At 41.6% G+C, this 53,775-nt stretch carries 45 protein-coding genes, 1 tRNA gene, 1 other RNA gene and 2 pseudogenes; 27 read left to right on the top strand and 22 right to left on the bottom strand.

Annotated elements, in window-relative coordinates; all coding sequences use genetic code 11:
* Positions 1-181: 181 nt before the first annotated feature.
* Positions 182-304, top strand: a complete 123-nt coding sequence (locus V7K73_RS13870) for a hypothetical protein (protein WP_334880826.1) — start codon at positions 182-184, stop codon at positions 302-304.
* 22 nt (positions 305-326) lie between these two features.
* Here V7K73_RS13870 and V7K73_RS13875 read toward each other — a convergent pair whose 3' ends face one another.
* The 5 genes from V7K73_RS13875 to V7K73_RS13895 form a co-directional block, all read right to left on the bottom strand.
* Positions 327-710, bottom strand: a complete 384-nt coding sequence (locus V7K73_RS13875; RefSeq protein WP_334880828.1) for a barstar family protein — start codon at positions 708-710, stop codon at positions 327-329.
* Positions 711-736: 26 nt separating this feature from the next.
* Positions 737-1,018 (bottom strand): ribonuclease domain-containing protein, encoded by a 282-nt coding sequence (locus tag V7K73_RS13880; RefSeq protein WP_334880830.1) that lies wholly within the window; start codon positions 1,016-1,018, stop codon positions 737-739.
* Between the two features lie 142 nt (positions 1,019-1,160).
* On the bottom strand, positions 1,161-2,738 hold the full coding sequence (locus V7K73_RS13885) for a PDZ domain-containing protein (protein WP_334880832.1): 1,578 nt from the start codon (positions 2,736-2,738) through the stop codon (positions 1,161-1,163).
* A 6-nt stretch (positions 2,739-2,744) separates the two neighbouring features.
* On the bottom strand, positions 2,745-3,533 hold the full coding sequence (locus tag V7K73_RS13890; protein WP_334880834.1) for a PP2C family serine/threonine-protein phosphatase: 789 nt from the start codon (positions 3,531-3,533) through the stop codon (positions 2,745-2,747).
* A gap of 14 nt (positions 3,534-3,547) precedes the next feature.
* Positions 3,548-4,207, bottom strand: coding sequence for a vWA domain-containing protein (locus V7K73_RS13895; protein ID WP_334880836.1), 660 nt, complete (start codon positions 4,205-4,207; stop codon positions 3,548-3,550).
* Between the two features lie 280 nt (positions 4,208-4,487).
* Here V7K73_RS13895 and V7K73_RS13900 point away from each other — a divergent pair.
* From V7K73_RS13900 to V7K73_RS13960, 13 genes and pseudogenes are all read left to right on the top strand, one after another.
* Positions 4,488-4,904, top strand: a pseudogene (locus V7K73_RS13900) (XisH family protein).
* Positions 4,892-5,221, top strand: coding sequence for a XisI protein (locus V7K73_RS13905; protein ID WP_334880838.1), 330 nt, complete (start codon positions 4,892-4,894; stop codon positions 5,219-5,221). The pseudogene V7K73_RS13900 and the gene V7K73_RS13905 overlap by 13 nt, the downstream one beginning before the upstream one ends.
* Before the next feature lie 190 nt (positions 5,222-5,411).
* A complete protein-coding gene (locus V7K73_RS13910; RefSeq protein ID WP_334880839.1) occupies positions 5,412-6,593 on the top strand; it encodes a class I SAM-dependent methyltransferase in 1,182 nt (393 codons plus the stop codon).
* Between the two features lie 526 nt (positions 6,594-7,119).
* Complete coding sequence (locus V7K73_RS13915; RefSeq protein ID WP_334880841.1) at positions 7,120-7,560, top strand: ATP synthase subunit I; 441 nt, start codon at positions 7,120-7,122, stop codon at positions 7,558-7,560.
* A 60-nt stretch (positions 7,561-7,620) separates the two neighbouring features.
* The gene (atpB, locus tag V7K73_RS13920; RefSeq protein WP_334880842.1) at positions 7,621-8,382 is read left to right on the top strand and encodes a F0F1 ATP synthase subunit A; all 762 of its coding nucleotides are present in this window, start codon (positions 7,621-7,623) and stop codon (positions 8,380-8,382) included.
* Positions 8,383-8,534: 152 nt separating this feature from the next.
* On the top strand, positions 8,535-8,780 hold the full coding sequence (gene atpE / locus V7K73_RS13925) for an ATP synthase F0 subunit C (RefSeq protein ID WP_251959337.1): 246 nt from the start codon (positions 8,535-8,537) through the stop codon (positions 8,778-8,780).
* 432 nt (positions 8,781-9,212) lie between these two features.
* A complete protein-coding gene (locus V7K73_RS13930; RefSeq protein WP_185585924.1) occupies positions 9,213-9,644 on the top strand; it encodes a F0F1 ATP synthase subunit B' in 432 nt (143 codons plus the stop codon).
* Positions 9,645-9,833: 189 nt separating this feature from the next.
* Complete coding sequence (locus V7K73_RS13935) at positions 9,834-10,406, top strand: F0F1 ATP synthase subunit B (RefSeq protein ID WP_334880844.1); 573 nt, start codon at positions 9,834-9,836, stop codon at positions 10,404-10,406.
* A complete protein-coding gene (atpH, locus tag V7K73_RS13940; RefSeq protein ID WP_334805292.1) occupies positions 10,403-10,957 on the top strand; it encodes an ATP synthase F1 subunit delta in 555 nt (184 codons plus the stop codon). The genes V7K73_RS13935 and atpH overlap by 4 nt, the downstream gene beginning before the upstream one ends.
* Positions 10,958-11,168: 211 nt before the next feature.
* Complete coding sequence (gene atpA / locus V7K73_RS13945) at positions 11,169-12,689, top strand: F0F1 ATP synthase subunit alpha (protein WP_334880846.1); 1,521 nt, start codon at positions 11,169-11,171, stop codon at positions 12,687-12,689.
* A gap of 96 nt (positions 12,690-12,785) precedes the next feature.
* Positions 12,786-13,733, top strand: a complete 948-nt coding sequence (locus V7K73_RS13950) for a F0F1 ATP synthase subunit gamma (protein WP_334880848.1) — start codon at positions 12,786-12,788, stop codon at positions 13,731-13,733.
* Positions 13,734-13,764: 31 nt separating this feature from the next.
* Positions 13,765-14,031 carry a hypothetical protein gene (locus V7K73_RS13955; RefSeq protein WP_334880850.1) on the top strand — a complete coding sequence of 89 codons (267 nt, stop codon included), beginning with the start codon at positions 13,765-13,767 and terminating at the stop codon, positions 14,029-14,031.
* A 23-nt stretch (positions 14,032-14,054) separates the two neighbouring features.
* Positions 14,055-14,624 carry a hypothetical protein gene (locus tag V7K73_RS13960; RefSeq protein ID WP_334880852.1) on the top strand — a complete coding sequence of 190 codons (570 nt, stop codon included), beginning with the start codon at positions 14,055-14,057 and terminating at the stop codon, positions 14,622-14,624.
* Positions 14,625-14,986: 362 nt separating this feature from the next.
* On the opposite strand, the gene V7K73_RS13965 is transcribed toward V7K73_RS13960, so the two are convergent.
* From V7K73_RS13965 to V7K73_RS29875, 3 genes and pseudogenes are all read right to left on the bottom strand, one after another.
* Complete coding sequence (locus V7K73_RS13965) at positions 14,987-15,253, bottom strand: Txe/YoeB family addiction module toxin (RefSeq protein WP_334880854.1); 267 nt, start codon at positions 15,251-15,253, stop codon at positions 14,987-14,989.
* A complete protein-coding gene (locus V7K73_RS13970; protein ID WP_292753779.1) occupies positions 15,246-15,500 on the bottom strand; it encodes a type II toxin-antitoxin system Phd/YefM family antitoxin in 255 nt (84 codons plus the stop codon). The genes V7K73_RS13965 and V7K73_RS13970 overlap by 8 nt, the downstream gene beginning before the upstream one ends.
* Before the next feature lie 130 nt (positions 15,501-15,630).
* Positions 15,631-15,744, bottom strand: a pseudogene (locus V7K73_RS29875) (Uma2 family endonuclease); the annotation flags it as partial.
* A 91-nt stretch (positions 15,745-15,835) separates the two neighbouring features.
* Here V7K73_RS29875 and ssrA point away from each other — a divergent pair.
* Positions 15,836-16,228, top strand: a transfer-messenger RNA (tmRNA) gene (gene ssrA / locus V7K73_RS13980).
* 276 nt (positions 16,229-16,504) lie between these two features.
* Here the strand turns inward: ssrA and V7K73_RS13985 are convergent.
* Positions 16,505-16,960, bottom strand: coding sequence for a helix-turn-helix domain-containing protein (locus tag V7K73_RS13985; protein WP_334880859.1), 456 nt, complete (start codon positions 16,958-16,960; stop codon positions 16,505-16,507).
* A gap of 1,296 nt (positions 16,961-18,256) precedes the next feature.
* Here V7K73_RS13985 and V7K73_RS13990 point away from each other — a divergent pair.
* The 5 genes from V7K73_RS13990 to V7K73_RS14010 all read left to right on the top strand — a co-directional run bounded on the left by V7K73_RS13990 (position 18,257) and on the right by V7K73_RS14010 (position 24,521).
* The gene (locus V7K73_RS13990; protein ID WP_334880861.1) at positions 18,257-19,975 is read left to right on the top strand and encodes a diflavin flavoprotein; all 1,719 of its coding nucleotides are present in this window, start codon (positions 18,257-18,259) and stop codon (positions 19,973-19,975) included.
* A gap of 270 nt (positions 19,976-20,245) precedes the next feature.
* Complete coding sequence (locus V7K73_RS13995; protein WP_334880862.1) at positions 20,246-21,958, top strand: diflavin flavoprotein; 1,713 nt, start codon at positions 20,246-20,248, stop codon at positions 21,956-21,958.
* 422 nt (positions 21,959-22,380) lie between these two features.
* A complete protein-coding gene (locus V7K73_RS14000) occupies positions 22,381-22,554 on the top strand; it encodes a hypothetical protein (protein WP_334880864.1) in 174 nt (57 codons plus the stop codon).
* Positions 22,555-22,560: 6 nt separating this feature from the next.
* A complete protein-coding gene (locus tag V7K73_RS14005; RefSeq protein WP_334880866.1) occupies positions 22,561-23,634 on the top strand; it encodes a TIGR03032 family protein in 1,074 nt (357 codons plus the stop codon).
* Between the two features lie 707 nt (positions 23,635-24,341).
* Positions 24,342-24,521, top strand: a complete 180-nt coding sequence (locus V7K73_RS14010) for a hypothetical protein (protein ID WP_334880868.1) — start codon at positions 24,342-24,344, stop codon at positions 24,519-24,521.
* 20 nt (positions 24,522-24,541) lie between these two features.
* Here the strand turns inward: V7K73_RS14010 and V7K73_RS14015 are convergent, their stop codons facing one another.
* The gene (locus tag V7K73_RS14015) at positions 24,542-25,834 is read right to left on the bottom strand and encodes a dicarboxylate/amino acid:cation symporter (RefSeq protein WP_334880870.1); all 1,293 of its coding nucleotides are present in this window, start codon (positions 25,832-25,834) and stop codon (positions 24,542-24,544) included.
* Between the two features lie 193 nt (positions 25,835-26,027).
* On the opposite strand from V7K73_RS14015, the gene V7K73_RS14020 reads away from it, so the two are divergent.
* On the top strand, positions 26,028-28,658 hold the full coding sequence (locus tag V7K73_RS14020; RefSeq protein ID WP_334880872.1) for a DNA polymerase III subunit alpha: 2,631 nt from the start codon (positions 26,028-26,030) through the stop codon (positions 28,656-28,658).
* Between the two features lie 495 nt (positions 28,659-29,153).
* Here the strand turns inward: V7K73_RS14020 and V7K73_RS14025 are convergent, their stop codons facing one another.
* On the bottom strand, positions 29,154-29,321 hold the full coding sequence (locus V7K73_RS14025) for a hypothetical protein (RefSeq protein ID WP_334880874.1): 168 nt from the start codon (positions 29,319-29,321) through the stop codon (positions 29,154-29,156).
* A 32-nt stretch (positions 29,322-29,353) separates the two neighbouring features.
* Between V7K73_RS14025 and V7K73_RS14030 the strand changes: the two genes are divergently transcribed.
* From V7K73_RS14030 to ftsH3, 5 genes are all read left to right on the top strand, one after another.
* A complete protein-coding gene (locus tag V7K73_RS14030) occupies positions 29,354-30,574 on the top strand; it encodes an acetate kinase (protein WP_334880876.1) in 1,221 nt (406 codons plus the stop codon).
* Between the two features lie 79 nt (positions 30,575-30,653).
* A complete protein-coding gene (locus V7K73_RS14035) occupies positions 30,654-31,439 on the top strand; it encodes a hypothetical protein (protein WP_334880878.1) in 786 nt (261 codons plus the stop codon).
* Positions 31,440-31,887: 448 nt separating this feature from the next.
* Positions 31,888-32,307 (top strand): GNAT family N-acetyltransferase, encoded by a 420-nt coding sequence (locus V7K73_RS14040; protein ID WP_334880880.1) that lies wholly within the window; start codon positions 31,888-31,890, stop codon positions 32,305-32,307.
* A 26-nt stretch (positions 32,308-32,333) separates the two neighbouring features.
* Entirely contained in the window at positions 32,334-33,116 is a 783-nt protein-coding gene (locus V7K73_RS14045; RefSeq protein WP_442936764.1) for an aminotransferase class IV, read from the top strand.
* Between the two features lie 116 nt (positions 33,117-33,232).
* The gene (gene ftsH3 / locus V7K73_RS14050; RefSeq protein ID WP_334880884.1) at positions 33,233-35,074 is read left to right on the top strand and encodes an ATP-dependent zinc metalloprotease FtsH3; all 1,842 of its coding nucleotides are present in this window, start codon (positions 33,233-33,235) and stop codon (positions 35,072-35,074) included.
* A 650-nt stretch (positions 35,075-35,724) separates the two neighbouring features.
* On the opposite strand, the gene V7K73_RS14055 is transcribed toward ftsH3, so the two are convergent.
* Entirely contained in the window at positions 35,725-35,943 is a 219-nt protein-coding gene (locus V7K73_RS14055) for a hypothetical protein (protein WP_334880886.1), read from the bottom strand.
* 583 nt (positions 35,944-36,526) lie between these two features.
* Complete coding sequence (locus V7K73_RS14060) at positions 36,527-41,938, bottom strand: DEAD/DEAH box helicase (RefSeq protein ID WP_334880888.1); 5,412 nt, start codon at positions 41,936-41,938, stop codon at positions 36,527-36,529.
* Positions 41,939-42,007: 69 nt separating this feature from the next.
* On the opposite strand from V7K73_RS14060, the gene V7K73_RS14065 reads away from it, so the two are divergent.
* Entirely contained in the window at positions 42,008-42,601 is a 594-nt protein-coding gene (locus V7K73_RS14065) for an REP-associated tyrosine transposase (protein WP_334880889.1), read from the top strand.
* Between the two features lie 60 nt (positions 42,602-42,661).
* Here the strand turns inward: V7K73_RS14065 and V7K73_RS14070 are convergent, their stop codons facing one another.
* The 9 genes from V7K73_RS14070 to rsmA all read right to left on the bottom strand — a co-directional run bounded on the left by V7K73_RS14070 (position 42,662) and on the right by rsmA (position 53,481).
* Positions 42,662-46,591 carry an Eco57I restriction-modification methylase domain-containing protein gene (locus V7K73_RS14070; protein ID WP_334880891.1) on the bottom strand — a complete coding sequence of 1,310 codons (3,930 nt, stop codon included), beginning with the start codon at positions 46,589-46,591 and terminating at the stop codon, positions 42,662-42,664.
* Positions 46,592-46,634: 43 nt separating this feature from the next.
* Positions 46,635-49,331, bottom strand: a complete 2,697-nt coding sequence (locus V7K73_RS14075) for a helicase-related protein (RefSeq protein WP_334880893.1) — start codon at positions 49,329-49,331, stop codon at positions 46,635-46,637.
* Between the two features lie 12 nt (positions 49,332-49,343).
* Positions 49,344-49,487, bottom strand: a complete 144-nt coding sequence (locus tag V7K73_RS14080) for a hypothetical protein (protein ID WP_334880895.1) — start codon at positions 49,485-49,487, stop codon at positions 49,344-49,346.
* 324 nt (positions 49,488-49,811) lie between these two features.
* On the bottom strand, positions 49,812-49,973 hold the full coding sequence (locus V7K73_RS14085; protein WP_190894696.1) for a hypothetical protein: 162 nt from the start codon (positions 49,971-49,973) through the stop codon (positions 49,812-49,814).
* Between the two features lie 63 nt (positions 49,974-50,036).
* Positions 50,037-50,108, bottom strand: a tRNA-Gly gene (locus V7K73_RS14090).
* 168 nt (positions 50,109-50,276) lie between these two features.
* On the bottom strand, positions 50,277-50,882 hold the full coding sequence (locus V7K73_RS14095; RefSeq protein WP_334880897.1) for a sporulation/spore germination protein: 606 nt from the start codon (positions 50,880-50,882) through the stop codon (positions 50,277-50,279).
* Between the two features lie 311 nt (positions 50,883-51,193).
* Positions 51,194-51,523: a DUF3082 domain-containing protein gene (locus V7K73_RS14100; RefSeq protein ID WP_334880899.1), complete on the bottom strand. Its 330-nt coding sequence runs from the start codon at positions 51,521-51,523 to the stop codon at positions 51,194-51,196.
* An 84-nt stretch (positions 51,524-51,607) separates the two neighbouring features.
* Positions 51,608-52,561, bottom strand: coding sequence for a 4-(cytidine 5'-diphospho)-2-C-methyl-D-erythritol kinase (gene ispE / locus V7K73_RS14105; protein WP_334880901.1), 954 nt, complete (start codon positions 52,559-52,561; stop codon positions 51,608-51,610).
* Positions 52,562-52,638: 77 nt separating this feature from the next.
* Complete coding sequence (gene rsmA / locus V7K73_RS14110; RefSeq protein ID WP_334880902.1) at positions 52,639-53,481, bottom strand: 16S rRNA (adenine(1518)-N(6)/adenine(1519)-N(6))-dimethyltransferase RsmA; 843 nt, start codon at positions 53,479-53,481, stop codon at positions 52,639-52,641.
* Between the last annotated feature and the right edge of the window lie 294 nt (positions 53,482-53,775).

The following is a 53,775-nucleotide window of genomic DNA, read 5'->3' on the forward strand; positions in this document are numbered from 1 at the left end:
TAATTAGCGATCGCCCTGTGCCAATTGGATCATTTTGACAATACAGATGTACTAAAATTTAGCGATCGCTTGTGCCAGTTGCGTAAGTCCTGATTAATAATGTTTTACTCCAAATTCGCTAGGATTTAACGAGTATGCTATTAATTGTTACGAAGACTTGATTGGTCAAAGAATCCGCATAGTGACTCAAGGTTTACGCATTGCGGCAATTACGCTGTCAGGGAATGCTATTTTGGTTACTCGCAACCGCAAGGATTTTGAGAAAATTCCTAATTTGCGTTTAGAAGATTGGACTATATCTTAATTTGTCTCTAGGCTAAATTGACCTATTTGTTTATAGTTAAAAAATTTAGAGTTATATTATTATCTTCCCAGTATTCTTTGGCTGAATTGAAAATATCCAATGCTATTTGGTACTCTGTCGGTTCAGCTTGAGCAAAGATTTCAGCATGGTCATACAATATGACGTATCTCTGGGCCGGACACCATGTTAAATCGGTGATACATTCATCAAAAGCATCCCAGTTAGCACCAAAGTATGTAGGAAATTGCATTGCTTCAGCAGCTTTACTTAAAAATGTTTCTTTGCTATTAATTTTTTTACCATCAAGATAAAAAACTTTAGTTCCTGCTTCTGCGGCTATTTGTTCCACTGCTTCACGTATGCCTTGTTTTACATCTATTGACGAAATATTTAGAAATTCACTCATGTATTCCTCCTTACTTATCACGACTACTAAATGACTTCTTGAAAGCTATTGTAGTGATCAGCAGTATAATAAAGTTCGGCATTTTGCCCAGTAATCAGACGGCGAGTACCTCTATCTGTTGCTCCGGGCGTTGGTACTGTGTACTCTCTGTAATATCCTCGCGGTTGTGGTGGCAGTAATCCTTCAAGGTTTTTGAATACAATGCCATCTTTGCTATGAGGGTAAGAACCGCCTACGGAAATAATATTGATAGTAGCTTGAACTTCTGGAGGTAATTTCCTAATGTCAACTTGTGGTATTACACTCATTATAAATACTTTCTTTGATTTTCTCAACCACTAGCTGAAGGATATATAGAAGCTGATCGCTGTGAACTTGATTTAGAGAATGAGACAAAGTGAGTATTGTGTGGATATGTACATACAGATCACTGATACTTTCAGTTAGCACTTAGTTATTAAATATAGTCTCAATGTTCTGGCATTTAATCAGGATGATACCATAATCTCCCGGTTTAAGACGGGATGAACAACGTTTTAGGAGCAAAAAAACTACAGTATTTACATCTGCTTGTATCAAATTAGCTACATCTGTCGCATTCATTGTTGATGTCGATCTGCCATTTACTTCCAATATTTGATCACCAACTTCAATATTTCGCAATGCTGCTGGAGATTTTTCCAAGACATTCGTAACTTTTGGTATTTTAGTTTCTTCATTAACTTGGAATGAAATACCAATACTGACGGTATACTCTTTAATCTCACTGGTGGTTATTTCTGTCAATTGCGATTGAGTTAATTTCTGTGTTGCATCTTTTACAGAATTAGAATTATTATTGTCAGAGCAAGTAAATAGACAAATACAAAAATTGATGCACATAAATAAAAGCCATGCTAAACCTAATAAGTAAGCAATAATCTTAATAACTTGATCATAGTTTGGAATCGGTTTTGTAGCAGGCAACTGTTGAGGTATATTGTTTGCAGTTGTATTACTTGTCGTAGCAAAGCTAGGAAATATATCAATACCAAGTTGTGTAGAACGATCGCACCAATAACACTTACCATAAGTTTGGCTGTAGTAGTGGCTGTCTACCTTTCCACAGATAGTTAACTCATTAACAGCAAGTCTGAGCGCCTTTACCCAATCCCCAGCAGTTGGGCGCAAGTTAGAATTTTTATAACCATCGTTAAAGCATTTGAGAAAACATCGCTGAACCTCTGGGTGAATAATCTCAAGAGGAATTGTCCTTTCTACAGGTTGAATCAAGCGGTTTGGTGCATACAGCCATAAACCCTGACGGATAAGTTCATTAGTTTCTGGAGTGTCCCCCGTACCTGTCCACTTTCCCGCAAAAGGAGTTTGACCACCAAACAACAATTGATAGATAATGACTGCTAACCGGAAGCGATCGTGTACTTCGGTTTGATCAATGCTAGAAAAATCTTGATCAATCAGTTCCGGTGGTGTAAAGCCCTCTGAACCAACTAGACAACGATAAACCTTATTATTTTTCGGATTCCGAACCTGAAAAGAATCAGTATCAATAATTGAAGGTAAGGCGCGATCGTTTACAAGAATATTTTGCGGCTTGATATCACCCAAAACATAGCCAGAAATGTGAATTGCTTCAATAATTGAGGCGATATTGAGCGCCGTTGTGTGGAGAAAACGCCAATCAACATCAAGTTTCAAAGTCTTACGGCGCTTGAGGTTGTAAACATCAATAAGTTCTTTTGCTTCCTTAATTTCCGGCATCAAAAAGCCCACACAAGTAGCCTGAGCATCTTTTAATACCGACTTTGGCCAAGCAAAAGAAATATGATTCAGGTGAGAGTTTGGCTCTTTGGGACGGTGCGCTATCATCACCGCCAACTTTTGCACATGCTCAGGAGTTGGCGAGTGGTAAATTTTTGCTAAGTAACCATTGCGATTAGTTTGCCAAACCTTCGCTTCGCCACTAATTTTAGGTTCACCCAGCAGAGTAATCGATTGCCCCGTACTGGTACAGGTGAAAACTGTCATCGAATTTTACTCTCTATCAAAGAAGCACAAAAGTAAGGTTTTATCATCATCAGTGCGAGAATTTAGCCGTTCAGAGTTGAGAAATTCCATCAGATATTTATCTTCATCCTCTGGATTAACAGGTTCGTGTAAGTATTCCTCCAAAGGTTTAAAGAAAGGTGAGAAAGGTTCCCAGTCACTTAAGCGAATTGCTACTTTTTCTAATCCATCAGTGGAAGCACAAATAAACTCTTGTTTTTCATGAATAACCTTTACCTGCATTTCTTTTACTGCATTTGTTGAGGTAATAAAAGTTGTTTCATTAGCAAACTCACCTTTATCTGGCTGAAATAACAGTTGATATTCTGAATCTTGAGAACGCACCACAATAAATCCATCCCCGATTTGCATAGCTGCAACCCAGTCAGGAGTCGCCACGAAAACCAACAAGGTACAAGCTAAATCATTGACAGAATAATCTCCTTCAGTTGCTTGCTTATGTAACTTTGCAATAACTGTTTTCACAGTTCCAGTAAACAGTTTTTTAGCTTCTGCTTCGGATAGTGGTTGAGAAAGATTTTGCAAACAATGTTTCCGCTTCTGAAGATATTCACTAATTCTTCCCAGGTATTTGAGTACCGTTTTTACCGCCAATTTAGAACCAATATCACAATATTTAGCACTACCAGCGCCATCAGCAACAGCACCTACAATCACATCATCCAAGATGCGATAATTCCCATAATCTTGACAACCTATCCCCTGGTTTTGATGACTTGTTCCGATCGCAGAACGTGCAACAGCTTTCCAATTCACAAAATTTCCTCTAACTAACTGGTAATTTGACCCCATCCCATATTCGGTAAAGCTACAGCTTGCCCTACTTTGCCACTAGAAACCCGTTTCACCGAAGCAGATAGCCAGACAAACAACTCACGAAAATCTAAGCCTTTTAGCGTAACTGGTGGACGTTCAGGAGGAGAAATTTGTTTGAGGATATTCATATCAGCATCCTTTACACCAACCGCAAAAAATGACAGTCGGCTTTGTGCTTCTGCTTCTCTCAATCTTTGCGCGGCTGATTGCCAGGAGTCAGTTGGCGCTCCGTCTGTAATCAAAAACACCCAAGGGCGATAATAGAGAATACCGTTGTCTTTATAAGTCTGTTTGCGGTTTTCTAGAAAATCCAAAGCATACTCAATTGCCCCACCCATTGGGGTAACACCACCTACTTCCAATGTAGGCGGTGTAAATTGGTCAATCGTCACAAAGTCTTGCGTGAGTTTAACTATAGGGCCAAATGTAATCATGGCTACTTCGACACTCACCGATGCTTGGGAATCTTTTTGTACATCTTGTTTGAAAGCAGCAAGTCCTCGATTTAACTCTTGGATAGGCTGACCTGACATAGAGCCAGAAGTATCGAGCAACAGAATTACAGGGCAACGATTTTCTGGATTTTCAACAAATTCAGGCATTCCTACAGCCATTTAATGCTCCTGATTAAGTAAATTATTATACAAAATTATAATTAGTTTATTAGCTAATAGATACTTAAACAGTAGTGTTTTTACTGAAAAACTTACATAGCTAAAATATATGGGCTGATAGCGATGTCTACGACGGGCTGCGCCTACGCAATTATTTGTCTACCTGAAGTGTCCAGCATTCGCTAAACTCAGAATTGCTGCAATATTGCTTCTGAAATGTCAGACTCCCAAACCGTTAGCGCTGCTGTTGCCAAACTCTACGATACCTATCCATTTCTCTATGCCTTCTAAAGATATATTTCATCAATCTGTCCGCAGTGCTTTACAAAAAGATGGTTGGTTGATTACCCATGATCCACTGCATCTGAAAGTTGATGACATTGAATTTTTTGTAGATTTAGGAGCAGAAAGACTATTAGCAGCACAAAAACAAGGTCAAAAAATAGCCGTATAAATTAAATCCTTTGTAGGTGCATCGGAAGTAACAGAATTTCATCTCGCTTTAGGTCAAACCCTGAATTATCGGCTAGCATTAAAAAAAGAAGAACCAGAACGCATCTTATATCTAGCTATTAGCCAAGATACATACCAAGACTTTTTCTCACGTCAATTTATTCAAGATTCTTTAAAAGAATATCAAATTAAACTTTTAATATTTAATTCCTTAAGTCAGGACATTGTTTTATGGAAGGAATAAATTACTCTCAAATCATTCAAGATATTTTAAGTAACCATTCCGCTAATGACGTGGCTAATGGATCAGAGGTTCAATTGTTGTTTGACGCAGAACGCCATCATTATCAAGTCTTAAATATTGGCTGGAAAGAACAACGAAGAATCTATGGAGTGATTATTCATGTTGATATCAAAGACCAAAAAATTTGGATACAAAGAGATGGTACAGAAATCGGTATCGCTAACGAATTAATTGCTGCTGGTGTATCGAAAGAAGATATTGTATTAGGATTTCACGCTCCTTATAAACGCGAATTTACTGACTTTGCTGTTGGATAAGTAAGTAGGTAGGCGTAATTAAACATAAGATAAAACCTCACCCTCAATCCCTCTCCAATATATTGGAGAGGGAAGCCGGAGGTAGGGGTGAGGTTTTATATTTAATTTGACCCACTTACTAGCAGGAAATAAGCAATACTAATCTTTGCCACTATCCGCTAAACTCAGAAATGCTGCGTTATTCCTGATCATGTCCGATTCCCAAACTGTTAGTGCTGCTGTTGCCAAACTCTACAATACCTACCCCTTTCCGCCAGAAGCCCTGTTGGATGAACCACCTCCGGGCTACAACTGGCGCTGGAATTGGCTAGCCGCTCATAACTTCTGCACAGGTCAAAAACCCCAAAGGCAAGATATTCGGATTTTAGATGCAGGTTGCGGTACTGGTGTGGGTACAGAGTACTTGGTTCACCTAAATCCTCAAGCTTCTGTTATCGGAATTGACCTCAGTACTGGTGCTTTAGCTGTAGCAAAAGAGCGTTGTCAGCGTTCCGGGGCTACCCGCGTTGAATTTCATCACCTCAGCTTGTTTGATGTGGAACAGTTACCGGGTGAATTTGATTTAATTAACTGTGTTGGCGTTTTGCATCATACCTCCGATCCAATTCGTGGTATTCAAGCTTTGGCGAAAAAATTAGCCCCAGGCGGCTTAATGCACATTTTTGTGTATGGGGAGTTGGGACGTTGGGAAATTCAACTCATGCAAAAAGCGATCGCACTGATTCAAGGTGACAAAAAAGGCGACTACCGCGATGGTGTCCAAGTCGGACGAAAAATATTCGCTTCTCTACCAGAAAATAATCGAATTGTCAAATCCGATAAACAGCGTTGGTCATTAGAAAATCACAAGGATGAAAACTTTGCGGATATGTACGTTCATCCCCAAGAAATTGACTACAACATTGAGACGCTGTTTGAATTAATTGATGCTTCGGGATTAGAATTTATTGGTTTCTCGAATCCGAGTTTTTGGAATTTAGAGAGACTTTTAGGCAAAGCACCAGAGTTAGTAGAACGGGCAAAAGAATTGAGCGATCGCCAGCTTTACCGTTTGATAGAATTACTAGATCCAGAAGTAACTCATTACGAGTTTTTTCTCGGTCGTCCTCCCTTAATAAAGCCCGACTGGTCAGACGATAACGCCCTACTAGCAGCAATTCCTGAACTTAATCCTTGTATTGAAGGATTTCCTAGTCAATGTTTCTTTAATTACGATTACCAAATTGTTAATTTATCTGTACTAGAGTTTGAATTTATGCAAAAGTGTGATGGTAATTCAACAGTTGCGGAGATTTTGGGAGGTGTAGAACTGGGATTAGATGGAGTAAGAACGCTTGTTCAGCAGCAGCTGATTTTATTGACACCTGCTTGATTACACTAGATTTTGATCTTGGGTTAAGATTTGTAAATTTATACTTATGGGGATGTGCGATCGCCCATCACCACTTTTGGCAAATTAATGTAAATTAGGAAAGTGCTTAAGAAACAGGGTATTGTACATCCCAAAAGTTGGAGCTTTCTGGAATTCAGCAGTGGTGCTATCTTTAATGACTTGCCGCTACTCTACGATTTCTGATTTGCGGTACGTTCATACCAGAATTGCACCAGTTGATTTTATTGACACCAGCTTACTTCAAACTTGGGAGGAGAATTATTCACTCAAAAAAACTGAAATTGGAAGAAATTTTGAATTTTCCGGCAACATTTATTGATTATTCACCGACACCCTCCCTCACACGATCAGCCGCTCTCTCGCTTCTGTGAGCGCGATTTTACTGACTGCCTGATGTTGACAAGAAGTTAATTGTTTTTTCCTAAAGTATTGTTACCGGATCGTGATATGATTCAGCTGACTGAATGTGCAGTCATCATATTTAACTGTACTGGTTTCAAGTCCCGTGAGCTTGTCAGACGAATCAATTGCGCCCACTCCGACAACGCAACAACATGCTAAAACTGGTTCTGAGGACACAGAATCAGGAAACTCCATGCAAGAGTTCCATCAACTCTTCCAGCGATTATTGGTAATCACGCTTGTCTTGACGGGGGTTATTTTTATCTCTGTGTGGATTTTTTATTCCTTAAACATTGCCCTAAATTATTTAATTGGGGCGTGTACAGGTGTGGTTTACTTAAAAATGTTGGCTAGAGACGTTGAGCAGCTTGGTAGTGAGAAAACCAGTCTGAGCAAAACTCGTTTTGCTCTGTTTATTGGAGTGATGATCGTGGCAACTCAATGGCGTGAGCTACAGATTCTGCCCATTTTTTTGGGATTTCTAACTTACAAAGCCACGCTCCTCGTCTATATGGTGCAAATTGCGTTCATTCCTGATTCTTAAAAAGTCAGGCTCACAAAGATAGTAATCCCATCCTCGCTCGTTGGGGAAAATGCTTGAAGAATGCAAATGCTTAGTCTCTTAAACGCCTTTAATTCTTTTCCCCTCGCCGCATTAGAAGTAGGTCATCATTTCTACTGGCAGTTGGGCAATCTTAAAATTCATGGGCAAGTTTTTCTCACCTCATGGTTTGTGATTAGTATTCTAGTAGTGGCTTCAATAGCTGCTACTCGCAACGCACAAAGAATTCCCAAGGGCATCCAGAATTTGATGGAATATGCCTTAGAATTTATTCGTGATTTGGCAAAAAACCAACTTGGTGAGAAAGAGTACCGCCCTTGGGTGCCATTTATTGGCACACTGTTCTTGTTTATTTTCGTATCGAACTGGTCAGGCGCACTAATTCCCTGGAAGCTCATCAGGCTACCTTCGGGCGAATTGGCAGCCCCCACCAATGACATCAATACGACTGTTGCATTGGCATTGCTGACCTCATTAGCGTACTTTTACGCAGGTTTTAGCAAACGGGGTTTAGGCTACTTTAAGAAATATATAGAGCCAACACCCGTTTTGTTGCCGATCGCAATTCTCGAAGATTTCACCAAGCCCCTCTCCCTAAGCTTCCGGCTATTTGGTAATATTTTGGCGGATGAATTGGTAGTAGCGGTGCTGGTGCTGCTAGTTCCTCTATTTGTACCTCTCCCTGTAATGGCCTTGGGTTTATTTACCAGTGCCATTCAAGCCCTGGTTTTTGCCACCCTAGCCGGAGCATATATTCATGAGGCAATGGAGGGACATGGTGGAGAAGAACATGAGGAGCATTAAACTTCTCAGTTGATAGCACAGTCAAGAAGAGCATATTTGCTCAAAACATCGCAAAGCGCGATTTCAAAGAAGCGAGTGCAGCGTGAAAACCACGTTTCTAATCGTTAACGTAATGTCTGTTTAGTTTTGTAATCAAAGCAAGGAAAATCAACATGGATCCATTAGTTCAGGCTGCTTCAGTTCTCGCTGCTGCTTTAGCGATTGGTTTAGCTGCAATTGGCCCTGGTATCGGTCAAGGAAACGCTGCTGGACAAGCAGTAGAAGGTATTGCTCGTCAACCTGAAGCAGAAGGAAAAATTCGCGGTACTCTGCTATTAACCTTGGCATTCATGGAATCCTTGACTATCTATGGTCTAGTAATTGCCCTGGTATTGCTGTTTGCTAACCCCTTCAGCTAATACCTAAAAATTTTTGTGAGTGTGGAGACGTGAACCATCACGCCTCTACAATCTAAGAGGTTTTAGGCATTTAGTCATTCTAATGTGATTTTAGATTTTGGATTTTGGATTTTGGATTTTGGATTATCAATTTTCGGTACATGTGCCGAAGCTGGTTGGTGAAACAAATCTCAAATCATCAATCTAAAATGCCCAGAAGAGCATCCCCTTGGGTTAGTGTTAATCCCTTCGGGTGACGCTCGAAGACTCGCTAACGCTGCGCTAACAGCAGTCGCTCATGGGGGAAACCCCCAAGACCGCGCTGCTTCACCAAAATTGCAAATCTAAAATCCAAAATTACTTGACCCTTGTTGGCTATGGGTCTCTAAAATATGAAAGGTTGGATGACGTTGCTAGCCATGAAAACTGCTACTCCAGCCAAAGAGGAGACAAATGTTTGATTTCGATGCTACCTTGCCCTTCATGGCATTGCAATTCCTGCTATTAGCAGCTTTGTTGAATGCAATTTTCTATAAGCCACTAACCAAGGTACTAGACGATCGCGATAATTATATCCGAACGAATACCCTTGAGGCGCGAGAGAGCTTGGCAAAAGCCGAGCGCTTGGCTACCGAATATGAGCAGCAACTCGCAGACGCTCGCAGACAATCGCAAGCTACTGTAGAAGCTGCTCAACTTGAAGCTAAGAAAATTACTGCCGAGAAAATCGCCGAAGCCCAAAAAGAAGCTCAGTCTCAACGAGAACAAGCTTCTGTTGAAATAGAACAACAAAAGCAAGAAGCTTTTCGCACCTTAGAGCAACAAGTTGATGCTTTAAGCAGGCAGATTCTAGAAAAACTATTGGGGCCAACTCCAGTTAGATAAACTAACTAGACTGGTTCTGTGAAAGCATACGCGCAACTGGTTCCTAGTCCAGAGCGCAAAATTTAAGTGTCAAAAAAGGCACTTTTTCCCATCTGGGGAAAGATACTTAAATTTCCCTTCGGGGAAAAGATACTTAATTTCCCTTGGGGAAAATACTAACGTATTAGCAAGCGAGCAGCGCACTTGTAAATGGGTATCATGGGGACATTCTTATTAGTTGCCGCAGAAGCGAACGCTGTTCACTCTGAATTGGCAGAAGGCGCAGCAGAAGGTGGTTTCGGTCTAAACCTAGACATTTTTGAAACCAATCTGATCAATCTAGCGATTCTGATTGGCATATTATTCTACTTCGGACGTAAAGTTTTAACCAATATCCTGAGCGAGCGACAATCCAATATTGCCACCGCAATTCAGGAAGCAGAAGGGCGCTTAAAAGAGGCGAAGATTGCCCTTTCCCAAGCGCAAGAGCAGTTGAAGCAATCTCAGGCAGAGGCACAACGCATCCGCCAATCTGCCGTAGAAAATGCCCAAAAGGCGAAAGAAGGCTTGTTGGCGAAGGCAGTGCAAGACGTAGAACGCTTGAAACAAACAGCAGCAGCCGATTTGAACACCGAAACAGAGCGAGCGATCGCTCAACTACGGCAACGAGTTGCTACACTAGCATTGCAAAAAGTCGAATCGCAACTCAAAGGCGGGATTGCCGACGATGCTCAACAAAGTTTAATTGACCGCAGCATCGCACAACTGGGAGGCAATGTATGACAAGTCAGGTAGCGGCAGCCGAAGTAGCCCAACCCTACGCACAGGCACTTTTGTCAATAGCGCAATCGAAAAATTTGACAGAAGAGTTCGGGGAAGATGCGCGGACTTTCCTGGGACTGTTAAGAGCAGACAAACAGCTACACAACTTCTTCAGCAACCCGTTTATTCAGGCTGAGAACAAAAAAGCTCTGATCAAACAAATACTCGGTGAAGGCTCTAACCCCTACTTACGCAACTTTTTGTTGGTGCTAGTAGACAAACGCCGCATTGCCTTCTTGGAATCGATTTTTCAACAATATCTGGCGCTGTTGCGGCAGCTGAATCAAACCGTATTAGCGGAAGTAATTTCAGCCGTTCCCCTCACAGAAGCTCAACAGCAGGCAATCATTCAAAAGGTGATTGCCATCAGTAATGCTCGCCAGGTAGAACTAGAAACCAAGGTAGACAGTGAGTTAATTGGTGGTGTGATCATTAAAGTAGGTTCACAAGTAATTGACGCCAGTATCCGGGGTCAGTTGCGCCGCCTTTCATTGCGCTTAACTAATAGCTAGGAAGTTAGGATTAGGAGTTAGGAGTTAGAAGTTAGGAGTTAGGAGTTAGGAGTTAGGAGTTAGGAGTTAGGAGTTAGGAGTTAGGAGTTAAGTAAATAGTAATTTATTTTGACTTTTAACTTTTAAGCTTTGCTTTTTTAACTCATCCCTATTAACTCATCACTCTTAACTACTAACTGAATTTAGTCTCGAAAGCAAAAAAGATAGACACATGAGCATATCAATTAGACCTGACGAAATTAGCAGCATTATCCAACAACAAATCGAGCAATACGATCAAGAGGTCAAAGTTGCTAACGTTGGTACCGTCCTACAAGTAGGTGACGGTATTGCCCGGATCTATGGTCTGGAAAAGGCTATGGCTGGGGAACTCTTAGAATTTGAAGATGGCACAATTGGCATCGCCCAAAACTTAGAAGAAGACAACGTGGGCGCGGTGTTGATGGGTGAAGGGCTAGAAATTCAAGAAGGTAGCTCTGTAACTGCTACCGGTAGAATTGCTCAGATTCCAGTCGGAGAAGCCTTAATTGGAAGAGTTGTAAACGCTTTGGGTCTTCCCATCGATGGTAAGGGAGACATCAAATCCTCAGAAAGCCGTTTGATTGAATCTCCAGCACCAGGTATCATTGCTCGTCGGTCTGTACACGAACCCATGCAAACGGGTATCACAGCTATTGACTCAATGATTCCTATCGGTCGTGGTCAACGGGAATTGATTATCGGCGATCGCCAAACCGGTAAAACTGCGATCGCAATCGACACGATCATCAACCAAAAAGGAGAAGATGTAATTTGTGTCTACGTTGCGATCGGTCAAAAAGCTTCCACTGTAGCTAACGTGGTGCAGACATTGCAAGAAAAAGGCGCGATGGATTACACCGTCGTTGTCTTTGCTAGCGCCAGTGAACCAGCAACACTACAATACCTAGCTCCTTACACAGGCGCAACTATTGCTGAGTACTTTATGTACAAAGGCAAAGCTACCCTGGTAATTTATGATGATCTCTCCAAGCAAGCCCAAGCTTATCGCCAAATGTCACTACTGCTGCGTCGTCCACCCGGACGCGAAGCTTACCCTGGAGATGTATTCTACATTCACTCCCGCTTGCTAGAAAGAGCCGCCAAGCTAAGTGACGAATTAGGTAAAGGCAGTATGACCGCCCTACCAATTATCGAAACCCAAGCTGGTGACGTTTCAGCATACATCCCCACCAACGTAATTTCCATTACCGATGGTCAGATATTCCTATCTTCTGACTTGTTCAACGCTGGTATCCGTCCGGCTGTGAACCCCGGTATTTCTGTATCCCGCGTGGGTTCTGCGGCGCAAACTAAGGCAATGAAAAAAGTTGCCGGTAAGATTAAATTGGAACTAGCCCAATTTGACGACTTGCAAGCCTTCGCTCAATTTGCTTCTGACTTAGATAAAGCCACTCAAGACCAGTTAGCACGGGGTCAAAGGTTACGCGAACTCCTAAAGCAGCCACAAAATTCGCCACTCTCCGTATACGAGCAAGTAGCAATTCTATATGCTGGTATCAATGGTTACCTAGATGACGTTCCTGTAGATAAAGTCACAACCTTTACCCAAGGTCTGCGCGAGTACTTAAAGACTGGTACAACCCAGTATGCCGAAGGAGTAAAAGCCTCCAAAGCACTAGGTGACGCAGAAGAAGCTGCCTTGAAGGAAGCACTTACCGAATACAAGAAGACCTTCAAAGCAGCAGCGTAATTAAAGTCAGGAGTGAAGAGTTAAGAGTTAAAAGTTAATGAAATACTCCTAACTCCTAACTCCTAACTCCTAACTCCTAACTCTTAACTCAAGAATATGGCCAATCTAAAAGCAATACGCGATCGCATTCAGTCGGTCAAAAACACCAAAAAAATTACAGAAGCCATGCGTCTCGTAGCTGCGGCTAGAGTGCGTCGGGCGCAAGAACAAGTGCTAGCGACTCGCCCCTTTGCCGATCGCTTGGCACAAGTATTGTATGGTTTACAAAGCCGTCTCCGCTTTGAAGAAGCAAACCTGCCACTGCTGAGAAAACGGGAAGTTAAGTCAGTCGGGCTATTGGTAATTTCAGGCGATCGCGGTCTATGCGGCGGCTACAATAATAACGTTATCCGTCGTGCAGAAAACCGCGCCAAGGAAATCAAAGCAGAAGGTTTAAACTATCAATTTGTGTTAGTCGGACGCAAATCTACCCAGTACTTTCAACGCCGCGATCAGCCCATTGATGCTACCTATAGCGGCTTAGAGCAAATTCCTACCGCAGCAGAAGCCAATCAAATTGCCGATCAATTACTTTCTTTGTTCCTTTCCGAAGAAGTTGACCGCATCGAATTAATCTATACCAGATTCCTTTCCTTGGTTAGCTCCCGTCCTGTGGTGCAAACCTTACTGCCCCTCGATCCGCAAGGTCTAGAAGCAGCCGATGATGAAATTTTCCGCTTGACAACCCGTGGCGGTAAATTTGAAGTCGAACGGGAGAAAGTGGCTAGCCAAGTCCGCGCGTTGGCTCCTGACATGATTTTCGAGCAAGATCCAGTACAGATTCTCGATTCTTTGTTGCCCCTGTATCTGAGTAACCAGCTATTGCGAGCGCTGCAAGAATCGGCGGCTAGTGAACTAGCAGCCCGGATGACAGCCATGAGTAATGCCAGTGAAAATGCCGGTGAACTGATTAACACCCTCACCCTGTCTTACAACAAAGCTCGACAAGCGGCAATTACTCAAGAACTGCTTGAGGTTGTCGGCGGTGCAGAAGCACTGACTTAGAACTCAATTGCTAACTATTACTAATAGCTAATTGCTGGTGGCTGTAAAACTAGCGATTAGCTATTTTGGTTTTCAGGATGTTTTAACAAAAGGATATGATACAGCCCTTTGTCACTTTTGTGTCGCCAAAGAGGATATGCTACTTGGTAGGTGTGATTTTACATTAGTCGAAGGTCTGAGATTTGGTGACTTTAATGGTGATGGTAAAACTTGTGATTTTACATTAGTCGAAGGTCTGAGATTTGGTGACTTTAATGGTGATGGTAAAACTGACGTATTTGCTGTCTCCTGTACCTAAAGAAGGATAAAAGCAAGAAGTACATGAGCGATCCAGAAAAAGAATCAGAGAAACAGAAAGGTCTTAGTAAAGAAGCATGGACTGCAATTCCTACTATTGCAGTGGCGGTAATTGGTGGCATCTTTACTATAACTAATACGATAATAGGCGGCAAACTATTACCTAGTCCATCATCTTCTCCGTCAGCCACTCCAACAGAAGGTTCATCCTCTACATTTACACCCGTTCCAACATCTTCTTCGTCTACACCGTTACGAGTATCAAATGCAATCCGGGGGAAATGGTCAGGTGTAGCCAAAGAACCATCAGGAAAGTCTTTTCGCATTAATCTTGAAATTCAGCGAGATTGTAGTTTAAAGGAGAAATGTGGTTATATCAGTGTTCCTGATGTTCCCTGTTATGGCGAAATTTCTCTGCATCAAGTCAGCAGTAATGATTACGAATTTGACGTTAGTAATTTTGATAGTAGAAGCAACTTAAAAATTTGCACACCTGGAGCCGGAGAGCGTTTTAATTTGCTCTCAAATGGCAAACTTGCCTACAAAGCTACTTACTCTAATGCACAGGGGATTTTAGAAAAAGTAGAAAAGTGAAATTGGCAAAACCAAGCTCAAATTCCTCAAGACTTTTGCTAAAGCGATCGCAACTCACCATTACAGCGATCGCACTCTAATTGTGGCTTTGCAAATCAGAGTCATTTTGCCAAGTCTTTTCGCCAATACACAAGAATGAACCCGAAACAGTTTCGCAAGTCATAGCAAGATTTTGCTCTAAATCGCAAGAATATGTGCGAATTAATTTCAGAAATTCCTTAAAGTAATGCTAATGCTTATACGCGTTAGAATGATAAAAAGCTCCAAACAAAAACTTTATCTATAATCATACTTTAGTTTACAAATTTGATGGCGAATCTGATAGCGATCGCCTTCTTGCCCGCAAAGCCAGAACGAAGATGTCAATCAGAATAGTGGTATCGACAAGCAATAATCGTTAAATACTCATCCTCCACCGCATAAACTAACCGATTTGTATCATCAATTCGCCGCGACCAAAAGCCGGCTAGGTTCTCCCTCAGCGCTTCTGGCTTTCCGATTCCCTCAAACGGTAGTCGGATTGTTGCCTCAATCAGCTTGTTAATTCGTTTTAAAGTTTTCTTGTCTTGCCCTTGCCAATATAAATAATCATTCCAAGCCTCATCCGTCCATGCTAGCTTTCTAGTCATCCAACAAATTTCGCTCCACCACTTTACCCTGCTTGAACTGAGCAATAGAACGCTCCAAATGGGTGGCATTAGCGGGAGACTTGAGTAAATGAACAGTCTCCAGCAAACTATCAAATAACTCTAGAGACATCACTACAGCATCCTCCGCATCCCGTCTGGTGATGATGGTATAGTCGGCATCTTCCACCACTCGGTCTAAAACAGCCTTCAGGTTATTTCTTGCTTCGCTAAAAGACACAACTTTCATTTACTTCATTCTTGTACCGTTTATTGTACAAGTGTAGCGATTCAAAATATATTCAGCAATCCCAAGCAACTGCCAAATCAATATCTAAAGGCTCTTCGTGGTTATGAAAAAACTTGCGCCTACCTAATGACGATCGCACCGCAAACAATTCTCCATCGATAATCTCATAACGAATCCATTCGTTATCGGGTAATGCTGCAACATCTTGAATTGTCCAGCGAACTCTGCTTGTAGTCTGACTCATGAAAGTTTTGCCTGGGTAATGAGAGTTTAATATTTCTTTGTCATCTTGTGACACATATCCCTAACAGCAAACTATAATATATATAGCGCATGGGTCCGTCACGGTTTCGACAGGTTGGCGAACGCTGCTCTGTGATTCAGGTCGAGAGTGAGTCTCCTCTCGCAAATCAAAGGCTCAAACAAAAAGTAAATGCGAATAACATCGTTAGCTTTGCTCGTAAGCCTGCTCTAGTAGCAGCTGCCTAAAAACCTCTTACAGGTTCGAGCGTCTTTAGTTTGACTCCGTTAAGGACTGAAGACCAACCCCCAACGGATGCTCTAGCAAGCGTTCTCTGGTTGGCTTGCTAGCTAAGATTAAATCAGAGCATCCTACGTTCGGGATAATGAACGATCCCCGCCTTAAGGGTCAGAAAGGCTAAACCTGTGAATGAGCGGGGGGTCAATACCCAATTTGGACAGCAGTTCGACTCTGCTCGGATCCACTAAGAATAAATAACAAGTCCACCAAACAGTTTAATGTTTAGGTGGATTTTGTTTATAAGAAGAATTCGACTGTTATTTACTTCTGTCATCCCCTCAGAGCCTAACTTACAGAAATGTTAAGAAAGATCCGGGTAATTGATAGTTTATAAGGGGAGCGTTAGGGTGAGGTAAAACCTTGGTTAATCAGCTATTTCAGACTTGTGTGTACACCGTAGCCGATGGGCGAGAGGGACAGACTTGAATGAAAGTTAGACAGGGAGAGGTTTGTCGAACTCAGGTTAATTATTCTGTTCTTGGGGTTCTTTGCGTGCGCTTCCAAACCTCCTTCCCCTTTTTTTAAGTACCCGTCGTAATCTATCTGCGCTCAAGTTGACTTGACGCTCAGATGCTAGTTTATTTGCTAATTGTTTAGAATTATAAGTCTGTGACTCTTGAGCTAAACAATTTTCTAGATAAGCTAAGTCTGATTCCGAATATCGGGGTTTTCCTCCTCGACCTGGAGCATCCCACAAACCTGCTAAACCCATCTTTTCCCAGCGATGAAGGGTTTGACGTACTGTTGAAATCGCCCAGTTCAAGCCTTTAGCAATTTGCTCATTTTTTAAACCGCGAGTATTCAGCAGTAAAACTTGAGCGCGATCCTTGGTACGTTGAGGAACATCTTTGGCTTTTCTTAACTCTTCTAAAGTCAGCTTTTGTTCGTCAGTTAGAAAGACTTTTAATCGGCATCCCATAAACAATAACCTTTTATGTCAATTTTTGGCATTTTTTTATGTCTATTCACACCTATATACTTAATTAATTACGTATTTAATAGCACGCTGGCAAAGCTGAACTACAAGCATTAAGCATATCGGCGTTTAAAAGGCTGCTACGCGAGAAGTATTGGCTTGAGAACGCGTAATCATTGTTTGCAATTTATCATCAACAATGGATTTTTATAAAAAGTTAGGTACATCATAAATGACACCATTAAGCTGGATAAACAAACTTTTTAGAATAGCCAAAAGCTGTAGCTTTCAGCTATGACAATAAGAATTTATTCGTGTTGGCTTGATTAATGTTTCAAGCCCATAATAAAGGACTGTATCATTAAATTTATTAGATCGTTCGTATAGTTACGGAGATTTATCGAAACTTTAAAAATGATTTTTACGCTAGTTTACATTTGAATGAACCGGAAAAGGTATAGAAAAGCTATACAAGCCTAGTTCCTTTTTGTCCTACTCGGATTTGTAAATTTGCCTTGGTTATCTCCATACAAATATTTGTTTTCTCAACTTTACATAAAGTTTATATTTGCCATCAGGATATTTTGATTGAGACAAAAATTTATTAGATAACCATTAAAAAAAACACTGCTAACAGATTATTTGATGCGGGATGGAAACGGAAGTTTATCTTACTTTTCCCACCTTTCCTACTTTTCCTACTTTTCCTACTTTTCCTACTTAATAATAGAGGATATTAAAAAAAAGTAACTTTTGATGAGCGACATCTCAATCTATTCTCTTAATATCTCTATTTTGCGATCTATCAATATTTTATACCAAAATTAAAAAATATATTTGTGATTTCGTCCTCATCCCCTAACCCCTCTCCCATATGATGGAATTCGGGGAACTAGAATTATGTCTCCCCTCTCCCATATGATGGGATAGGGGCTGGGGGTGAGGGAAAAGATTTAAGCCAAAATTGAGATGCTCCCATTTGTTTAGTATTTATACGTCATCCAAAAAGAAATAAAATAAAAGTTCTGGGTATGTTCTTATAAATTTTTAATAGAATAAACACAAATCTTTTTGAATTAGGATAAAATCAAAGAAATAGCAAAATCAAATACTCAGTAAAATCTGAAGAATAAATTAATAATTAGTATATTTTTTGAGTCATAATTTTTGCTAAAAAACAGCAATAATTGATACAAGTTAAATTTTTGAAAAACTGATATTCATTACAACTTAAACAAAAAATAATAGGGACAATGGAGGCAGAAGAAAAACCTGTTAATTTGCGCTCGGAGACGAATAATGGTAGCGGTCGCAGAAAACGTTCAACATCGGCTAACTATACAAACTGTAGAAATTGCCCCTAACACAACGGCGATTCGCTCTCTTGATTGGGATCGCGATCGCTTCGATATCGAATTCGGACTGCAAAACGGCACAACCTACAATTCATATCTAATTAGGGGTGAACAAACAATTTTGATCGATACTTCTCACCAGAAGTTTCGCGATCTGTATTTAGAGACTCTAAAAGGTCTTGTTAACCCCAAAACAATTGATTACATAATTGTCAGCCACACAGAGCCAGACCATAGCGGCTTAGTAGAAGATGTTCTTCAGTTAGCTCCTAGAGCTACCGTCTTAGCTTCAAAAGTTGCGCTTCAGTTTTTGGAAGGCTTAGTCCACGATCCATTTTCTAAGCGAGTTGTCAAAACCGGCGATCGCATAGATATAGGTAAAGGACACGAAATGGAATTCGTGAGTGCGCCTAACCTGCACTGGCCGGATACAATCTTTAGCTTTGACCACAAAACCCAAATCCTCTATACCTGTGATGCTTTTGGGATGCACTTCTGTGACGATCGCACCTTCGACGAAGATTTAGAAGCGATCGAAGCTGACTTTAGATTTTACTACGACTGCTTAATGGGCCCTAACGCTCGTTCGCTGCTGAATGCAATGAAGCGGATGGGCGATCTTGGGAAGATTAATATTATCGCCAACGGCCACGGTCCATTATTATACCACCATTTAGATGTTCTAACCGGGTGCTACGAAAATTGGAGTCAAAAACAAGCTAAAGCAGAAACCACCGTCGGCTTGTTTTTTGTCTCAGATTACGGGTATGGCGAACGTCTTGGTCACGCAATTGCCGAAGGTATACTGAAAACTGGCATTGGGGTAGAAGTACTCGATTTAAGTACTGCTGAGAGCCAAGAAATTCAAGAATTAGCCGGCAGAGCAGCTGGCATCATTATTGGTATGCCCCCGACTACTTCCGCCGCCGCCCAAGCTAGTATCAGTTCGGTGCTAGCCGTCGCCAAAAACAAGCAATTAATTGGGCTGTTTGAATGTTACGGTGGGGATGATGAACCCATTGATACACTCCGCAGACAATTTCTCAACTCTGGCATCAAAGAAGCCTTCCCACCGATTCGGATAAAAGAAGCTCCCAGCGCATCAACATTCCAGTTGTGTGAAGAAGCGGGTAAAGACATCGGACAATTGCTGGTGCGCGATCGCAACATCAAGCAAATCAAGTCCCTTGATGTCAACATGGAAAAGGCATTAGGTCGGATTAGCAGTGGACTGTATATAGTCACAACTAAAAAAGATAATGTCTCAAGTGCAATGCTGGCATCTTGGGTAACACAAGCGAGTTTGCAACCATTAGGATTAACAATTGCCGTTGCGAAAGACCGCGCCATTGATTCCTTAATGCAAGTAGGCGATCGCTTCGTCCTCAACGTTTTGGAAGAAGGCAATTATCAAGAACTCAAAAAACACTTCCTCAAGCGCTTGCATCCTGGTGCTGACCGCTTTGCTGGGGTGAAAACTCAAACCGCGAAAAACGGGTCCCCAATTCTAACTGATGCTCTAGCATACATGGAATGTGAAATCCAAAGCAGCATGGAATGCAGCGACCACTGGATTTTATATTGCACCGTCCAAGAAGGTCGTGTCTCCAAAAACGATGGATTGACAGCCGTTCGCCATCGCAAAGTAGGTAATTACTACTAAGAAACAGGGAAGAGGTAACAGGTGACAGGGGACAGCAAAGAAAACTATCCCCTGTTTCCTATGATCCATACTCTATAACCCAATACGCTTGGGTTAAGCATTTTTCTTCTCTCTGTTCCGCGCCAGTTGCTTCAAGTCGGGGAACCCGCCCAACGCACTGGCAACTCTTTGCCTCTGCGGTTCGTTAAAAAATTTGACTTTGATAAAGAGTTTTAGCCTTAACTGAACCGTATTGCTCTATAACCTATTCCCTAACTTTACCCAACAGCTATGACCAATTCCAAGCCACGCGACGTACAAGTTTTACCAATTGCTACAAATACTAAGGCGATCAGAGCACGTAGTTGGTCACGTCTGCGGTTTGAAATTGAATATGCACTTGAAAGAGGTACTACCTCCAATTGCTATTTAATTGAAGCTGATAAAACCGCACTTATCGATCCACCGCCAGAAAGCTTTACCGAAATTTATTTAGAGGCATTGCGGCAGACTTTAGATTTGCAAAGTTTGGATTATATAATCTTGGGTCATTTTAGTCCGAATCGAGTTGCAACCCTCAAAGCAATTTTAGAACTGGCACCACAGGTAACTTTTGTCTGTTCTCTTCCCGGTGCGAACAATTTGCGTGCAGCTTTCTTAGATCAGGATTTGAAAGTCTTGGTGATGCGGGGGAAAGAAACTCTGGATTTAGGCAAGGGTCATGTTTTAAAATTCTTACCCACTCCCAGTCCGCGTTGGCCGGAAGGACTTTGTACCTACGATCAGCAAACCCAAATTCTTTACACAGATAAGTTATTTGCAACTCATCTCTGTGGTGATGAAGCATTTGATGATAACTGGGAAGCGCTTAAAGAAGACCAGCGTTACTACTTTAACTGCCTGATGGCTCCCCAAATTCCTCATGTGCAAGCAGCTTTAGAGAAAATATCAGATTTGCAGGTGAGAATGTATGCTGTGGGTCACGGGCCTTTGGTACGCACCGGCTTAATTGAACTTACCAAAGCTTATGCAGAGTGGAGCCGTTCTCACAACGATCGCGAGATTTCTGTTGCCTTACTTTATGCTTCAGCATACGGGAATACGGCGACTTTAGCACAAGCGATCGCTCTGGGACTAACTAAAGGTGGAGTTGCAGTCAAATCGATTAACTGCGAATTTGCTACCCCTGATGAAATTCGCATCAACCTAGCACAGTCAGAAGGTTTTATCATTGGTTCTCCTACCATCGGTGGTCATGCGCCAACTCCCATTCATACTGCTTTAGGTATCGTTTTATCAAGCGGTGACAATAGCAAACTCGCTGGGGTATTTGGTTCTTACGGCTGGAGTGGCGAAGCCTTTGACTTAATTGAAGGTAAACTTAGAGATGCTGGATATCGCTTTGGTTTTGACACCCTGAAGGTGAAGTTTAAACCTGATGATGTCACTCTCAAGTTTTGTGAAGAACTAGGTACAGACTTTGCCCAAGCACTGAAAAAGGCTAAAAAGGTACGCGTACCACAACAAGCTGCTACTCCAGTAGAACAGGCTGTTGGTCGGATCGTTGGTTCCGTCTGCGTGGTGACAGCAAAACTTGGAGAAGTGTCTACGGCAATGTTAGGCGCTTGGGTTTCTCAAGCTACCTTCAACCCACCTGGACTTACAGTTGCGATCGCCAAAGACCGAGCGATCGAATCTTTGATGTATCCCGGCGGTAAGTTTGCCTTAAATATTCTACCTGAAGGTAATCATCAAGACTACATGAAGCATTTCCGTAAATCTTTCGCGCCTGGGGAAGACCGATTTGCCAACTTTAGTACAGCAGTTGCAGATAACGGTTGTACTGTCCTCACTGACGCATTAGCATATTTGGAATGTTCAGTCAACCAGCGCCTGGAATGTGGCGACCATTGGGTTGTCTATGCAACTGTCGATGAAGGTAAATTACTCAAGCCTGATGCGGTTACTGCCATTAACCATCGCAAAACCGGCACTCATTATTAGATAGTAAGAAATTTAACTTAACGGAATGCTTTAGCTTAAATATAGCTAAGGCATTTTATGACAAAAATTCTCTTTTTTCTTGTGGGATGGACATCTTGTCCATGCCAATTTTTTTGTCAAAATGCAGAGTACACCCAAGGGAATTTTAGTTATCTACTAATACCAATTCTGTATGAAGATGCGCTAAACCATATTTAAGTACAAGAAAGAAAAACGAACCGCAAAGTCCGCAAAGAACACAAAGAAAGAAAGAAGAAGTTAAGAGGGTTTGGCGCAGCCTCACAAATAAATGGTATAAGCTACCTATCTTTAGACAGATGTTTGAGCTTTTTAAGTTTTAGATTACACCAAATATACCCTTGTGTTACAAAAACATCTATTGTTTTAAAGAGACTCCGACAATACTCTGGTAAATTTCTGAAATGAGGAACCACAGAAAGAGGAAATTTGTGGAGTGCGATCGCAATAAAGCAGATGACGGAAACGCTGTTGTTAGTGTATTCCCTAGCTTACGTCCAAGAGTAGGAGCATCGTACCCTGCGGCGAAATTATCACCGACCGAACACCAGAGTTATCAAGGAGTCAAAACCAAGTGAATTCCAATGACAAACATTAAACCATCTCTAGAAATCAACGCTTCTCGCCAGTTTACTGCTTGGCTGTATGAGCAAAACCTGAGTTTGTCCTTCACTACCTATCAAGCGGGGAAGTTATTCTTCATCGGCTTGCAACCAAACGGCAAATTATCTGTATTTGAACGTAGCTTTGAGCGGTGCATGGGGTTGTATGCCAATGACAGCAGCCTCTACATGAGTTCTCTGTACCAACTGTGGCGATTTGAAAACATTATCCAACCCGGACAAAACCACCAAGACTACGATGCTCTTTATTTGCCTCAGATGAGTTATGTGACGGGAGATTTGGATATTCACGACATCGCTTTGAGTAGAGCAGAAGAAAAAGATTTAAAATCACAAAAATTAGTATTTGTCAATACCTTATTTAGTTGTTTAGCAACAGTCAGCGAAACCCACAGTTTCGTTCCCTTATGGCAACCAACCTTTATCAGCAAGCTAGCGGCGGAAGATAGATGTCACCTGAATGGGTTGGCAATACAGCAAGGAAAACCTAAATACGTCACCGTTGTCAGCCAGTCAGACGTAGCAGAAGGCTGGCGGGAGCATCGGGTAAATGGCGGCTGTGTCATTGACGTAGAAAGCAATGAAATCGTGTTGCAGGGGCTGTCTATGCCCCACTCCCCACGCTGGCATCAGGAAAAACTCTGGCTGCTCAACTCAGGCGCGGGCGAGTTTGGCTTTGCCGATTTAAAGCGGGGAGTCTTTGAGCCAGTCGCCTTCTGTCCGGGATATCTGCGCGGTTGTGCATTTTATGGCGACTTTGCAGTAGTGGGAATTTCTCAACCCAGGCATAACAAGACCTTTAGCGGTTTGCCCTTAGACGATAAATTGCACCAGAAAAACGTTGAGCCTCGCTGTGGGTTACTAGTGATTGACCTGAGAAGCGGCGATATTGTCCATTCCCTGCGAATAGAGGGGGTCGTACTGGAATTATACGATGTGGTAGCACTTTTGGGGGTACGTCGTCCAATGGCGATCGGATTTCGCAGCGACGAAATTCGGCGGGTGGTAACGGTGGGAGCAGATCAAAATTTATAATTTAGAGGAATGATCAAATCTTGGTAACCCTGACTGGCATTAGTACCCCAACACTCACTGGCGCTAATTTTACTATTATCTAAATATTAAGGGAAGCAAGACTTTGCTCCCCTTAAAAACCAATAATTACTATAGAAACAGCCTTCTCTTCAAATTAGCTAAGTAAGTGGGTCAAATTAAATATAAAACCTCACCCTACCTCCGGCTTCCCCCGACAATAATAAGGAGAGGGATTGAGGGTGAGGTTTATTATATGTTTAATTACGTCTACCTACTTATAAATTCTTAGTTAGTAACAGAAATAACAAGTCTTTTGTAACCTATAATTCGACACCTCAACCCCACACTACCCAATTTCTTAACAAGCTACCGAGTTAAGATTCTGAATAATAATGCGATCGCTTCCAAAAATCTTTGTAACACATGAATTGACTGTAAGTCCCTAGAAATCTACGCCCTTACCAACGCTGTACCAGGAATGTTGTGAAATGGTATGACTTGTCACCGGCTGGGGAATCAGAAAAATGGTGTGTGCAATTTCAGTATTAAAGCGGAAACAACATAAACTCACTTGCTGGAATTCCGCAATTGCAACCAGGACAACTGCAATTCGGCAGTGTAGCCTTTAACTAGAAAAACAGCATCAGGCATTAGTTAGACAAAATGCCAACTATCAACCCTAAACTTTTATAATATTTGTTGTTCTTATGACTCCAAAACACACCAAAATTCAATTTCCCCTTTGGCACTATCTGAACCAGCCTTTATTTAGTCACGATACTAATTTAGTATTGAATCCCCAACGCTTTGCATTTATCTGGCGTCTTCGACTTCTAGAACGTTGCTGGGCTAAAGAATGTGATGCTAAAGGCCCTCAACAGCATTAGATACTTCAAAAGCTGTAAAATTAAGCCTCGTCTACAGAACGAGGCTTTTTGCCATCAAGTAAAGCGCTGACAGTCATATCTCCCATAACATTAATCGCGGTGCGGCAGCGATCCAGAAACCAATCTACAGTAACTAGCAAAGCAATGTATTGAGTAGGTAAGCCTACAGAAGTAAACACCAGTGTCATCGTTACCAGTCCAGCATTAGGAATATTTGCCGCACCTACAGATGCAAAAATCGAGGTAATAATCACAATTAACTGCTGTCCCAGACTCAGATGTTGCCCAATCAGTTGGGAAATATACAACGCAGACATTGCTTCATAGAGGGCAGTACCATCATTATTGAAATTTGCTCCTACTAATGACCCCAAGGCAGCAGAAGATTCTCTTAAACCGACTTTTGTTTGCAAAACCTCAAAGGTTATGGGCATTGCCGCCGCAGAGGAAGAAGTTGAGAAAGCTGTCAAAAAGGCATCAGAACCGCCAGCTAAGAATTTTAGCGGGTGTACCCAAGAACCAAATTTTACTCTGGTGAGGTAGTAGCAGGCTTGCAATAACAGTGCTAACAGCACCGCCACAATAAATGCACCCAAAGATTTAAACGGTGCAAAACCTTGCATAGCGATAGTTTTAGCAACAATCCCAAACACTGCGAACGGCACTAAGGCAATTACCCAGTTCAGGATGCGGACTACCGCTTCAAACAAAATCCCGATGACATCCTCAATCGGCTGGTATCCGTTCTTGCTTTGAGCGATTTGTTCAGATTTTAATGCCCGCAGAACAATGCCAAAACTCAGGGCAATTACAATTAGTTGAATGACATTATTATCAACTAACGGCTTCAGGATAGCTTCCGGTACAGCATCTTTGAGTATTCCCCAAGGATCAAGACTCTGAGTAGTTATTTTTGTAGTTGTTGAGGTGGCTACATTGCCCCAAGTACCGGGACGCAGCACATTTGCGACGAAAAGCCCGATTAAAATAGCTACAGTAGTGTTAGTTAAAAGTAGCACTGCTAACCGCCGTCCGGCTGTACCAGGGATATTCGTAGTCATTAAGGTGTGCAGCACCGCTACCAAAATCAGGGGCGTAGCTAGGGCGCGGAGAGCTTTTAGCACTAATTCAGCCGGAATTGCTAAATTGTTGATTAAGGTGGCATTGCTGGGATTAGGATTCCCCGCACCAAGGGCAATTCCAACGCTGACTGCGGCTACTAGGGCGATGAGAATTTGCAATGTGAGAGGGATACGCCCCCACCAAGGGCTAGCTTTGGTTTCAGGCGAAGTAGTACTCTCTTTTTGAATCATTAGTTAGATGCTGATTAACTGCTGTAACTATTAAAACAACACTTATGACAGTGATAATTTCGGAAAAATAACAGCTTTAATTTTAGGTAAAAACTGTTAATCTAAGATTCCGTTGCTTTGCAAAATCTAGCTCGAAAGGGTAGACCACAAGGTAGGCCCCTAGAGATATCTTGGCTTATGGTTGGAGATGCTTATGTCCTTTGTTCCTTTACATATTCACAGTGACTACAGTTTACTCGATGGGGCAAGTCAGCTACCAGAGTTGGTGGATCAAGCGATCGCACTGGGGATGAAAGCGATCGCCCTTACCGATCATGGTGTTATGTATGGAGCCGTTGAACTGATCAAAATCTGCCGTAATCACAATATTAAGCCGATTATCGGCAATGAAATGTATATCATTAACGGTGATATCGAAAAACAAGAACGCCGTCCGAAATATCATCAAGTCGTTTTAGCTAAAAATCTCAAAGGTTACAAAAATTTAGTCAAATTAACCACTATTTCTCACCTCAAAGGCGTTCAAGGTAAAGGAATTTTTTCTCGTCCTTGTATTAATAAAGATTTACTAAAACAATATCATGAAGGCTTGATTGTCACTAGCGCTTGTTTGGGTGGAGAAATTCCCCAAGCAATTCTCAGTAATAGACCAGATGCAGCCCGGAAAATTGCTCAGTGGTATAAAGATGTATTTGGGGATGATTATTATCTAGAAATTCAAGACCACGGTTCCCAAGAAGACCGGATTGTGAATGTTGAAATTGTCAAAATTGCCCGGGAACTAGGGATTAAATTTGTTGCTACCAATGATTCGCATTTTATTTCTTGTTTTGACGTTGAAGCCCACGATGCGTTGCTATGTATTCAAACTGGCAAGCTAATTATTGAAGAGAAGCGGATGCGTTATAGCGGTACAGAGTATCTCAAATCTGGCGAGGAGATGCAGCAGCTATTTCGTGACCATTTACCCGATGATGTAATTGCCGAAGCGATCGCTACGACTGAAGAAGTCGCTGATAAAGTCGAGTTTTACAATATTATGGGTGAGCCTCAAATTCCTACACCCCCAATTCCCTCTGGTCATACTGCTGACACTTACGCCGAAGATGTTGCATGGAGTGGACTTTTAGAACGGTTAAATCGCAAATCTCGAACTGAGGTCGATTCCGTCTATAAAGAAAGATTGGAATACGAACTAAAAATGATTCAGCAGATGGGTTTTTCCAAATACTTTTTAGTTGTATGGGACTACATCAAATTTGCTAGAGATAATAATATTCCTGTAGGTCCAGGTCGGGGTTCTGCGGCTGGTTCATTAGTTGCTTATGCAATGAAAATTACCAACATTGACCCTGTGCATCATGGGCTACTATTTGAACGTTTTCTGAACCCAGAACGTAAATCCATGCCTGATATTGATACAGATTTCTGTATTGAACAAAGAGATAAAGTTATTGAATATGTAACTGAGAAATATGGTGCAGATAGAGTTGCCCAAATTATTACTTTTAACCGCCTAACTTCTAAAGCCGTTTTGAAAGATGTCGCCAGAGTATTAAATATTCCCTACGGGGAAGCTGACAAAATGGCAAAATTAATTCCTGTAGTGCGCGGGAAACCAACGAAACTCAAGGTGATGATTTCCGATCAAACCCCAGAACCAGAGTTTAAAGAGAAATATGATAAAGAACCCCATGTTCGCCATTGGCTTGATATGGCGATGCGAATTGAAGGAACTAACAAAACTTTTGGTGTTCATGCAGCAGGTGTGGTAATTTCTGCCGATCCACTTGATGAAATTGTGCCGCTACAGAAGAATAATGATGGTTCCGTAATTACCCAATATTTCATGGAAGACTTGGAATCACTGGGTTTATTGAAAATGGATTTTCTGGGTTTGCGGAACCTGACGCTAATTCAAAAGACCGTTGATTTGATTCAAGAAACGAGAGGATATCGGGTTGATCCTGATGAAATTCCCCGCGATGAAAGAAAAGCCCAAAGAATATTAGCTAAAGGTGAACATAGTACTTTGCCAAAAGATGTACAAAAAACTTATGAACTATTAGAAGCAGGTGAGTTAGAAGGGATATTTCAATTAGAATCTTCTGGAATGCGTCAGATAGTGCGAGATTTGAAGCCTTCTAATATAGAAGATATTTCTTCGATTTTGGCACTTTATCGACCGGGGCCATTAGATGCGGGACTAATCCCTAAATTTATTAACCGCAAACATGGTCGAGAAAACATTGATTATCAACACACCATTTTAGAACCAATATTAGACGAAACCTATGGAATTATGGTCTATCAAGAGCAAATCATGAAAATTGCTCAAGATATGGCGGGATATTCTTTAGGACAAGCTGACTTGCTGCGTCGGGCGATGGGTAAAAAGAAAGTTTCTGAGATGCAAAAGCAGCGAGAAAAATTCGTGGATGGCGCAGCAAAAAACGGTGTACAGAAAAAAGTTGCGGATGAATTATTTGAGCAAATGTTAAATTTTGCTGAATATTGTTTAAGCTATGACACGGAAATATTGACAGCAGAATATGGATTGTTGCCGATTGGAGAGATTGTAGAAAAACGTATTGAGTGTAGTGTGTACAGCGTTGATAATAATGGAAATATTTACACCCAACCTATAGCACAGTGGCACGATCGCGGACAACAAGAGGTGTTTGAGTATTGTTTAGAAGATGGTTCAATAATTCGGGCAACAAAAGACCATAAATTTATGACTGTTGATGGTCAAATGTTGCCAATTGATGAAATATTTGAACGAGAATTGGATTTGATGCGGGTAAAGGGTTTGCCGGAATGAGAAATTACAGGGGCGATCAGGTTCTAAACCCAAGGCGAGGAAATAATGCCTGAACACTGATAACACAGCAGCAGAACACCGTTTTTATTCCTCTGAGTTAGGTGCTAATAACGAATAACAAGTGTCGTAAGCAAATGCTATTCAGGTTTAGTAGACTCACATCTTGCACCTAGCCCTGGCGATTAGAAATCGCGGCTATACAAACGAAGTCCACCTCCGTGGACAAGCGAGAAAATCAAAGGTTTTTAACCCACGGAGGTGGGTTTCGCCTGTGTAGCCGCGACTTCCAGTCGCCTGGTGCTACATAGGCGGCTCCCCTTGGACTTGCCAGCAAGCTAAAGATGCGGTGCAAGAGGCGCAAAAAGATTTAGACGATGCTTTCAATAGAGCAGAACTTGGAAAATTAGATGATGAACGCCTTCATAGCTACAATTACATTCTTCTCAATAAACAAGGTGTAAGAGATAGAAAATGTAGTAATTGAGTTGCTTGGCTTTAGCTGTGAAGCGATCGCTTTTCTGTGATCGCAGCAGTCACTTGTCTGCTGCGATGGACGCGATCGCTGGAAGCACACCTTTGCTGTGACCCAAAATGAGCCTGTATATTATACCCATAGGCTAGAAGCATGGGGCTAGATTTAGTGAGATGATGAAAGCGGCTCATGTTTTTAATTACGAATTATTTTATGTTGTTATATGAAGATATTGGTGCTGAATGCCGGATCGAGCAGCCAAAAGAGTTGTCTATATGAAATTGCAGATGAGTCTTTCTCCACCGAAGCATCTCAACCCATTTGGGAAGGGAAAATTAACTGGACTCAAGATCAGGGTGTAGCAGAAATTGAAGTAAAAACTGGTACGGGTGCAACTCTGCAAAAATCAATCTCTGGTGATTCCCCACAGGCACACCTCAGTTATATGCTCAATACACTTACTGAAGGTGCTACCAAGGTAATTGATCGGTTGTCAGACATCAATGTGGTGGGGCATCGGATAGTACATGGTGGAGAAGATTATCGAGATAGTGTGGTAATTACGGAGGATGTTAAAAAGGCGATCGCTCGTCTATCTAACCTAGCTCCAGCACATAATCCAGCCGCTTTATCAGGCATAGAAGCAATTGAAAAAATCTTAAAAGATATCACCCAAATAGCAGTATTTGATACTGGTTTTCATGCCACCCTACCCGATGCAGCAGCAATCTATCCCGGACTTTATGAGTGGGTAGAGCAAGGTATCCGTCGCTACGGGTTTCATGGTATCAGTCATCAATACTGTTCTCAACGTGCTGCCCAAATTCTTGGTCAAGATGTTCCCCCTGAGCGGTTAATTACCTGTCATCTGGGCAATGGCTGCTCTTTGGCGGCGATTAAAAACGGTCGCAGCATTGATACCACAATGGGATTCACGCCCTTAGAAGGATTGATGATGGGTAGTCGTTCTGGTTCAGTTGATCCAGGGATTCTCATGTATCTCTTGCGTTACTGCAATTACTCCGTCGAAAAATTGGATGATATCTTAAATAAAGCTTCTGGATTAAAGGGAATTTCGGGTATATCTAGCGATATGCGCGAAGTCAGAGAAGCGATCGCTCAAGGTAATTCCCGCGCTCAACTGGCCTGGGATATCTACGTACATCGCTTACGTTCTGGTATCGGTGCAATGCTTACCAGTTTGGGCGGATTAGATGCTTTAGTGTTCACAGCAGGTGTGGGTGAACATTCCCCGGAAATTCGCCAAGCCGCCTGTGAAGCCTTTGGTTTTATAGGATTAAAAATAGACCTTGAAAAAAATCAGCAGCAGCCTGTGGATGAGGATATTGCCACATCCGATTCAGCAGTCCGTGTATTAGTTATTCATACTCAAGAAGATTGGGCGATCGCCGGACAATGTTGGCAGTTATTAAATAATTCGTAATACTTATACTTACCTCAGTACAAGTTCGTATAGGATTGCTATACAATGAGTTCCTTATGCCTGGGAAGACAAGGAAAATATGTTGTTGTCGCGTAAAACCATTGCTACACCTTTGATAATTTGTGTGTGTATTTTAGGAGTTGGCTTGATTCAATTTCCCCAATTAAAAAAACTGATAAATAGCAAAAAATCTGCTTCTTTAGAAACTTTAAATAAAGAAATAGAATCAGAAAGTATTCGTCTTAATTTTCTCAAAAAAACGCCTACTTTTGGTTATAATAATTTAATTGCAGATTTGGTATATCTCAATTTTTTACAATATTTCGGAGATGATGAAGTTCGGGATAAAACAGGTTACAGTTTAAGTCCAGAATATTTTGAAGTCATTCTAGAACGTGACCCGCGATTTTTAGCAGCGTATCGCAGTCTTTCTATCAGTACTTCATTGTATGCTGCAATGCCAGAACGTGCGATCGCATTATCAGAGAAAGGCTTAAAATCACTGTCTCCCTCAGTTCCCGAAAAATCTTATTACGTCTGGCGTTATAAAGGAGTTGATGAGTTATTATTTTTAGGCAACGCCAAAGCTGCCGAACAATCTTTTGCAACGGCGGCAAACTGGGCTAGTAATTTTTCAGATTCAGAGAGTCAGACAATCGCTCATACTTCCCAAAAAACTGCTGAATTTCTGAGTCGAAACCCTAACAGCAAATATGCTCAAATTGCTACCTGGGTAATAGTTTTAAATAATCACGTTGATCAAAGAACTCAAAAACGCGCAATTAGGGAAATTGAAGCTTTGGGAGGGAAAGTAATTACAACTCCTGAAGGTAATCATAAAATTGTATTTCCCCCTAAAGATTAATTATTATTCATAACGGGTTCCTGCAAGTGTAGTAGCGAATTATATTCGTCCAATTGTTTTCAAGTTTTTCATACATGATTATATCTCTTGTACACATGCAAAATTTGCCCTCATCCCCCAACCCCTTCTCCCAATATTGGGAGAAGGGGAGCCAATTTCAAAGTCCCTCTCCCACGCTTGGGAGAGGGATTTAGGGTGAGGGCTTTTGATGCATGTAAGATAGTCTATTGAGTAAGGTAATAGGTAATACTAATGTCAATAAAAAAAGTCCCTCTCCCACGCTTGGGAGAGGGATTTAGGGTGAGGGCTTTTGATTCACGTAAGATAGTCTATTGAGTAAGGTAATACTAATGTCAATAAAAAAAGTCCCTCTCCCACGCTTGGGAGAGGGATTTAGAGTGAGGGCTTTTGACGCATGTAAGATAGTCTATTGAGTAAGGTAATAGCGATGTCAATAAAATTGGCAGAATCAGACTTTCAAATATTAGGGTGTTTTCCTGTTATCTCCCAGTTGCGCCCTCACCTTGAGCAGGCTAAGTTTCTAGAACAAGTTCGCTATCAAATAAAAGAAGGATATCAACTTGCATTCTTGGAAATAGAAAAGCAAGCTGTAGCAGTCGCTGGATTTCGCATTTCCACTTGTTTAGCATCAGGAAAGTTTTTATACGTCGATGATTTAGTTGTTGATGAGTTAAAACGGTCAAATAGCTATGGACAACAGTTATTTCAGTGGTTAATTGAATATGCAATAAATCATGAGTGTAAACACCTGAGTCTTGATTCTGGTGTTCAGCGATTTGCTGCTCACAGATTTTATCTCATGCAGCGTATGAGCATTACAAGTCATCACTTTTCAATGGAGTTGTAGCGACAAATCATGTTGTGAAAAATAATATTTATTGGTATGACGGTAAATTAATTCACTCTCAAACTCTAGAATTAGATATTAACGATCCGGGGTTACTTTATGGGGCAACTGTTTTTACAACATTGCGGGTTTATCAGAACTCGCTAGATAGTAATTTAACTAATTGGCAAGCACATTGCGATCGCCTACTTTTCTCAATACAATCTTTTGGTTGGCAGCAACCAGATTGGAACCGTCTACGTCAAGGCGCTCAAATTATCCTCGCCCACTTTCCCGTTCTCAGAATTACCCTCTTTCCCGATGGGCGGGAGTGGATAACTGGCAGATTATTACCACAAGATTTGACAAAAAAACAAAATAATGGTATAGTATGCGCTGTTGCAAGCTGGGAATTTTATCGCTCTCTCCCCTCTCATAAAACTGGAAACTATTTGAGTGCTTGGTTAGCCAAAACTAGTTTAGATGCTCAAGAAGCAATATTAGTTGATGCTCAAGGAAATTGGCTAGAAACCAGCACAGGCAACCTTTGGGGATGGTGCGATCGCAGTTGGTACACCCCACCAAAAAAGGCAGGAATTTTACCCGGAATTGTGCGATCGCAACTTCTAAACTGGTTGCAAAATCACCAGATGCCAGTGCGGGAAGAACCTTGGAGCGTCGAGTTAGTTCAGAGGTTTGAAGCGATCGCCTACACTAATAGTGTGGTAGAAATTATTCCCATTCATACCGTTCATCAGCCTTCAGGGTCGCTACAATATAATCCCTACCATCATAGTTTTCAGCTAATAAGGGAGCTTTTTTTAGCATGACAGCCACGCCAAATTTGTTATATCTTAAGATAAGTTAACATAATTCTTAATAATGACCTCTCCGAACAGAGATGCTACTACGCGATGGCGCAAAAAATACAGGAGGATAGACCTTAGTGAATAAAAGATGGAGAAATGCAGGGCTGTACGCGCTGCTGTTTATTGTCGTCATTGCGCTGGGAACAGCATTTTTTGACAAACAACCCCAAAGCAGAGAGACATGGCGATATAGTCGCTTTATTCAAGAAGTTCAACAAGGTAGAGTAGAAAAAGTCAGTTTGAGTGCAGATCGCTCCACAGCACTGGTTACACCCAAATATGACCCGGCTAAACGGATTGTGACCTTAGTCAACGATCCAGACTTGATCAATACTTTGACTTCTAAAGGCGTTGATATTTCTGTTTTGCCCCAAACCGATGAAGGATTTTGGTTTAAGGCACTGAGCAGCTTATTTTTTCCTGTATTGCTTTTGGTTGGCTTATTCTTCTTGCTACGTCGCGCTCAAAGTGGACCAGGTAGCCAAGCGATGAACTTTGGCAAATCCAAAGCTAGAGTGCAAATGGAACCACAAACTCAGGTGACATTTGGTGATGTTGCTGGTATTGACCAAGCCAAGTTGGAATTAAACGAAGTTGTAGACTTTTTGAAAAACGCCGATCGCTTTACCGCCGTTGGTGCAAAAATTCCTAAAGGTGTACTGTTAGTTGGCCCTCCTGGTACTGGTAAAACCCTCCTAGCTCGTGCTGTAGCTGGTGAAGCAGGTGTACCCTTCTTCTCAATCTCCGGTTCAGAATTTGTCGAAATGTTCGTAGGTGTGGGTGCATCCCGCGTCCGCGATTTATTTGAACAAGCTAAGACCAATGCTCCTTGTATCGTCTTCATCGATGAAATTGACGCCGTAGGTCGTCAACGGGGTGCCGGTTTAGGTGGTGGTAACGATGAGCGGGAACAAACCCTCAACCAGTTGCTCACAGAAATGGACGGCTTTGAAGGTAATACTGGCATCATTATTATTGCCGCTACCAACCGTCCTGATGTCCTAGATGCAGCCCTATTGCGTCCTGGTCGCTTTGACCGTCAAGTTGTTGTAGACCGTCCCGACTATGCCGGACGCAGCGAAATTCTCAAGGTTCACGCCCGTGGCAAGACCTTGGCGAAAGATGTGGACTTGGATAAAATCGCCCGTCGTACCCCTGGATTTACTGGCGCAGATTTATCGAACCTGTTGAATGAAGCCGCAATTCTAGCCGCCCGCCGGAATTTGACTGAGATTTCGATGGATGAAATCAACGACGCGATCGACCGCGTATTAGCTGGGCCAGAGAAGAAAGACCGAGTAATGAGCGAAAAGCGCAAAACCTTGGTAGCATATCACGAAGCTGGTCACGCCTTAGTTGGTGCTTTAATGCCAGACTACGACCCTGTGCAGAAGATTAGCATCATCCCTCGCGGTCGTGCAGGTGGTTTAACTTGGTTTACCCCCAGCGAAGACCGGATGGACACAGGTTTATACAGCCGCGCTTATCTAGAAAATCAGATGGCTGTGGCTTTGGGTGGTCGAATTGCTGAAGAATTAATCTTTGGTGAAGAAGAAGTTACCACTGGTGCTTCTAATGACTTGCAACAAGTAGCACGGGTTGCGCGTCAGATGATCACTCGATTTGGGATGAGCGATCGCTTAGGCCCAGTTGCCCTTGGTCGTCAACAAGGTAACATGTTCCTCGGACGAGATATCATGTCAGAGCGTGATTTCTCTGAAGAAACCGCCGCCGCCATCGATGAAGAAGTCCGTAAACTTGTGGATGTAGCCTATACCCGCGCTAAAGAAGTGTTGCTACGTAACCGCCACATTTTAGATCAGATAGCGCAAATGTTGGTTGATAAAGAAACGGTAGACGCTGAAGAGTTGCAAGAAATTCTCTCGAATAACGATGTGACAACTGCTGCGTTTGCCTAATTTAATGAATAGTTAGGAGTTAAGAATAATTCCTAACTCGTAATTGTCAAAAAAAGCCCGGTCATGAAGACCGGGCTTTTAATTTGGGGTTATATACCCCGAAGGTTTCGTTATAGAGTTTCAGTATAAATCGCTAATCTGATAGAGACTACCACCTGAGCATAATCAATTCCAGAAAATTAGAAAATTTATTTTTTTAGATGGGCTGTGCAATCCGGCTGCGTCATGTCAATAAGACTATTTCAATTAGTCTGTCTTAGTGCAAGAGGGTTTGTAGTAAGCACAAAGCGTGCTTAGAAAACAAGGACTAAAGTCCTTACTACGAACTTGTTTACCCTCATGCTTTATTTCAAAAGGGAGATGGACTTGATTTAGCTTGCCTGATATTTGTCTTGAATGGGTAGCACGGGTAATTCGGAGATTTTACGAATTACCCTCATGTAATCAATGCAAAAGAATCTATGCATTCTGTGCCTTACCCCCTATGGCGATCAATATACAGCAGATTTTAAGGAAAGTGAGGTACACAAGCTCGCGTCTCAAAGCTAGGTATAAAGGGTGTTTTACTCCTGTATTCTGAATTCTGCTGTAGATAACTTTCCATTCCTACTAGCGTCAAGAGTGACTGAATACTCAATCAGTTGCCGATCTTAAACTTTGGATGTCGGTTTCAAAAATAGCCACGCCACAAAGAAGGTAGCTGCTGTGAATATTTGCGTTAAATCCAAAGCAGATAAATAGCCGTCCGCAAATGAAGCAATACTGCGATCGGTAATGCCGAATACCCAGGATGACAACCCAAACAGCCAGATTCCATTTTTGAGATTTCCAACGAATTCCTTAGAGTCTGATGGTTCTTTGTCTTTCATGATCTTCTGTTCTATTGGTGAAAAATTTGATGATTGATGCGAAATATCTGCCATTAAGAATTTTTTCTGACTCCTGACGCTGAATTTACACTTCCTATTCATAATATTAATAAATATTTCACCTACTTGACTTCATTACCCAAAGGTACATCTGCTAATGATGACATTCCTCGTTTGGTTGTGTCACCTGCGATAGACGGCAATGTGTTGAGTTATCAGCTTTACAACGTCAGGTTTGAATACTGAAATTACATAATCTTTAAATAACTATATGAATATTTATTGATATTTTATTTAAAATCCTCCATAGGATAGATGCTTTATGCAGAGCGCAACATGTTCTTACGTCCCCCACTTCTATTAGGGACTTCCAAATAAAAAAATACGCAAAAAACTGGCGAAAAAACTCTCTCCTCTGTGTTCTCTGTGTCTCTGTGGTTCGTTTATTTAAGTAATTTATTTGTTGGAAGTCCCTTAAGTGGCTCAAGTGAGGGTGGCTACCTCAAGAGCTTATCCGAACGGTATTGTATTGATTTTGATTGCATAGTAACTCGTTATGATTTATACATTAGGAATTCTTAACTTACAAACTTGCCAAAGTACTCAACTTTGCTGCCCAATCCTCATCATGCCGTAGCATTAGAACAATGTAATTCGTATTGTGCTTGAGATTATCCCGTTCAATTTGGTCTTGCTTGCGTTTTTGTGGGCTGTCATGAACTGAACCGTCGCAGAAAACAGCAATGCCATCTTCTTTATAAAGAAAATCTGGTTTACAGTTTGACTCTGGAATCAATTCCTGTGCAGTATCGGGTAATTTATATCCACCGTGATATATTTCATCTAAAACTAGGCGTTCAAATTCGGAATTTGGGTCTGTTTGTTGCAGCAGTTGTTGGTACTGTTCATCACGACATATTCCTTCTATCTGCACTGTACTTTTTTGCAGTTCGTCAAGTAAGGGTTTGATGAGATGGCGATTGATTAAAGCATGGTCAAACTGGTTGCGGTAAGAAAGTAAGCATTCATAGCAAGCTTGGACACAGCTATCTTTAGGTTCTTTGAAATGACAAATATCTAAAGCTGCATCGACTATTTTCTGAAAAATATTAATGTTTTCTAATAATTGAGAAAGGACACCTGCACCGCCTTCGGTAGCCTCCCAGAACAGCAAATATTTACCGTCTCCCAGGCGTTCGGAGTCGAGTTCATCGGCTTCTAATTTGTACACTGCTTGGATGGCAGTTTCCAAGACATATTGCAGGGTGGCAATAAAAGCTTCTCTTTCGTCTGTGGGTACACTTAATGGTTCAACAACCAGAATATTGCAGGTGTTTTTCACCATTAAATTAACGTCAGTGTCAATGCTATCTTTTGCTGAGTCGTTTTTGGCATCGCCCCAAATACCAGTTTTGATATCGAGTTTAAATCCTCGTTCATCGCTTTTTTTCTTGTTCAGTCCGCGATTAATATGCCAGATGTCTGCTGTAGCGCCATAGGTTAAACGTAATAATTCTGTACCATCGGCTGTTTGTACCGTTGCTGATTGGCGTTTTTGCTGGTCGTAACGGAAATGGGTGGTGATGTTGTAACCGTATTTAAGGCGTTCTTCTTCGTCGCAGGTAATGCGTTCTCGTCTCCAGGCGATCGCAGTTTCCATTGATAATAAGCGTGTAAGTAAAGCTTTATTATTGTTACTATCGGCAAGTTTTGCCCCACAGTTCTCACAAGTATCGCGGTCACTAGCCGTCCCTTCATGGAAATAACCGCATTTAAAGCAGACATTTACGCGTTGATAATCAGCACCACTAACAGGGATTTTGGTTTTAGCCACCATAAATTTACTACCCTCGTAGTAAATAACATTACCAGGGGCAAATTCTCTCAAAGCTACGCTGCGGAGGCGGGAAATAAATTCGCCACTTTCTTCTGTGGGAATAAATGCCCGAACTGGTAAGCGGGGGAAGTTAAACCCAGGTAAAAATCCCTCGGCAGCAAAGTAACGATAGGGGTAAAATTCAAACTGATTATTGCTTTTGCCTTGGACTTGTCCCACTAGCAGGTCAATTTGTCGCAGTGCTTCTTTTTCTTGGGCTTTAGCAATATCCCGTTCTTCTTGGGTTGCATAGCCTCTGGTATAACGACTTGTGCTGTCGCGGGCTTTGTCTAATTGTTCAATAGCATCAATGTATAGTCTACGCCAGCGATCGCACGCTTGATCAAAAGCATTATGGGCATTTTCTAGGGTAAACTGTAACCAATTTTCAGAATACCAAGAAGTTTTGTTCAGATCGTTTTGGCAGAAAGTATCAGATAAAATCAGTTTTGTGGCTGCTAGACATTTGGCTAATTTTTCCTGACTCATCTTGATTTTCTGAGTAACATCTTCTTTTAGCGGACAGTCTGGCGAATCTAACTCCAGAATTTGGTTCATGGAATTTTCCAAGTATAAGCCAGTGTGTGCCAGCCAAATTGAATACACATGAGATTTAATTAAATCCTGGTTAGCTAGTTCTAATTTGGGCGGGGCGACGACACCAGCAACCATTTGACTTTGACGTTTAAAGAAATATTGGTCGTGACCGCTACCAATGGAGGCATAAGTAATTACTAAAGCCTCCTGTCCACTTCTGCCGGCGCGACCACTGCGTTGGGCGTAATTGGCTGGACTGGGGGGAACATTCCGCAGATGGACAACGCTGAGGTCGGAAATGTCTATCCCCAATTCCATTGTTGGAGAACAAAATAAAGTTGCTAATTTGCCATGACGGAATGCGTCTTCTCGTTTCTGGCGGTTTTCGTTTTTTACCTGTCCGGTATGTTCTCGCCCTTCTAATGATTTAATTTGATGAGCGTCAGTTTGGTAGAAGTCTTGAAAAAATTGGTTAACAGAAGTATTTCTGTCGCTACCCTGCAAGCGGCGAGAGGTTAAAGGGTCGGGGGGAATTTCACTTAATTTTGAGGCTACCCAGACCATTGAATTAATTTTTAGTTGGACTTCTTCTTCTTTCTTGTATAAGTAACCTGCATCTGCCAAAGCATTTACCAGAGCATTAATTAATTGGTTATAATCTGACTCTGGTAAAGGTTTTTGTAACCAATTCCACGCCCGATTAGAACGCAGAAAGCGCCCGATTTGACCACGAAATGTCAGTCTAATTGTATTTCGCCGTGATTTACCTTTTTTATCCGTGGGGCTGAGGCTTGCCCAAAAAGCTTCGTGTAAATATTCAAAAGTATCAATTGTCCAAGGGTCTTTTAGTGCTTGAGATACTTCCTTTTTCAATTGTTCTGTACCCTCTTGTTGTAAAATTTCCGCATCAATTACCAATTTTTTTCTGAGGTGGTCGAGGAAGGTTTTGACAACAAAATATCTTTGTGAGGGTGAGGCTTGCAGTAAAATTGGATGGCGGTATTTTTGCCAGAGTTGAGTATTTTGACAAGATGCTAATAGTTCGGCATATTCTATAGTTAATAGACCGCATTGTTCTAGATTTGGCTGGACAATTCGCCAACCGCGACGCAAATCTTCGTATAGCCGATATTCAATTAAATTGCTAAAAGCTTCTTCATTCTTGCGTTTACCAAAGCCAAAGTCTGCGGGTTGAATTGCATAATCTGCTTGAGATAAACCCATCTGTTTAACAACTTCCGCCGCCAGTGATTTGTGAGTTAACTTTTGATTTTCTTGAATAGCACTATTCAAAGCTGCCCGTAAGAAACTGGTTTGGACAAAATCATTGAAATGTCCTGCCTGTAATGAAGCATCCTGACGGTTATCAGTAAAGCTGAGGATTTTTGCGGCTTTGGCTTTCTCGCCAGTGAAAACTTGCTTGAGGCGACTGACGGTAGAAAGACAAAGTAGAGTAGTTGCGGTACTGCGTCCTTCACTACTTAGACGGGAGAGTTTAGTAAATTCGTTTTTCTTTTGGTCGTACAATACACCGCAGTGGAGACAAGTAAGAAAGGGTTTAGGAACAAACCAACAGGTAGTTCCCTGTAATACAGAGTTTATGACTTTACCGTTGGGTAGAACTTGCAGTTTGTGGGGAATAAAAGGTGCATATTTTTTTTCGGGAATGCGCCCTTGCCTTTTAGTTTCTTTAAACCATGAGTCAGGAAGTCTCTCTTCGTCTTCTTTATCCCAAAGTTCGGGTTCATCAAGGGTTAGGTAGCCTTCCTTGATATCTTCATTGTCAAGACTATCTAAGGCTGTGGGTAATTGGGGTAGTACAATATCTTTTTCCGAATCGTAGCGTACCACGTAATAGTCTTGTCCGCATTCTCGACAAAAGACGAGGGGATAAAGTAGGCGGTTTTCGGTGGTTGTGTACTGGCCTTCTAGGGTGAGAAGTCGTTTGTCTCGATTTTCAATGGTGGCGTAAACGCTACCGCCTTGGGAAATAAATTGATGTAGGCGGAATGCCAACCCCTTTGTTTTGCTTCCCCAAAGAAATATCTGTTTGAGGATATTTAAACATTGTTCGTAGTAGCGCTTCAGCGCATCCGAATCAAGAGGCGCTAAAGCGCTACTACGAACTAATTTTTCTGCACCTTCTTGAAGGGTGATAGGTGTGCGACGCACGAGATGTCCTTCTTTTTCTTCTAAACCAAAGTTCATCTCTACCCAGTGGCTAAGGGGATGCTGTTTAAAAGCGTCTAAAGTTTGTTCCGACTTTGGGGGTAAACCTTGGATAATGCTTTCCCGCAATTTTTCGGTGGTGGGTGCAGCACTTTTGATAGAACGTTCTAAAGTTTCATCAATTACGTTACTGGGTTGAATTTCTACACCGAATAATTTACTAGCAACATCTGCGACTACCTGACGGCGTTGCTGGCGGGAACCTTCCGAAGACATGGTGGCGCTAGTGCCAATACAGAGTAATTCGTAATTCGTAGTTCGTAATTCGTAATTATTTAATGTTTGGTTGGCTTTGCCGCAGCGTTGCCTAAGTTTGCGAATTAAGATGGCGACATCTGCACCTTGCCGTCCTCTGTAAGTATGCAGTTCATCTAGTACCAGAAATTTTAAATCGGGGGATGCTACTAATTTATCTTCGTGAGTGCGAGACAGCATTAACTCTAGCATCACGTAATTTGTGAGTAAAATTTGGGGCGGGTTGTTTTGAATTTCGGTTTTCTTCTCTAGTTTTTCTTGCCCAGTGTACTTTTCAACGCGAATATGGGTGTTAGGGACTTGTTTGAGAAATTTTCTTAATTCTTCTTCCTGAGAATTAATTAGGGCATTCATGGGATAAACCAAAATAGCCCTAACTCCTTTGATTTCAGGATGGTGTAACAAATCATCAATGATGGGGACAACATAAGTTAGGCTTTTACCCGAACCCGTTCCTGTGGTGACAACGTAGGGTTCTTGACGTTGTGCTGTTTCAAAGGCTTCTTTTTGGTGGTAGTGGAAGGTAAAAGCTTCACCATTTTGTGAAAAGTAGCGTGTACAGTCGGGATGGAGAACACCTTGCTGTACTAATGTAATGACAGATGCGCCAGGACGATATTTAGGGTTAAGTTGCACTAAAGGGTCAGTCCAGAGTTGACCTTTTTCTAACTCGTTATCAACAAATGCTTTAACTTTTTCGTCGCGGATTTTGAGGAAGCTTTCAATATAGCGGCGGTAGTCGCCAATTACTTCGTTGCGGAAATTAAATATATCAAGAAACTGAGAATTGCTGAGAGAGGACGAACTACTGTTTACTGGTACTTGAGGATTTGTTCGACCTAAGCGTTGGTCAATCCATTCTCGAAGTTGGTGATTAAAGGTTTGAGTAATAGTAGGAAAGTCGAAGATTTCTGCAATTTCTTGTATATCCCAATCTGTCGGAATATTAGTGAACAAAATGGTTAATTGTTCTGGCGTAACAGCTACCACTCCCGTACAATCTAACAATGCTAACTTTTGACTTAATAAATTGCTAACAGGTAAAATCGCATTTTCCGGCTGCTGTAATAATTCCTGTAGTTTTATAGTAATTTTCATAAAATTTAATTTGTTCGTAGTTGCGCTTCAGCGCTAAAATACCCAATCATAAAAAAGCAAAAAACATTGATGTACAAATATCGACAACTTACCCAAGAAGAAAAAATAATCGTCGTCCAAGAAAGATTAGCTAAGGGTTATCCCCCTCATTCGCCGCCCCATCCAGTAGAAAACAGTGAATTTTATTTGATTACTGTAACTTGTTATGAACATAAATGTCGAATAAATAGTGAAGAACGCCGTCAGCAATTATTAAATCAATTATTTGAACATTTTACATATCAAGATATAGAAATCCTTGCCTGGGTTGTGTTGCCAAATCATTATCATTTATTAGTCAAAAATTTAGACTTCAAAAGATTAAGTAAGGTTTTACGTTCAATTCATGGTTCTATTGCTAGACAATGGAATCTTGAAGATAACCTAACTGGTAAACTTTGGTGTTCTTTTAGTGACAGAGCAATTCGTTCGGAACGACATTACTATACAACCTTGAATTATATTCATTACAATCCGGTGAAACATGGTTGGGCAAAATCTCCTTATGCTTGGATTGAATCTAGTGTTCATTGGTATTTAGAAAATTATGGGAGGGATTGGTTACGCAGTTGTTGGATTGAATATCCGGTAATAGATTACGGTAAAGGATGGGATGATTTATAGTAATTCATTCGTTCGTAGTAGCGCTTTAGCGCCTCTTAATCGGAATGCGCCCAAGCGCTACTACGAACCAAACATTTTGTCCCACGCTTCTAATACCAGTCTTTGTGTGCGATATTCACCAAATTGTCTAATTTCGTTATTCTTTAAAACGCGGAATGTTTCGCTGGGGAAGTCTGCGCCATAGACATCAGCAGGGTCTATAATATATCGCAGTTCATCACGGGTGAGTCCGTAGAGTTTGGCGTAATATGCGTCTAATTCTGCTCTTAATAATGCGCGTCTGTTGGGGTTCCAAATGAAGGGTTCGCCGTCGTATCCCATATCTTTAGCGAAGGGTTGCATATCCCACGCAGTGTAGACTAATTCGAGTACGCGATCGCTAATAAATTTGATATCTTCTGCGGTGTATAATTCTGGGGGAAGAATCGGGAGTTGTTTGAGGATAAAAAAGCTAAAATCAATACCACCAAGTTTCTGTCTGGTTACAAAGTCAAATATTAGTGAATTAAAATTAGCTAATAAGCAGGCTGTTAAAATAGGTGATTTAGAACTAAAAATAATAGGGCTTTTATCATTAATTCCTACGCGAGGTAAAATGCTAAAAATAGAAGTTCTTTCATCTGTAGCTCTACAAGTTTTTCTCAAACCCAAAAGCCAATCTTTATTCCACTTCCCAGCTAATTTATTTTCCACCTCAAGCCGACTCACCCAATAACGCGGCTGAACAGAAAAAGACGCATCCCCTTTTTCCTCATGAGTCAAATCACGAGTATCGCCATCATCAGTATAAGTCGCCCAATGGTGAGTAAACTGATGAAACATTTTCGCTTCATAAAGTGGAACTAAATCATTACCCACCTCATTTTTAAATAAACCGCTATCATTTGACATATGAAACATTGTCATAAATGAAATACCCCAAGGATTACTCCCTGTTTTATCATTCTCCAAAACAGGAACACGCTGATAAGTTTTCTTAGTAAGTTCAGCATCTGTGCTAGTTCTAAAAATAGGACAAGTGAGAGTATTAGGATTAATTAAGGCAATATCTTGAGGTGAAAGCTGAAACAGACGAGTTTGATTGTCTAATTGTTTAGTTTGAGTCAAGAAGAAGGCAAAATTCCCCCGTTTGATTGGTTTACCACTTATAGCAAGTAAAGAAAATTTCATCCGGCTATCTACAGCAGCAAATAAAGCTTCTCGATTTTCAAAATCATACAAACTTGCTAAAGCTTGTTTCTGTGTCAAATCTCCAAAAAACTTTTTACAAGTGTCATCAGTTGCAATTCCGGTAGGAACAATTACCCCAACTCTTCCATCAGATGAAATCAATGTTCTCGTAGTCTCAGCAAAAATAGCATAAGTATTGATGTCTCCCACCGCAGTTAAAGGAAATCTACCCGACTCCCGAATAAATTTCCCTTGTGCTTCAGCATCATGTTTCGCATCTTCAAAAGCTTGTGCTAACTCAGGATTTTTCTTAGGTAATTCCTTAATCAACTTCTCCCGCGCCGCCTTATTTATAGCGTTAGCAATTTCCGCACTTTGAGAAGCAAAAAATTCTTTCTCTTGTAACTTAATCCGTTCCCAAGGCGGATTACCCAACACACAATCAAACCCACCTTGTTCAAATACTTCAGGAAACTCTAAACACCAGTGAAAAAAGTGTTTTTCTTCAGATAACTTATTCGCCGCATCTACAACCTTATTTAATTGGTAGTTCGTAATTCGTAATTCGTAATTATCGTCTGATTTGCGAGTCTTTTCTACTTTTTCACGCTTTAAACGGTTTAATGCTTCAGTTGTAGGTAATAACTGCAAATGATGCTCAGTTAGTGACATAAAAAATGCTGCTGTCCATAAATTACAAGCAGAATATTTTAACCACCAACTAGATTCTTGCAAATTCTCTTTATATTGCTTTTGCTTATCTTTAACTTGTTGTGGCGTGGTTTCAGGAATTACCCCCAACTGTCGCCACATTTGGGCATAATCTACGCTATCAGTTTCTAAATTCTCATCAATTGATAGTTGTCCTGCTTTCTCTCGTTCGTTTTTATTGCGTTTCTTAAGCTGTGTAGATAGTTTTTTATCATCACCTGTTACTGGCTTAAACGCTTCATCAGGGATTCCTTCATTTAAACAACTCAAATCCATCACTCCCACAAGGGAATTACCACATTTAATCCTGTGGTCTAAAAAGTTAAGAGGTAAGCCGCGAGAAAAACCTTCAATCCATAAAGCTACTTTGCACAAATCAACAGCCAAGGGGTTTAAATCCACCCCATAAATGCAATTTTGAATAACATCTCGAATCGCTAACTTTAAAGGTTCACTACCTGGTTCAGCTTCCCCGGTGCGAATTTTAGCTAATTCCTTTCCTACGCGACGGGCTGCGGCTAAGAGAAAATGACCAGAACCACAGGCGGGGTCTACAATTTTGAGACTGAGTAAACTTTGTTCGTAGTTGCGCTTCAGCGCATCCGAATCAAGATGCGCTGAAGCGCAACTACGAACCTTTTCTTCAATTACAGGTTCTAAAGCTGTTTTGATCAGTTGTCCCACTAACTGCGGTGGCGTATAGTAAGAGCCTGTAGTTTTCCTCTCACTACCAAATACTAATTTGAATTCATAATTTTTAGGAGATATTTCTGGGTGAAAATCAAGCAGACTTTCATATACGCTACCCAGTTCTTCGACATCTAAGGCAGTATAATTTACCCGTCGTAATTGTCCCTTATCTTGATATAATGATAACTCCCGAATCGCTACTAGCAAATCGTGATTATCAATAGCACAATCATCTAAAGCTGGTAAAGTGTTGGAACCAAATAAATCGCCATTTAATGGTGATAATCCTAAATATTTTCCGCGCCAATTTTCATCAAATAGCAAGAATGTAACCCGCAAACCCTGCCATAAATCTTGAAAGCCTTCCCGCCGCCAACGGGGACGCTCGGCTAACTCTCGCAGTCGCTCAATGCTGTAATATTCTCGGTAGATTCGGGCTTTTTCTACATCATCTCCAATTAATAAATTGCGGGACTCTGCCACCATTAAAAATAGCAGGCGATAAATCAGCCGCAACAGTTGACGATAATATTCCAGTTCGTAGTTGCGCTTTAGCGCATCTTGATTCGGATGCGCTAAAGCGCAACTACGAACCCCGAATTTTTGGCGGAGGTGTTCGTTTTGCGGATGTTGGAGAAAACCTGTCCCTAACTGTATTAGTGCTTTTTCTACTCCATCTCGGAGTCTGTCGCGTACCCGTCCCCCCTGTTGCAGTGCTTCTTGGTGGTAATATTCCAGCAAGCACTTATCGGCATCATCCATACCTTCAGGCAAGCGGGAACGGTGAAACAACCGATAAAATAGCCCAAATTCGGCAAAGTTTTCTCCGTTGAGAATCTGTTCTAAGTCAAATTCGATATAAGTCAGACGTGTCATCAAGGAAGAGTCGCGCAGTAACCGCCAGCGAAAACCGTTAGTTGCGATCGCCCACAAATGCTCCGTTTTGTTAAGATACTCCTGCACCAGTGCGTGTGCTGATAACCTGGGTGTGCCACTGGGAGGACGATGATCTACCTTGATTCGACAACCAATAATGTGGATGGGTGGCTTGTTTTCGCCTAATTCCGCACGATGAGAAATCGCATAAGTTTGTCCCTCCACCACTTCGGCTTTTGCGGTGTAAACAGGGTTATATCCGAGACTGCGTAGTAAGGGAACCACCCACAGTTCGCGGGTGACGCTAGTAGCGGTATCATCTGCATCTAACCTGTCTAATTGGCGTTGAAATGCTGCCCAATAAGCTTTAGCATCACCCCATGCGATCGCAATTTCATCTGCTAGCTTGTCAGTTTTCGTAAAACCAAAATCCTCTGGTGCTTGCCCTTTGACATTACCAGCCAGCAATTCGGCAGTAATATCTGCTGCTAGCAAATTCCCTTCAATCTGAACACCTGTTAATGTAATTCCTGCTACATTCATGACTCACGCACCTAATATTACAAATTGTCTAAAAAATTACGAATTACGAATTACGAATTTTCCCAGGCTGGAGAATATAAACGCCTAGAATATCCATCGGTAGCTGGGGTTTAAGCTGAATCTGTCCTTCTTGGGTGATGGCTCTGACTCGCCGATGTGATTGGGAAAGAGAATGCGATCGCTCTTTAGCAAATAGTTCTAAATCAGATTCAATCTCTGTAATTTTGCTGAGTAAATCTTCAATTTCCGCCTGTTTGATACCTAGAGGCGCATCACCCACAGGGTTAGCTTGTTCCAGCAAAGATTTTGCATCCTCTGGTGTCAGCCAGATAGGATTAGATGGAAGGCCAGTAAATGCAACTACTGCACACTCCTCCGCCAGCAAACTTTGGTGTTTGGGACTGTTTAACAAATGCCGTAGCCGCAATAACATCAAAGTCGTGCGCTTAGTGACAGTATCCGTAGTAGTAAAACCACACCGCGCTGCTATGGGGTTTTGACTATTCGAGAGTGCATCTTCAATAATGTGACGCGCTAAACCTTCTACCAAAGGGTGATTCCGTCCGACATATTCCACCCCTTCTGGTGCAGGGGTTGTAAAGGTGAGCAAGCGCGGCTTATCCCCCAGTGCAGACTGGAGAAAATTAGGAATTGTGGATAGTAACCAACCCTGTTTTTTCTTACTTAACGAACAAGATAGGCGATTTGCTGCTGACAATACGAACCGTTGCACATCCTGTTCATTACCTAGAATTTGGTCAGATTCAATCAGTTCTTGCTCTACCTCCACAGGTTTGATTGACCGTTGAGCAAAGCGGGTACGGCTAGTTTTTTCTCGCTCTACAGCTTTGTCCCAATTTTTATGGACTTGTTCAACAGCAGATTCTTTTTCATCCAATAAATCCAGCAGAGACAATTGCACCGCATCATGAGCGCGGTCAAATAAAGATTTAAAAACAGCTTCTGATACTGTGTTGCTGTCCATTGGTACGGGTACAGTAATTCCCAAAGTCTTGTGAATCTGTACAGCCTTGCGAATTAGCACATCCAAAACTGCACCATCCACCGGATTATCTGAACCGTAAAGCAACAAAGTTTTAACTTGACTTGCAGTTTGACCATAGCGGTCAATACGCCCTTCCCGTTGCTCCAAACGATTGGGATTCCAGGGTAAATCGTAGTGAATCACCGCACTGAAATGTGATTGCAGGTTTACCCCTTCGCTTAAGCAGTCGGTAGCTACCAAAACTCTTTGGGGATATGACTTTAACTCTTGCAGACGTATTTCTCGTTCGTCTTCTGAAAGTTCCCCAGTAATCGCAATGACTCGAATTTGATTTCCCTTCTTTTCTAGTTTTTGCTTGAGAGTATCAGCAACATAATTTGCTGTAGCAATATAGCGACACCAGATAATCGGGTTAAAACCTTCTGAAAGCAGGGTTTGTATGGAAGCGATACATGATTGTAATTTTTGGTCTTTCTCAAAGAGTAACTTTTGGGCTGCTTGCACAAAAGCTCGGAGTTTAGGTTCGTAGTAGCGCTTTAGCGCCTCTTGATTCGGATGCGCTAAAGCGCTACTACGAACAGTCGGAGTTGCATCAACAGCTTGTTCCTGGTCTGTGGAGTCGTAAACGTAAGAACTCATTAAATCTTCGTCTAAATCAGCAACCATATCCTCACCCGATTTACTCACCTGACGGTTTAACGCTGCTACTGCGGCGGCGGGAGAAGACATCACACAACGAATCAACGCCAAAGCTGACCAATAACGTCCCCGGCGCTGGGCATAACTCATATCCTGTGTCGTAGTTTTTACTAGCCCACGAGCAAAGCTGTAGATATCATCAAATAATTGCTTATATTCCTTTGATAACTTGTAAGGCTTTTCTTCTGAATCTCTTTCAGGAAAAGGCGTTTCATTCCCCAACCACTGTTTAACATCTGCCCGCCGACGCTGAATAAAATGGCTTGCCAGTTTGTCTCGTTGTTTCTCTGTTAGGCGATCGAGGGTTAATTGCTCAAACTCCGGCTGGAGTAATCCTAGTAGTGATAAAAACGACTCTTCAATGCCACTATGAGGAGTAGCCGAAAGTAATAATAAGTGGCGATTATTTTTCTCGGCAATCTGCTGAATTAATTGGTGGCGTTGCTGCTGTAATGTACTCTTGCTGCTGGGACGGGTACAAGTATGCGCCTCATCCACAATTACAAAATCAGGACAGTGTGTAATAAAACTTGCACGACGGCGTTCTGCCTTAGCATAGTCTAGGCTAACAATCAGGTGTCGATAGTAACTAAATATATGAGAACCATTAGCGATCGCTCTCTCCAATTTAGAAGCCGTTCCAGAACGCACGACCACAGCATCAATATGAAACTTTTCGCGTAATTCTTGCTGCCACTGGTCGCATAAATGAGGCGGACAAAGTACAGCTATCCGCTTTACTTCACCCCGGTCTAAAAGTTCACGAGCAATTAGTCCAGCTTCAATGGTTTTGCCAATTCCCACATCGTCGGCAATTAGCAGTCGCACTACCTCTAATCGCAAGGCCATCAATAAAGGAACTAACTGATAAGGACGAGGACGCAATGATAATCGTCCCAAACATCGAAATGGCCCCGCTCCACTTCGCAGCAAATGACGTGCTGCATCCATCAGTAGCATTGCTGCTGTATGGTCTTTAATACTGATAGTGTTTGGTAAGGGAAAGGTTGCTGGTTGCAGAGTTTCTATCCCCAACTCCTGAAGCTTCTAATAAATTCCCGCAATTTCCTCTTCGTTCCCTGAGAGAGGACGCAAGCGAATAACATCTTCATTTTCGGCAGGTAATACAACCCACTGCCGATTGCGACAACTGACTATAGAGCCTGGTGTGGGGTTTAACGTTTCCGTCATCGTTTCTCTGTATTTAAAAGTAGGCAGCAGAGAATAGGCAGTAAGGATTGATTTCTTACTACCTGCCCTCTCTAAAGTGCCAATAGATATTATTTGTAATGTTTAATCGGTAACTAAGTTACCTCGTAAAATTACGATTAATATATAAAGTTCAGTACATATCTTTGATAATGCAATTTAAGACAAACTACCTCAGCAACATTACGGAAAATTAAGGTGGGTTGTATCCAAGGTAGTTTTCCAAAAACTAAATTTTTATTGCTGGGTTTCTTGGGAGCAAATTCGATTTACACAAGTAAAAGGCGATCGCTTTCCACAATCCTGCTACTTTTCATCAGTAGCGGACTCTTTCTTTTTTAACCAATCTCTAATCGCCTCCTCCAAAGCCGCAGTCTGGGTCAATTCCAGACGCGCACAGGCAATTTCAAAAGCGATTTTTAAGTCTTTTGGGAGTCTACCCCGAACTTCTCTAGTTTCTTCTGCCAACTAATTTGCGAAAAACGACACTAATTTGCAAATTGCGACATTTAATTTGCAAATGTAGATTAAAGCGGGCGATGGGACTCGAACCCACGACGTTCACCATGGGAAGGTGACATTCTACCACTGAATTACACCCGCGAATTGCTGCCATAATTTTAGGACTAAAATCAATAATAACACTATTTACATCTGTTTGAAATTGACTAGAATATGCACTGTTTTAGCAACTGCTGATGCATTAGTCCTGTGGCTGTTAAAATTGGAAAATATTTTTAGCCGATGACAGCACTGAATACCATAATTTAACTAAAGAACAATGTCTTCACCTCGCTCAGTGAACCGAACCTCTTTAATATTCCATTGGGCATTACTTGTTAGGGTTTTGCGGAGGCTGCCAAACAGAGCAAACTGTTCACAACTAGAAAGAGAAGCAATTTGTCGCTTTGAATCAGGGGATATTCGCAAATCAATTGTAGCAATGCCATTTTTAATGTTGACACGATACCCAGACAAACTAAAGTCGCTTGTATCTCGTTTTTCTAAAATTTTACCCACTACATTTGTCACTGATGCCTCATCTGGTACTGAAACCTTTTCTGGAATAAGTTCTTGACATTGGGTATCACTTGTATATAGCGTGACGTTGCTAGTTCTACTAGTGGCAGCTTTAGGAGTTGATGAGGAAGGCGTATTTTCCTTAAGAAATTCTTGATTAGGAGATTTTTCTCTTAATTGAGCTACGCTAGGAATTTGGCTGGGAGTCTGAAATGATGCCCTATTCGTCGGTGTTGTGGTAGCGGATGGCCTTTTACTGTCAATATTAGGAGCGGTGGGGTTAGAACTACAACTGCTGAGGCTGACAGCAATTGTCACAAAAATAAGGGGTAAAAAATATCTGTTGGTTGTGCTCATAATTTTGCTCACAAGTGATGTTGCTGCTATCAACTTCAGTGTAGCTGGTATCAATTCCACATATATTTGTTAATACTGAGCCAGTTTCTAAAGTGTCAACCCGAAATCTGTTAAATTAGAGCGTTATACTATACACACGAAATTACAACATCTGCTGTTCAAGCACCCATGTTTAACGACAAGCCAGCGTCTACGCCAATCTCAAAAAGCTTGACCAGAAGAAACAGAGGTGCAGGAAACAAAAGTATACTGATCCTTGGTTAAATTAATGTAGTGTATTTATCTAAAAATAGCTGTAAGAAAGAAAATTACTAGTTTTCACTACTTTTCTGCTTGGTCAACTGCTGTACTAATAATTGCACTCCCAAAGCCAACAAACCAATTGCTACTATACCAAATATCCCGCTTCCTAAAGCAACTACACCAACAACCAGAGTCCTAACAGCAGAAGAAATCTTAATTACCAATGGATTAATTGAATGGAGAGGTTTAGTAGCAAAATTTGTAGCGATCGCAATCATCAGCGAATACATTGCATATCCCATTCCTCCAGAAATAACCGCCCCAGTTAAACAGCGTAAAGGAGTCGCACTCGCCTGTATTTTAGTATCCGTTTGTGGCGTTAAATTTTGATCACTCATACGATTTTGGATTTTAGATTTTGGATTGGGCTATTAGGAATAATTCTTGTCTATCCCCTATGCTTCATTAACAAAAAAAATTATTTAAACAGACGATGCCACTTTAATACCATGTGTGATTGTCCGAGTTACAAACAATTCTAAGTCCTCATCAAGAATTACTTCTCTTACTTGCAGCTTAACTTGTTGTGCCTGCTGTTGAGACTCAAAAAGAGCAAATACTGTTGGGCCAGAGCCAGACATCATTGTTCCTAAAACGCCTTCTTGATTTGCAAACATTTCTCGCAGTTGCAAGACTTGGGGATATGCTGGCAATACCACACGCTCTAAATCATTGTGCAGTTTTTGGGCAATTTCTCCTGCATCTTTATCCACAACAGCTTTTACTATTCCTCCTGAATGAACTGCATTAGCACGCGCTGCCAAGTTGTCGCCATCTCTAATATAAGAATCACCAAACTGCTCTCGATAGTTTTTATATGCCCAAGGCGTGGAAACTTCCAGACTGCGGTATTTTGCCAACACTATATAAATATTATCTAAACTCGGCAGGGGAGAAAGTTGATCGCCTCTACCTGTTGCGATCGCAGTTCCACCCGCTACACAAAACGGGACATCTGAACCAAGTGTACCTCCCAACTCCTCTAATTCGGACTGAGTTAATCCCAACTTCCACAGTAAATCTATCCCCACCAACACAGCAGCTGCATTCGTTGAACCCCCAGCCAACCCAGCAGCGACAGGAATCTGCTTGTTGACGGTAATTTCCACGCCTCCATATTTAGCAAAAGCTTCAGGAAATTGCTTCATCATTAATTCTGCTGCGCGGTATGCCAGATTACTTTTATCTGTCGGTACTTGTGGGTGGTTGCAGTGAACACGGATGCTGTCAGTGCTGATAGAACGCACATTAACTTGGTCTGCAAGACCAATACTTTGAAGTATCATGGCTAACTCGTGATACCCATCGGAGCGATTACCAATGATTTCCAGATACAAGTTAACTTTAGCAGGGGCAATTAGACTGTAGGAATACATTTTCTGGGAATGGGGAATGGGGGATGGGGAATGAGGAATGGGAAATGGGAAATGGGAAATTGCCTTGTCTCCACTCCCTACTCCCTACTCAGCACTCCCAACTCATTTGCTAAAATTACCCATTGCTGAACGCCGAGGTCTTCGGCTCTAGCTTGGGGATTTATTTTTAATTGTTCCAGTAAGTGGGTCAGGCGATCGCGTTCTATAACAGATTGCAAATTATTTCGTAACATTTTGCGCTTGGCACTAAACCCCAATTTTAATAAATTCTCTAACTGTCGGGGATTAAGCGCTGGTATTTCTATTTTTCGGGGACGCAATCGTACCACAGCTGAATCAACTTTTGGCGGTGGGTGGAATGCGGCCGCTGGAACTGTGCAGATTAACTCACAATCAGCCAAATACTGTACCCGCACGCTCAACGCCCCAAAGGTTTTTGATCCTGGTTTAGCATATAACCTTTCTGCGACTTCTTTTTGTACTAACAACACTATAGAGTCAAATGGTTCGGGGTTGGGGTTAGCGATCGTACCCAGCAGTTTCTCAATGATTGGGCCAGTAATGTTGTAGGGAATATTGGCTACTACCTTATTTGGCTTTTGGAAATTGGGAAAGGCTGCCAGATAAGATGGTAAATCTAGAGTAAGAAAATCGCCTTGCAGCAGTAAAAAACTTTCAGTCTTACCAAGCTGCTTTGACAACAATTGGCATAAGTCGCGGTCTATTTCAACTGCAACCAGAGATTGCACTAAGGGTAATAAACGACGAGTCAGAATACCGGTTCCCGGCCCAATTTCCAGGATGCGATCGCTCCCCCAAAGGCGATCGCTTTCTATACACTCTGCTGCTTTAATAATTGCGTCGAGCGCCTTTTCACTTTTGAGCCAATGTTGAGCAAAGACCTTACGCGGTCGGATCATCTGTATTTATTGCCTAGTCTAGTTTTTAGCTTTTTCTCAAAAATTCATTATAAATTTTGAAGTCCCTTTACAGCGCTAGACTTACTGTACACGCCTATCTTTTCTTCCAAAGGCTCCGCGAACGTAGCAGTGGCGATCGCGTAAATTTCCATACAAGCGTCACCTGTAGGATAAAAGTCGCAATTTTTCCCAAACTAAATTCATGATAAACAAAAACCTCCGAGCTGTGATGTGAGCTTGGAGGTATTGTTTGAATTAAAAATCCTGGCATCGAGCTATTTTTGCGTAGGGCTA

The organism is Nostoc sp. (assembly GCF_036916975.1).
Taxonomy (GTDB): domain Bacteria; phylum Cyanobacteriota; class Cyanobacteriia; order Cyanobacteriales; family Nostocaceae; genus Nostoc.

Bases quoted from the DNA above. Each gene is read 5' to 3' on its own strand.
- V7K73_RS13875 (WP_334880828.1), bottom strand. From the start codon at position 710: ATGAGTGAATTTCTAAATATTTCGTCAATAGATGTAAAACAAGGCATA.
- V7K73_RS13880 (WP_334880830.1), bottom strand. From the start codon at position 1,018: ATGAGTGTAATACCACAAGTTGACATTAGGAAATTACCTCCAGAAGTT.
- V7K73_RS13885 (WP_334880832.1), bottom strand. From the start codon at position 2,738: ATGACAGTTTTCACCTGTACCAGTACGGGGCAATCGATTACTCTGCTG.
- V7K73_RS13895 (WP_334880836.1), bottom strand. From the start codon at position 4,207: ATGGCTGTAGGAATGCCTGAATTTGTTGAAAATCCAGAAAATCGTTGC.
- V7K73_RS13905 (WP_334880838.1), top strand. From the start codon at position 4,892: ATGGAAGGAATAAATTACTCTCAAATCATTCAAGATATTTTAAGTAAC.
- V7K73_RS13910 (WP_334880839.1), top strand. From the start codon at position 5,412: ATGTCCGATTCCCAAACTGTTAGTGCTGCTGTTGCCAAACTCTACAAT.
- atpB (WP_334880842.1), top strand. From the start codon at position 7,621: ATGCAAATGCTTAGTCTCTTAAACGCCTTTAATTCTTTTCCCCTCGCC.
- atpE (WP_251959337.1), top strand. From the start codon at position 8,535: ATGGATCCATTAGTTCAGGCTGCTTCAGTTCTCGCTGCTGCTTTAGCG.
- V7K73_RS13930 (WP_185585924.1), top strand. From the start codon at position 9,213: ATGTTTGATTTCGATGCTACCTTGCCCTTCATGGCATTGCAATTCCTG.
- V7K73_RS13935 (WP_334880844.1), top strand. From the start codon at position 9,834: ATGGGTATCATGGGGACATTCTTATTAGTTGCCGCAGAAGCGAACGCT.
- atpH (WP_334805292.1), top strand. From the start codon at position 10,403: ATGACAAGTCAGGTAGCGGCAGCCGAAGTAGCCCAACCCTACGCACAG.
- atpA (WP_334880846.1), top strand. From the start codon at position 11,169: ATGAGCATATCAATTAGACCTGACGAAATTAGCAGCATTATCCAACAA.
- V7K73_RS13950 (WP_334880848.1), top strand. From the start codon at position 12,786: ATGGCCAATCTAAAAGCAATACGCGATCGCATTCAGTCGGTCAAAAAC.
- V7K73_RS13960 (WP_334880852.1), top strand. From the start codon at position 14,055: ATGAGCGATCCAGAAAAAGAATCAGAGAAACAGAAAGGTCTTAGTAAA.
- V7K73_RS13965 (WP_334880854.1), bottom strand. From the start codon at position 15,253: ATGACTAGAAAGCTAGCATGGACGGATGAGGCTTGGAATGATTATTTA.
- V7K73_RS13970 (WP_292753779.1), bottom strand. From the start codon at position 15,500: ATGAAAGTTGTGTCTTTTAGCGAAGCAAGAAATAACCTGAAGGCTGTT.
- V7K73_RS13985 (WP_334880859.1), bottom strand. From the start codon at position 16,960: ATGGGATGCCGATTAAAAGTCTTTCTAACTGACGAACAAAAGCTGACT.
- V7K73_RS13990 (WP_334880861.1), top strand. From the start codon at position 18,257: ATGGTAGCGGTCGCAGAAAACGTTCAACATCGGCTAACTATACAAACT.
- V7K73_RS13995 (WP_334880862.1), top strand. From the start codon at position 20,246: ATGACCAATTCCAAGCCACGCGACGTACAAGTTTTACCAATTGCTACA.
- V7K73_RS14000 (WP_334880864.1), top strand. From the start codon at position 22,381: ATGAGGAACCACAGAAAGAGGAAATTTGTGGAGTGCGATCGCAATAAA.
- V7K73_RS14005 (WP_334880866.1), top strand. From the start codon at position 22,561: ATGACAAACATTAAACCATCTCTAGAAATCAACGCTTCTCGCCAGTTT.
- V7K73_RS14010 (WP_334880868.1), top strand. From the start codon at position 24,342: ATGACTCCAAAACACACCAAAATTCAATTTCCCCTTTGGCACTATCTG.
- V7K73_RS14015 (WP_334880870.1), bottom strand. From the start codon at position 25,834: ATGATTCAAAAAGAGAGTACTACTTCGCCTGAAACCAAAGCTAGCCCT.
- V7K73_RS14020 (WP_334880872.1), top strand. From the start codon at position 26,028: ATGTCCTTTGTTCCTTTACATATTCACAGTGACTACAGTTTACTCGAT.
- V7K73_RS14025 (WP_334880874.1), bottom strand. From the start codon at position 29,321: ATGAGCCGCTTTCATCATCTCACTAAATCTAGCCCCATGCTTCTAGCC.
- V7K73_RS14030 (WP_334880876.1), top strand. From the start codon at position 29,354: ATGAAGATATTGGTGCTGAATGCCGGATCGAGCAGCCAAAAGAGTTGT.
- V7K73_RS14035 (WP_334880878.1), top strand. From the start codon at position 30,654: ATGTTGTTGTCGCGTAAAACCATTGCTACACCTTTGATAATTTGTGTG.
- V7K73_RS14040 (WP_334880880.1), top strand. From the start codon at position 31,888: ATGTCAATAAAATTGGCAGAATCAGACTTTCAAATATTAGGGTGTTTT.
- V7K73_RS14055 (WP_334880886.1), bottom strand. From the start codon at position 35,943: ATGAAAGACAAAGAACCATCAGACTCTAAGGAATTCGTTGGAAATCTC.
- V7K73_RS14060 (WP_334880888.1), bottom strand. From the start codon at position 41,938: ATGAAAATTACTATAAAACTACAGGAATTATTACAGCAGCCGGAAAAT.
- V7K73_RS14065 (WP_334880889.1), top strand. From the start codon at position 42,008: ATGTACAAATATCGACAACTTACCCAAGAAGAAAAAATAATCGTCGTC.
- V7K73_RS14070 (WP_334880891.1), bottom strand. From the start codon at position 46,591: ATGAATGTAGCAGGAATTACATTAACAGGTGTTCAGATTGAAGGGAAT.
- V7K73_RS14080 (WP_334880895.1), bottom strand. From the start codon at position 49,487: ATGACGGAAACGTTAAACCCCACACCAGGCTCTATAGTCAGTTGTCGC.
- V7K73_RS14095 (WP_334880897.1), bottom strand. From the start codon at position 50,882: ATGAGCACAACCAACAGATATTTTTTACCCCTTATTTTTGTGACAATT.
- V7K73_RS14100 (WP_334880899.1), bottom strand. From the start codon at position 51,523: ATGAGTGATCAAAATTTAACGCCACAAACGGATACTAAAATACAGGCG.
- ispE (WP_334880901.1), bottom strand. From the start codon at position 52,561: ATGTATTCCTACAGTCTAATTGCCCCTGCTAAAGTTAACTTGTATCTG.
- rsmA (WP_334880902.1), bottom strand. From the start codon at position 53,481: ATGATCCGACCGCGTAAGGTCTTTGCTCAACATTGGCTCAAAAGTGAA.